52 protein-coding genes and 1 tRNA gene (1 of these 53 only partly in view) are annotated in these 56,326 nt (G+C 66.1%); 39 read left to right on the forward strand and 14 right to left on the reverse strand.

Features of this window, described 5'->3' with window-relative positions; all coding sequences use genetic code 11:
* Window positions 1–454 precede the first annotated feature (454 nt).
* Complete coding sequence (yegS, locus tag ACKN61_RS04955) at window positions 455–1,426, forward strand: lipid kinase YegS (protein ID WP_408952564.1); 972 nt, start codon at window positions 455–457, stop codon at window positions 1,424–1,426.
* Between the two features lie 147 nt (window positions 1,427–1,573).
* Window positions 1,574–3,049, forward strand: coding sequence for an anthranilate synthase component I (gene trpE, locus ACKN61_RS04960; protein ID WP_031371479.1), 1,476 nt, complete (start codon window positions 1,574–1,576; stop codon window positions 3,047–3,049).
* A gap of 597 nt (window positions 3,050–3,646) precedes the next feature.
* Here trpE and ACKN61_RS04965 read toward each other — a convergent pair.
* Window positions 3,647–3,943, reverse strand: coding sequence for an antibiotic biosynthesis monooxygenase (locus tag ACKN61_RS04965; RefSeq protein ID WP_223619667.1), 297 nt, complete (start codon window positions 3,941–3,943; stop codon window positions 3,647–3,649).
* A 317-nt stretch (window positions 3,944–4,260) separates the two neighbouring features.
* Between ACKN61_RS04965 and ACKN61_RS04970 the strand changes: the two genes are divergently transcribed.
* The 3 genes from ACKN61_RS04970 (at window position 4,261) to ACKN61_RS04980 (ending at window position 6,707) form a co-directional block, all read left to right on the forward strand.
* The gene (locus tag ACKN61_RS04970; RefSeq protein ID WP_408952565.1) at window positions 4,261–4,443 is read left to right on the forward strand and encodes a hypothetical protein; all 183 of its coding nucleotides are present in this window, start codon (window positions 4,261–4,263) and stop codon (window positions 4,441–4,443) included.
* 124 nt (window positions 4,444–4,567) lie between these two features.
* Entirely contained in the window at window positions 4,568–5,242 is a 675-nt protein-coding gene (locus tag ACKN61_RS04975; RefSeq protein WP_408952566.1) for a winged helix-turn-helix domain-containing protein, read from the forward strand.
* Between the two features lie 82 nt (window positions 5,243–5,324).
* A complete protein-coding gene (locus ACKN61_RS04980; protein WP_408952567.1) occupies window positions 5,325–6,707 on the forward strand; it encodes an ATP-binding protein in 1,383 nt (460 codons plus the stop codon).
* 78 nt (window positions 6,708–6,785) lie between these two features.
* Here the strand turns inward: ACKN61_RS04980 and ACKN61_RS04985 are convergent, their stop codons facing one another.
* The gene (locus ACKN61_RS04985) at window positions 6,786–8,354 is read right to left on the reverse strand and encodes an endo-1,3-alpha-glucanase family glycosylhydrolase (protein ID WP_408952568.1); all 1,569 of its coding nucleotides are present in this window, start codon (window positions 8,352–8,354) and stop codon (window positions 6,786–6,788) included.
* Window positions 8,355–8,547: 193 nt separating this feature from the next.
* Between ACKN61_RS04985 and ACKN61_RS04990 the strand changes: the two genes are divergently transcribed.
* From ACKN61_RS04990 to ACKN61_RS05015, 6 genes are all read left to right on the forward strand, one after another.
* Window positions 8,548–8,904, forward strand: a complete 357-nt coding sequence (locus ACKN61_RS04990) for a hypothetical protein (protein ID WP_408952569.1) — start codon at window positions 8,548–8,550, stop codon at window positions 8,902–8,904.
* A gap of 545 nt (window positions 8,905–9,449) precedes the next feature.
* Window positions 9,450–10,031: an anthranilate synthase component II gene (locus tag ACKN61_RS04995; RefSeq protein WP_408952570.1), complete on the forward strand. Its 582-nt coding sequence runs from the start codon at window positions 9,450–9,452 to the stop codon at window positions 10,029–10,031.
* 42 nt (window positions 10,032–10,073) lie between these two features.
* Entirely contained in the window at window positions 10,074–11,108 is a 1,035-nt protein-coding gene (trpD, locus tag ACKN61_RS05000; protein ID WP_408952571.1) for an anthranilate phosphoribosyltransferase, read from the forward strand.
* Between the two features lie 46 nt (window positions 11,109–11,154).
* Entirely contained in the window at window positions 11,155–11,496 is a 342-nt protein-coding gene (locus ACKN61_RS05005; protein ID WP_408952572.1) for an antibiotic biosynthesis monooxygenase family protein, read from the forward strand.
* Window positions 11,493–12,284: an indole-3-glycerol phosphate synthase TrpC gene (gene trpC / locus ACKN61_RS05010; protein ID WP_408952573.1), complete on the forward strand. Its 792-nt coding sequence runs from the start codon at window positions 11,493–11,495 to the stop codon at window positions 12,282–12,284. Before ACKN61_RS05005 ends, trpC begins: the two co-directional genes overlap by 4 nt.
* Complete coding sequence (locus tag ACKN61_RS05015) at window positions 12,281–13,027, forward strand: haloacid dehalogenase-like hydrolase (protein ID WP_408952574.1); 747 nt, start codon at window positions 12,281–12,283, stop codon at window positions 13,025–13,027. The genes trpC and ACKN61_RS05015 overlap by 4 nt, the downstream gene beginning before the upstream one ends.
* A 174-nt stretch (window positions 13,028–13,201) precedes the next feature.
* On the opposite strand, the gene ACKN61_RS05020 is transcribed toward ACKN61_RS05015, so the two are convergent.
* Window positions 13,202–13,627: a global regulator CLP-associated N-acetyltransferase gene (locus ACKN61_RS05020; protein ID WP_408952575.1), complete on the reverse strand. Its 426-nt coding sequence runs from the start codon at window positions 13,625–13,627 to the stop codon at window positions 13,202–13,204.
* A 47-nt stretch (window positions 13,628–13,674) separates the two neighbouring features.
* Window positions 13,675–14,364, reverse strand: a complete 690-nt coding sequence (crp, locus tag ACKN61_RS05025) for a cAMP-activated global transcriptional regulator CRP (RefSeq protein ID WP_031371492.1) — start codon at window positions 14,362–14,364, stop codon at window positions 13,675–13,677.
* A 215-nt stretch (window positions 14,365–14,579) separates the two neighbouring features.
* On the opposite strand from crp, the gene speD reads away from it, so the two are divergent.
* On the forward strand, window positions 14,580–15,374 hold the full coding sequence (speD, locus tag ACKN61_RS05030) for an adenosylmethionine decarboxylase (protein WP_031371493.1): 795 nt from the start codon (window positions 14,580–14,582) through the stop codon (window positions 15,372–15,374).
* 306 nt (window positions 15,375–15,680) lie between these two features.
* On the opposite strand, the gene coq7 is transcribed toward speD, so the two are convergent.
* The gene (gene coq7 / locus ACKN61_RS05035) at window positions 15,681–16,322 is read right to left on the reverse strand and encodes a 2-polyprenyl-3-methyl-6-methoxy-1,4-benzoquinone monooxygenase (RefSeq protein WP_408952576.1); all 642 of its coding nucleotides are present in this window, start codon (window positions 16,320–16,322) and stop codon (window positions 15,681–15,683) included.
* A gap of 37 nt (window positions 16,323–16,359) precedes the next feature.
* Window positions 16,360–17,532: a (Fe-S)-binding protein gene (locus ACKN61_RS05040; RefSeq protein WP_408952577.1), complete on the reverse strand. Its 1,173-nt coding sequence runs from the start codon at window positions 17,530–17,532 to the stop codon at window positions 16,360–16,362.
* 171 nt (window positions 17,533–17,703) lie between these two features.
* On the opposite strand from ACKN61_RS05040, the gene rplM reads away from it, so the two are divergent.
* The 3 genes from rplM (at window position 17,704) to ACKN61_RS05055 (ending at window position 18,655) form a co-directional block, all read left to right on the forward strand.
* Entirely contained in the window at window positions 17,704–18,132 is a 429-nt protein-coding gene (rplM, locus tag ACKN61_RS05045; RefSeq protein ID WP_031371496.1) for a 50S ribosomal protein L13, read from the forward strand.
* Window positions 18,133–18,142: 10 nt separating this feature from the next.
* Window positions 18,143–18,535 (forward strand): 30S ribosomal protein S9, encoded by a 393-nt coding sequence (gene rpsI, locus ACKN61_RS05050; protein ID WP_031371497.1) that lies wholly within the window; start codon window positions 18,143–18,145, stop codon window positions 18,533–18,535.
* A 45-nt stretch (window positions 18,536–18,580) separates the two neighbouring features.
* Window positions 18,581–18,655, forward strand: a tRNA-Gln gene (locus tag ACKN61_RS05055).
* Window positions 18,656–18,806: 151 nt separating this feature from the next.
* Here ACKN61_RS05055 and ACKN61_RS05060 read toward each other — a convergent pair.
* Entirely contained in the window at window positions 18,807–19,295 is a 489-nt protein-coding gene (locus ACKN61_RS05060; RefSeq protein ID WP_408952578.1) for a GNAT family N-acetyltransferase, read from the reverse strand.
* Window positions 19,296–19,522: 227 nt separating this feature from the next.
* On the opposite strand from ACKN61_RS05060, the gene ACKN61_RS05065 reads away from it, so the two are divergent.
* Complete coding sequence (locus ACKN61_RS05065) at window positions 19,523–20,074, forward strand: ECF-type sigma factor (protein ID WP_408952579.1); 552 nt, start codon at window positions 19,523–19,525, stop codon at window positions 20,072–20,074.
* 32 nt (window positions 20,075–20,106) lie between these two features.
* Window positions 20,107–22,893, forward strand: a complete 2,787-nt coding sequence (locus tag ACKN61_RS05070) for a tetratricopeptide repeat protein (protein WP_408952580.1) — start codon at window positions 20,107–20,109, stop codon at window positions 22,891–22,893.
* Between the two features lie 198 nt (window positions 22,894–23,091).
* Here ACKN61_RS05070 and ACKN61_RS05075 read toward each other — a convergent pair whose 3' ends face one another.
* Window positions 23,092–25,062 (reverse strand): M23 family metallopeptidase, encoded by a 1,971-nt coding sequence (locus ACKN61_RS05075; RefSeq protein ID WP_408952581.1) that lies wholly within the window; start codon window positions 25,060–25,062, stop codon window positions 23,092–23,094.
* Between the two features lie 385 nt (window positions 25,063–25,447).
* Between ACKN61_RS05075 and ACKN61_RS05080 the strand changes: the two genes are divergently transcribed.
* Both ACKN61_RS05080 and maiA read left to right on the forward strand, forming a co-directional pair.
* Window positions 25,448–26,434 carry a fumarylacetoacetate hydrolase family protein gene (locus ACKN61_RS05080; RefSeq protein WP_223619679.1) on the forward strand — a complete coding sequence of 329 codons (987 nt, stop codon included), beginning with the start codon at window positions 25,448–25,450 and terminating at the stop codon, window positions 26,432–26,434.
* Between the two features lie 98 nt (window positions 26,435–26,532).
* The gene (gene maiA / locus ACKN61_RS05085; protein ID WP_408952582.1) at window positions 26,533–27,195 is read left to right on the forward strand and encodes a maleylacetoacetate isomerase; all 663 of its coding nucleotides are present in this window, start codon (window positions 26,533–26,535) and stop codon (window positions 27,193–27,195) included.
* 96 nt (window positions 27,196–27,291) lie between these two features.
* Here maiA and ACKN61_RS05090 read toward each other — a convergent pair whose 3' ends face one another.
* Window positions 27,292–28,410 (reverse strand): PilT/PilU family type 4a pilus ATPase, encoded by a 1,119-nt coding sequence (locus tag ACKN61_RS05090; protein WP_408952583.1) that lies wholly within the window; start codon window positions 28,408–28,410, stop codon window positions 27,292–27,294.
* 96 nt (window positions 28,411–28,506) lie between these two features.
* Here ACKN61_RS05090 and ACKN61_RS05095 point away from each other — a divergent pair, with 96 nt between their 5' ends.
* The 20 genes from ACKN61_RS05095 to ACKN61_RS05190 all read left to right on the forward strand — a co-directional run bounded on the left by ACKN61_RS05095 (window position 28,507) and on the right by ACKN61_RS05190 (window position 52,168).
* Window positions 28,507–28,884, forward strand: a complete 378-nt coding sequence (locus ACKN61_RS05095; RefSeq protein ID WP_408952584.1) for a DUF4398 domain-containing protein — start codon at window positions 28,507–28,509, stop codon at window positions 28,882–28,884.
* Window positions 28,881–29,513, forward strand: a complete 633-nt coding sequence (locus ACKN61_RS05100) for a hypothetical protein (protein WP_408952585.1) — start codon at window positions 28,881–28,883, stop codon at window positions 29,511–29,513. The genes ACKN61_RS05095 and ACKN61_RS05100 overlap by 4 nt, the downstream gene beginning before the upstream one ends.
* 388 nt (window positions 29,514–29,901) lie before the next feature.
* Window positions 29,902–30,024, forward strand: coding sequence for a hypothetical protein (locus ACKN61_RS05105; protein WP_408952586.1), 123 nt, complete (start codon window positions 29,902–29,904; stop codon window positions 30,022–30,024).
* 38 nt (window positions 30,025–30,062) lie between these two features.
* A complete protein-coding gene (locus ACKN61_RS05110) occupies window positions 30,063–30,278 on the forward strand; it encodes a YdcH family protein (protein WP_031371506.1) in 216 nt (71 codons plus the stop codon).
* Window positions 30,279–30,645: 367 nt separating this feature from the next.
* Window positions 30,646–32,016: a pyridoxal-phosphate dependent enzyme gene (locus ACKN61_RS05115; protein WP_408952587.1), complete on the forward strand. Its 1,371-nt coding sequence runs from the start codon at window positions 30,646–30,648 to the stop codon at window positions 32,014–32,016.
* A 352-nt stretch (window positions 32,017–32,368) separates the two neighbouring features.
* A complete protein-coding gene (locus ACKN61_RS05120; RefSeq protein ID WP_408952588.1) occupies window positions 32,369–33,550 on the forward strand; it encodes a cystathionine gamma-synthase in 1,182 nt (393 codons plus the stop codon).
* An 84-nt stretch (window positions 33,551–33,634) separates the two neighbouring features.
* Window positions 33,635–34,987: a glycosyltransferase family 4 protein gene (locus ACKN61_RS05125; protein WP_408952589.1), complete on the forward strand. Its 1,353-nt coding sequence runs from the start codon at window positions 33,635–33,637 to the stop codon at window positions 34,985–34,987.
* 93 nt (window positions 34,988–35,080) lie between these two features.
* Window positions 35,081–35,875, forward strand: coding sequence for an ABC transporter permease (locus ACKN61_RS05130; protein WP_408952590.1), 795 nt, complete (start codon window positions 35,081–35,083; stop codon window positions 35,873–35,875).
* Complete coding sequence (locus tag ACKN61_RS05135) at window positions 35,872–37,152, forward strand: ABC transporter ATP-binding protein (RefSeq protein ID WP_408952591.1); 1,281 nt, start codon at window positions 35,872–35,874, stop codon at window positions 37,150–37,152. Before ACKN61_RS05130 ends, ACKN61_RS05135 begins: the two co-directional genes overlap by 4 nt.
* Before the next feature lie 69 nt (window positions 37,153–37,221).
* Window positions 37,222–38,517, forward strand: a complete 1,296-nt coding sequence (locus ACKN61_RS05140; RefSeq protein ID WP_408952592.1) for a methyltransferase domain-containing protein — start codon at window positions 37,222–37,224, stop codon at window positions 38,515–38,517.
* Window positions 38,514–39,443, forward strand: a complete 930-nt coding sequence (locus ACKN61_RS05145; protein WP_408952593.1) for a GDP-mannose 4,6-dehydratase — start codon at window positions 38,514–38,516, stop codon at window positions 39,441–39,443. Before ACKN61_RS05140 ends, ACKN61_RS05145 begins: the two co-directional genes overlap by 4 nt.
* Complete coding sequence (locus tag ACKN61_RS05150) at window positions 39,433–40,407, forward strand: GDP-mannose 4,6-dehydratase (RefSeq protein WP_408952594.1); 975 nt, start codon at window positions 39,433–39,435, stop codon at window positions 40,405–40,407. Before ACKN61_RS05145 ends, ACKN61_RS05150 begins: the two co-directional genes overlap by 11 nt.
* A 23-nt stretch (window positions 40,408–40,430) precedes the next feature.
* On the forward strand, window positions 40,431–44,141 hold the full coding sequence (locus ACKN61_RS05155; protein ID WP_408952595.1) for a glycosyltransferase: 3,711 nt from the start codon (window positions 40,431–40,433) through the stop codon (window positions 44,139–44,141).
* Between the two features lie 34 nt (window positions 44,142–44,175).
* Window positions 44,176–46,986 (forward strand): YfhO family protein, encoded by a 2,811-nt coding sequence (locus tag ACKN61_RS05160; protein WP_408952596.1) that lies wholly within the window; start codon window positions 44,176–44,178, stop codon window positions 46,984–46,986.
* A 7-nt stretch (window positions 46,987–46,993) separates the two neighbouring features.
* On the forward strand, window positions 46,994–47,704 hold the full coding sequence (locus ACKN61_RS05165; protein WP_408952597.1) for an NDP-sugar synthase: 711 nt from the start codon (window positions 46,994–46,996) through the stop codon (window positions 47,702–47,704).
* Window positions 47,705–47,712: 8 nt separating this feature from the next.
* The gene (locus tag ACKN61_RS05170) at window positions 47,713–48,585 is read left to right on the forward strand and encodes an NAD-dependent epimerase/dehydratase family protein (protein ID WP_408952598.1); all 873 of its coding nucleotides are present in this window, start codon (window positions 47,713–47,715) and stop codon (window positions 48,583–48,585) included.
* A complete protein-coding gene (locus tag ACKN61_RS05175) occupies window positions 48,495–49,571 on the forward strand; it encodes a glycosyltransferase family 2 protein (RefSeq protein WP_408952599.1) in 1,077 nt (358 codons plus the stop codon). Before ACKN61_RS05170 ends, ACKN61_RS05175 begins: the two co-directional genes overlap by 91 nt.
* A gap of 175 nt (window positions 49,572–49,746) precedes the next feature.
* On the forward strand, window positions 49,747–50,802 hold the full coding sequence (locus ACKN61_RS05180) for a polysaccharide biosynthesis protein (RefSeq protein WP_408953760.1): 1,056 nt from the start codon (window positions 49,747–49,749) through the stop codon (window positions 50,800–50,802).
* A gap of 154 nt (window positions 50,803–50,956) precedes the next feature.
* Complete coding sequence (locus ACKN61_RS05185; RefSeq protein ID WP_408952600.1) at window positions 50,957–51,700, forward strand: class I SAM-dependent methyltransferase; 744 nt, start codon at window positions 50,957–50,959, stop codon at window positions 51,698–51,700.
* 120 nt (window positions 51,701–51,820) lie between these two features.
* Window positions 51,821–52,168, forward strand: coding sequence for a DMT family transporter (locus tag ACKN61_RS05190; protein ID WP_408952601.1), 348 nt, complete (start codon window positions 51,821–51,823; stop codon window positions 52,166–52,168).
* Between the two features lie 14 nt (window positions 52,169–52,182).
* Here the strand turns inward: ACKN61_RS05190 and ACKN61_RS05195 are convergent, their stop codons facing one another.
* The 5 genes from ACKN61_RS05195 to ACKN61_RS05215 all read right to left on the reverse strand — a co-directional run.
* A complete protein-coding gene (locus ACKN61_RS05195; RefSeq protein ID WP_408952602.1) occupies window positions 52,183–52,647 on the reverse strand; it encodes an NUDIX domain-containing protein in 465 nt (154 codons plus the stop codon).
* A complete protein-coding gene (locus ACKN61_RS05200) occupies window positions 52,644–52,805 on the reverse strand; it encodes a hypothetical protein (protein ID WP_408952603.1) in 162 nt (53 codons plus the stop codon). The genes ACKN61_RS05195 and ACKN61_RS05200 overlap by 4 nt, the downstream gene beginning before the upstream one ends.
* A gap of 231 nt (window positions 52,806–53,036) precedes the next feature.
* Window positions 53,037–55,190 (reverse strand): hypothetical protein, encoded by a 2,154-nt coding sequence (locus ACKN61_RS05205; protein ID WP_408952604.1) that lies wholly within the window; start codon window positions 55,188–55,190, stop codon window positions 53,037–53,039.
* 62 nt (window positions 55,191–55,252) lie between these two features.
* Window positions 55,253–56,170, reverse strand: a complete 918-nt coding sequence (locus tag ACKN61_RS05210; RefSeq protein WP_408953761.1) for a glycosyltransferase family 2 protein — start codon at window positions 56,168–56,170, stop codon at window positions 55,253–55,255.
* A 2-nt stretch (window positions 56,171–56,172) separates the two neighbouring features.
* On the reverse strand, window positions 56,173–56,326 hold the 3' portion of the coding sequence (locus ACKN61_RS05215) for a DegT/DnrJ/EryC1/StrS family aminotransferase (protein ID WP_408952605.1). Its footprint extends 965 nt past the window's final position; only the last 154 of its 1,119 coding nucleotides appear in the window; its start codon lies beyond the right edge, outside the window — the gene reads right to left on this strand; its stop codon occupies window positions 56,173–56,175.

Below are 56,326 nucleotides of genomic sequence, written 5' to 3' on the forward strand. Positions count from 1 at the left end.
AAAAACGGCGCGCATCCCTGCGCGCCGCCCTCCGGGTCTTCGATTGCCTTCGCTAGTGCCTATTGGCGCACAGCAACCGCAAAATCTTTACGGCAACGGCAACGGCAACGGCAACGGCAACGGCAACGGCAACGGCAACGGCAATAGCCGAGGATGCGGGGCGACAGCGAATGGTGCAGGGTGTTCAACCCCGACACAGCCGCCCAAAGCAAAAGGACGCGGGCCTTGCGGCCCGCGTCCCGGAATAATTGGAGGCAATCCAGCCTCCGCCCGTCGTCCCTGATATGGCCTCCTATACTCCGGATCAACCATGACCGGTGTGTGACAAAAGTGGCGGATTCGGATTTCCGTGGGACGGGCGTCGGCGGTCCGATATCGGCCGCACCGCCGGTGTTCACCGGTAGTTCCCCCAAGGCTGCTAGCCTCGCGGGCTCCATCCGGAACTCAATTCTCCATGCCCAAACCTCGTTGGCGCTTGATTCTCAACGGCAAGTCGGCCGGCGACGATGACTTGCGCGAGGCCGTGGTCGCGATACGCGAGCGCGGCATCGACCTGGACGTCCGCGTCACCTGGGAGGGCGGCGACGCCGAGCGCTATGTCGACGAAGCCATCGCCGATGGCGTCGACACCCTCATCGCGGCCGGCGGCGACGGCACCCTCAGCGAGGTCGCGACGACCTTGGCCCATCGCGACGAATCCGCCGACGTGTTGCCCTCGCTCGGGCTGGTGCCGCTCGGCACCGCCAACGATTTCGCCAGCGCCGCGCTGATCCCTACCGAACCCGCGCTGGCGCTGGATCTGATCGCACGCCGGCCGCCGCAGCCGATCGACCTGATCCGTCTGGAAGCGCCCGACGGGCTGCATTGGGCCGCTAATCTGGCCAGCGGCGGCTTCGGCACCCAGGTCACCATCGACACCGACGCGGGGCTCAAGAAGATGCTCGGCGGCCTGGCCTATCTGGTCACCGGCATTTCCAAACTCGGCCGCATCGAGCCGATACGCGCCCGTATCCACGGCGAGGGTTTCGAGTGGGAGGGCGACTTCATCGCGCTCGGCATCGGCAACGGCAAGCAGGCCGGCGGCGGCCAGGTCCTGTGCCCGGACGCTTTGATCGACGACGGCCTGCTCGACGTCACCGTGGTGCCCGACCTGTCCGGCGAAGTCGGCGCGACCGTGCGCACCCTGTTGACCGAAGGCAAGCATGCCGCGCTCGATCGCGTCGCCACCCGTGTGCAGTTGCGCTGGGTCGAGATCGAGTCGGCGCGGGCGCTGACCCTCAACCTGGACGGCGAACCGGTGTGCTCGCACCACTTCCGCATCGACTGCGTGGCCGGCCGCGTGCGCATGCACCTGCCGGTCGCCTGCCCGCTGCTGTCGGCCATGGTGCCGGCGCTGGAAGATTCGTCGCGGACGGCCGCCGGCTGAGGCCGTCGCGCGGCGTCGGCGAAGCGGCTACAGTAGCGTCCATGAAAGCCTGGGCGAACCCGCATTTCCTTTGTGCCGACGTGGGTTGGCGATGGTGGCCGTCGGCCATCGTCGCTCCTGCCCACTCGTCCATGAAGGAACTGCCGCGTGATCTCGCACGAACTCTTCCAGCAACAGGCCGCTAACGGCTACACCCGTATTCCGGTCGTACGCGAGGTCCTGTCCGACCTCGACACCCCCCTCTCGGTCTATCTCAAACTCGCCGACGGCCCGCACACTTACCTGTTCGAGTCAGTCGAGGGCGGCGAACGCTTCGGCCGCTATTCGATCATCGGCCTGCCTGCGCAACGGGTGTACGCCTTCGCCGGCCACACCTTGTTCGTCACCGAACACGGCGAGCTGGTCGACAGCCGCGTCGTCGACGACCCCTTGGCCGAGGTCGAACGCCTGCGCACCGAATACCAAGTACCCAAGATCGACGGCTTGCCGGGGTTCACCGGCGGCCTGGTCGGCTGGTTCGGTTTCGAGTGCATCCAGTACATCGAGCATCGTTTGACTGGAGACAACAAGCCGGACGAGCTCGGCACCCCCGACATCCTGCTGATGCAGAGCGAGGAGATCGCGGTATTCGACAACCTCAAGGGTCGTCTGTACCTGATCGTCCACGCCGACCCGCGCGAGCCGCAGGCCTTCGCCCGCGCCAATCGCCGCCTCGACCAGCTCGTGCACCGGCTGCGCATCGGCGGCGCGAGTTATCCGGAGACGCTGGATCCGGCCGGGCTCGACGAGGGCGATTTCGTTTCCGGTTTCACCCGCGAAGGCTTCATCGACGCGGTCGAGAAATCCAAGGAACTGATCCGCGCCGGCGATATCTTCCAAGTGGTGCTGTCGCAGCGGCTGAGCGTGCCGTTCAAGGCGCGGCCGGTCGACGTCTACCGCGCGCTGCGCGCCTTGAACCCGTCGCCGTACATGTATTTCCTCGACGTCGGCGGCACCCAGGTGGTCGGCTCGTCGCCGGAAATCCTGGTGCGCCTGCAGGACGGCGAGGTGACGGTGCGACCGATCGCCGGCACCCGTCCGCGCGGCAAGACGGTCGAAGAAGACAACGCGCTCGAAGCCGAATTGCTGGCCGACCCGAAGGAACGCGCCGAGCACCTGATGCTGATCGACCTCGGCCGCAACGACGTCGGCCGCGTGTCCGAACCGGGCACGGTCGAAGTCGGCGAACAGTTCGTGATCGAGCGCTACAGCCACGTCATGCACATCGTCAGCGAAGTCACCGGCCGTCTGAAGGCGGGCATGAGCTACATGGACGTGCTGCGCGCGACCTTCCCGGCCGGCACCGTCAGTGGCGCGCCGAAAATCCGCGCGCTGGAAGTGATCCGCGAGCTCGAACCCATCAAGCGCAATGTCTATTCCGGCGCGGTCGGCTACATCGGCTGGCACGGCGACGCCGACACCGCCATCGCGATCCGTACCGCCGTGATCCAGGACGGCCGCCTGCACGTCCAGGCCGGCGCCGGCATCGTCTACGACTCCGACCCGCAGAAGGAATGGGAAGAGACGATGAACAAGGGCCGCGCCCTGTTCCGCGCCGTGGGCGAGGCTGCGCGCGGGTTGTAGGCCACGCTTGGACGACGTTTGTGGCGCGTGGTGCGAAGGTTGCACCGGTTCGCTGCGCAAGCAGGCAATCGCAGCGTCGTCCGATTCCGCTGCTACCCCTGTAGGAGCGGCGTGAGCCGCGACCGCGCCGGTCGGCGAGATGTCGTGGTCGCAGCTTGCGCAGCTCCTACAAGAGCTGCATTACGGCTTTCGTCGTCTATTACCCGGTCGCCCGAATCCGCTTTGGGTAGGAGCGGCGCAAGCCGCGACCTGCGCCGGTCGGCGAGATGTCGCGGTCGCAGCTTACGCAGCTCCTACAAAGAGCTACGCTGGCGTTGTCGTCGTTCATGCCCGGTCGCGCGAATCCGCTTTGGGGTAGGAGCGGCGCAAGCCGCGATCGCGCCGGTTGGCGAAGTGTCGCGGTCGCAGCTTACGCAGCTCCTACAAAGAGCTGCGCTGTCGTTGTCGTCGTTCATGCCCGATCGCCCGAATCCGCTTTGGGGTAGGCGCGGCGCAAGCCGCGACCGCGCCGGTCGGCGAAGTGACGCGGCCGCGGCTTACGCTGCTCCTGCAAGAAGCTGCGCTGGCGCTTTCGCAGGCCCCATTGATCGAGCAGGCTCACACCACGCTGTAATGCTGCACCAGCGGCTCGAATTCGAGCAGAAAATCGCGGTCTTCGTCGTAGTACTTGGCTTGCAGCAGGTGCTCGCCGGCGAAGGCGCGGATCGCGGCTTCCGATTCCCAGTGGGTGACAGTCAGGAAATGAGTCACCTCGCCATCTTCGCGCCGCAGGATCTGCACCTGCAGATTGCCGGGCACCGAACGGTAATCCGCCACTGCACGCTGCTGCAGGAAGGCGGCGTAGGCATCGGCCTGCGAGGCGTGGGTACGGCCATGCCAGATGCGACAGATCATGGGTCGGCTCCTGAGGTCCGTCGTTTTCGCCCGTAACGGCGTGGCGGGACGTCCCGCTTCGGCGATCGTCTCGATCCTAGCGTGGGCCGGCCGCCGGTCACAGCCTCTCTTCTGCGGTTTCGGCATCCGTCCGAGTCGCGTCCACCGGCAACCGAAGCGGTGCCGCCGATGACGGTCGAATCCATCGGCCGCGCCACATTAAAAAAAGTTCATGCGGCGGAAAGCTCGCGGCGAGGCCCGCCGGCGCAACCTGTCTTCGCGATGGGGACGCCCCCACCGGCAGGAATCCCAACCGAATCGTTTCCAGGAGCCCACCCATGAACGTCCGCAATGCCCTGATCGCCGTCGCTCTCACCGCGTTCGCCGGTTCCGCGTTCGCCGCCGCGCCGGCGACGACCGCTTCGAGCGCCGCCCCCGCCGCCAAGACCGTCAAGCACAAGCATCACCAGGCCAAGAAGGCGGCGAAGACCGCTTCCGCCGCGGCGCCCGCCGCCAACTGATCCTTCGCCCGCTCCCCCGAGCCCCACGCATCGTCGGCGTGGGTTCCATGCCCCGCCGGCTCGCGCCGGCGGGGTATCCTTTTTCTCTCCCGCCCCAGGCACCACCCGCGATCCCGGAGTCGGCATGCGCGTCCTGCTCGTCGAAGACGATCCCCACACCGCCGGCTTCATCGCCAAGGGGCTGCGCGAGGACGGTCATGCCGTCGACCACGCCGGCAACGGCAAGGACGGCCTGTTCCTGGCCACCACCGAGCGCTACGACAGCATCGTGCTCGACCGCATGCTGCCCGGGCTCGATGGCCTGGTCGTGCTGCAAACCTTGCGTGGCGCCGGTAACCGCACGCCGGTGTTGCTACTGACCGCGCTCGGCGAAGTCGACCACCGTGTCGAAGGCCTGCGCGCCGGCGCCGACGACTACCTGGTCAAACCCTTCGCCTATGCCGAGCTCAGCGCGCGCCTGGACAGCATCCTGCGCCGCGGCCAGGCCGGCGGCAGCGAACCGACCCGGCTGCGCGTGGCCGATCTCGAACTCGACCTGCTCAGCCGCGAGGCGCGTCGCGGCGACAAACGCATCGAGCTGCAGCCGCGCGAATTCCGCCTGCTCGAGTACCTGATGCGCCAGGCCGAACGGGTAGTGACCCGGACCATGTTGCTGGAAGCGGTCTGGGACTATCACTTCGACCCGCAGACCAACGTCATCGACGTGCACATCAGCCGCCTGCGCCAGAAGATCGACCAGGGCCACGCGCGGCCGCTGCTGCACACCGTGCGCGGCGCGGGTTATCGGTTGGGCATGTGAGTACTCCACGTAAGCCAGCGTTGAACCCTCGCGCCCCGAACTCCCTCCTTTGCAAAAGGGCGGCAGGGGGGAGTTGCGCTTCGTGCGGGCACGCCACATGCGCCTGAGCCTGCGCTCGACCAGTGCGCGCCTGGCGTTGGCGGTGACCGCCTCGTTCCTGCTCGCCTTCGTGTTGCTCGGCATCGGTGTGCACTACGCGGTCTCGGCGATGCTGACCCAGGATGCGCGCGAACTGGTGCGGGTGGACGCCGCCGGCCTGGTCGAGGTGTACCGCGACGAAGGCCGCGCCGCCTTGCTCGGCGAGTTGCGCGAACGCATCGCCACCGACGAAGACCCGGATGCGGTGTACGCGCTGACCGCCACAGACGGCCGTGTCGTCGCCGGCGATTACCGCGACCTGCCCACGCATCGTCAAGGCGCGCGCTGGATCGAGTTCACCGAACACGGTGCGGACGGCGATCTGCGGGTGGTCGCACAACTGCAACGTCTGTCCGACGGCACCACTTTGCTGACCGGCACCCGCACCCGCAGCCAGGATCGTTTTCTCGCGTTGATGCTGCGCACCGCTTTAGCGGCCTTGCTGGTGGCGGCCACCCTGGGCGCGCTGATCGGCTGGCTGACCTCGCGTTGGGTCTCGCGCCGGCTGCGCCACCTCGACGATACCGCGGTGCGCGTGGGCAGTGGCGAGCTGGGCCTGCGCGCGCGGCTCGACGGCAGCGACGACGCTTTCGACCGGCTCGCGCGCCGTTTCAACGGCATGCTCGACCGCATCGAGGAATTGCTCGGCGGCGTGCGCCATGCGACCGACCATATCGCCCACGACCTGCGCACGCCGTTGACTCGCCTGCGCAACCGTCTCGAAGAGCTGCGCCGGCACCAGGACGCGGGCGAAGCCGGTACTCAGCTCGATGCGGCGATCGGCGAAACCGACCAATTGCTGCACTCCTTCGGCGCCTTGCTTCGTCTGGCGCGGATCGAAGCACAGCCGCCGGTGCACGACGAGCCGGTATTGGATTTGTCGGAACTAGTGCGCGATGCGGTCGAGCTGTACACGCCGATCGCGGCCGAACGCGGCATCGCGCTCAGCGCGAACCTGGCCGGTTCGGGCGAGTCGCGCATGCGCGGCGATGCCGATCAGTTGTTCCAGATGCTGGTCAACCTGCTCGACAACGCGGTCAAGTACGCGCCCGCTGCCAGCGAGGTTGCGTTGAGCCTGCAGCGCGAGCGCCAGGCCCTGGTCGTGCGGATCGACGACCGCGGCCCCGGCATTCCCGAAGCCGACCGCGAGCGAGTGTTCGACCGATTCCAGCGCATGGAGACGCATCGCGGCTCGCCCGGCACCGGCCTGGGCCTGAGCCTGGTGCGGGCGATCGTGCAGCGCCACGGCGGCCAGGTCGGTCTCGGCGATAACGCGCCGGGATTGCGGGTCACGCTGGTGCTGCCGACCGAGCCGAGTGCTCGCTGACTGCCGCCGATAGCGTCTCCAGCGCGATGTCTGCATCGCGCTGGAGACGATCATGCAGCTAAGCGGCCGTCGCCGGACTTACAGCGGACGCGCGCACTCGATGCTGCCGCCGGCGTAGTAGGTCATGTCCTGGTAGTCGACCGAGGCGTGCACCGGCGTTGCGCTGATCAACGACTCGACCACTTGATTGCCGCGGCTCAGCTCGAACTGCGGCGTCGTGCCTGCGACCAGCGGCACTTTGAACGAGGTCATGCCGGCCGCGGCCGGCAAGGTCCGCAGATCGGTGCCCTGGCGGATGCTGAGCAGGCCGGGTTCGGTCAGGAACGCGAGCAGTTCGACCTGGTTCTCGGCGACCGGGCCGGACGGAATGGTGAACGCGCCAGCGGTCTGTTTGCCGGTGTCGTAGGGCGCGTCGGTCCGGTGCTTGCGATGGAAGTAGTACAAGGCGTCGCGCGCGATCGGCGGCGCCTGGCCGATCTTGAACCAGGCCGTGTAGTAGGCGAGCAGGTCGGTCACCGCATAGCCGCGATCGCGCGAGGGTGCGACCTGGGTTTCGCCATAGTCGTTCCAGGTGAGGATATTGACCATCTGCGCATCGCTCTCGATGGCTTTCTCGAACAGCGCACGCAGGGTGACGCTGTTGGACGACTCCCAATGGCGCAGTTCGACCTTCTCGGCGCTCTTGCGCACGCGCATGTCCTGGAACGCGACCCGCGCCATCCAGTCCAGCCCGTATTGGCGCGCGGACACGGCCTCGCTGACATTGGAGGCGGCCTGGCTGGCGGTCTTGCCTTCGAAGATCGAATAGCCGGCCATGGTCGCGCGCCACTCGGCCAGGTTCGGGATCGAGTTCATCGCCGTGCGCGACAGGAACATCGGATACCACGCCGGCTCGACGCCTTGCGCGCGCAGCAGGTCGAGCAATTGCTGCCACCACAGGATCGGCTTGCCGCCGTCCCTGGCCGGCCGCTCCGGCGAGAACGTCGCCAGCGGCACGCGGCCGTCGGGCAGGCGAAACACCGAGGGATGGTCGATCACCGCCAGCAGGGTCTGCGCCAGTTCGTCGGGCGTGTCCTGCGCGCCTCTCGGGAAGCCGGGCGCGAGCAGGATGCGGAACTCCGGGTCGACCGCCTTGGCCGCGGCCAGCATGTCGCGCACGCGGTTGAAGCGGTCGTCGGAATGGACCTGCTGGTACGACATCTCCAGGATGAAACCGTCCAACCCCATGGCGATGGCCTGGCGGATCTCGACCTCGAAGTTGAGCTGTTTCCAGTTCGGCTCCGGACGTTTCGGCATCGGCAGCGGGCGATCGCGCAGCAGTCCGCCGGTGCTGAGGTATTCCAGGTTGCCGCTGCTGGCGCCGGTCGGGCTGAGCCAGCGCTCGTACCAGTTCTTGCTGTCCAGCTCGTTGTGGGTCGAGAGCTGGAAGGGCGGGAAATACCAGGCGAACACTTTCTTGCCCGAGGCGCGCAGGGCTTGCGGGCTCGGTTGTACGAAGGGGTAGCACTGCGCCGAGGCGGCGGCATCGCCGGGCGCCAGCAGCGGCGAGCGGATCCGGTCCGGGCCGCGCGCGATGGCGCTGGGGACGATAGTCAAGGTCGCCAGCAGAATCGCGCAGCGAAATAACGAGGAACGAGGAGCGTGCATGACGTCCATCCTTCAGTAGGGATCGGGTTGCGGAGCGCAACGGAGCTGCCGGAGCGATGCCGCACAGAGCGGCCGGCGGCACCCACGCTATCGGTCGGCCCGGTCAGTGACTGCGTCGTTTCTTGCTATTGCCAACTGGCACACACTCGGGCGGCAGGGGCCGGGCATCGGTGGTCGCGAGTCGCGCAGACCGATGCGCAATGCGATGGCGGTGCTCGGGCTATGCTGCGTGCACGCGTGCCCTTCGCCGCGCCATCGAAGCCCAGGCATGTCCGCATCAACACTCAATCGACCCGGCGCGCCTCGAACCCGGTTGCGATGGGCAACGGGCGTCGCGATCGCGACCGCATTGGCGGCAGGCCTGTGGACGGTCCTCTTCGTGCGCATCGGCACCGGCGTGTACTGCGGCGAGTCGCCGGCGGTGCGCTGGCGGCTGGCGATCCATGCCGGCGAATGCGACGCCGAAACCGGCTGCCACTTCGTCAGGCAGGACGGTACCGGCGCGGCCGAATACTTCGGATTCAAGCCGATTCCCTGCGGACGCGAGTAAGCGGGCTCCGGGCCGATGCGGCCATCGCGAGGGGGCCGCGGCCTCCGCCTCGACGGCGGCCCGAGCCCGGCCGCTGCCCGTCGATGGGGCCGATCCGGCCGCCCTCGCACAGACCGGCGTTCAGCGGTTACAGTAGCCGCATGATCGTTCGCGCAATCCCGCAGAACTCCCCGAAAGCCGGCCAGGCTTGGCGATGGTGGCGTGCCGCCGTCGTCCGTTTCCTGCCGCCCTACGAGGACTGCCTGCGTGACCCCGCCTACGATTCGATGTTTTCCGGCCGCTAAGCGCGGCAAATACCCTTCGGCCGCCCAGCGTGGCCGTGGCCTCCCCGACGCGGGAGCGCTTTTCCAGCCCCGACCCCTGTCTGCGGCCTCATCGAGGCGGGATAATCGCGGGCTGTCGCCTGTGGGCGCGGCCGGGCCGTACCGCTGCGCACGGCCGCAGGCGAGTGCGCTGCATCTCCCGCAACACGTCACCGGCACGATGGCGGGCCCATGGCCCGCGATCGCGCAGCTTTCCGGAATTCCCCGCATTCGAGGCGCGTCATGTCCGTTCTGATGATCGACAACTACGACAGCTTCACCTACAACCTCGTGCAGTACCTGCAGGCGCTCGGGGCGGAAGTGAAGGTGATCCGCAACGACGACCTGAGCGTGGCGGAAATCGATCGGCTGGCGCCGGAACGCATCATGATTTCGCCCGGGCCGGGCACGCCGAACGATGCCGGCGTGTCGTTGGACGTGATCCGCGAGCTCGGCCCGCGCGTGCCGATCCTCGGCGTCTGCCTCGGTCACCAGAGCCTCGGCCAGGCCTACGGCGGCGACGTGATCCGCGCCCAGACCATCATGCACGGCAAGACCTCGCGCATCCGCCATGAAGGCCGCGGCGTGTTCGCCGGCCTGCCGGACGCCTACCAGGCCACGCGCTATCACTCGCTGGTGGTGGCGCGCGACAGCCTGCCCGATTCGCTCGAGATCACCGCCTGGACCGAGAACGAGGATGGCAGCTTCGAAGAGATCATGGGCCTGCGCCATCGCGAGCATCCGGTCGAAGGGGTGCAGTTCCACCCCGAGTCGATCCTGACCGAGCACGGCCACGCGCTGTTGAAGAACTTCCTGACCCGATAAACCGCCGTGGCGCGGCCCGCGCCTGCCAGGACACGAATCACGATGCCTCTCACCGCCCAAGAAGCCCTGCAACGCACGATCGAGCACCGCGAGATCTTCCACGACGAGATGGTCGACCTGATGCGCATGATCATGCGCGGCGAGATCTCGCCGACCATGACCGCGGCCATCCTCACCGGCCTGCGGGTCAAGAAGGAGACCGTCGGCGAAATCGCCGGCGCGGCGACGGTGTTGCGCGAATTCGCGCGGCCGGTGCAGGTCGGCGATCGCACCCATCTGGTCGACATCGTCGGCACCGGCGGCGACGGCGCCCATACCTTCAACATTTCCACCGCGAGCATGTTCGTGGTCGCCGCGGCCGGGGCCAAGGTGGCCAAGCACGGCAATCGCAGCGTGTCGTCGAAGTCGGGCAGCGCCGACGTGCTGGAAGCCCTCGGCGCGGCGATCGAGCTGCAGCCCGAGCAGGTCAGCCAGTGCATCGACCGCGCCGGCATCGGCTTCATGTTCGCGCCGGTGCACCATCCGGCGATGAAAGTAGTCGCGCCGGTGCGGCGCGAGATGGGCGTGCGCACCCTGTTCAACATCCTCGGCCCGCTGACCAATCCGGCCGACGCGCCGAGCATCCTGATGGGCGTGTTCCATCCCGACCTGGTCGGCATCCAGGTGCGCGTGCTGCAGGAAATGGGCGCGCAACGCGCGCTGGTGGTGTGGGGGCGCGACGGCATGGACGAGTTGTCGCTCGGCGCCGGCACCCTGGTCGGCGAACTGCGCGACGGCGTGGTGCGCGAGTACGAGGTGCACCCGGAGGACTACGGCATCGCGATGGCGGCCAGCCGCAATCTGCGCGTCGCCGACGCGGCCGAGTCGAAGACCATGCTGCTGCAGGCGCTGGAGAACCGCGACGGCCTGCCGCGCGAGATCGTCGCCCTGAATTCCGGCGCCGCGTTGTACGCCGCGGGCGTGGCCGAGAGCATCGCCGACGGCATCGAGCGCGCACGCACGGCGCTGGCCTCCGGCGCGGCGCGGGCCAAGCTCGACGAGTTCGTCGCCCTGACGCGGGAATTGGCGGGGGCGTGAGGGTGGGCCTATGACTTTTGCCTTTTGAACCAACCCGGGAGCCAGCATGTCCGCCCGCTTCGCCGAACTACCGAAACCGCCGTATTACGCGGTCATCTTCAGCTCGCAGCGCAGCGACGGGGACGACGCCGGCTACGGCGAGGCCGCCGAGCGCATGGTCGAGCTGGCCGCGCAGCAGCCGGGTTTCCTCGGGGTCGAGTCGACCCGCGGCAGCGACGGCTTCGGCATCACCGTAAGCTATTGGTCCGACGAGGCGGCGATCGCCGCCTGGAAACGGCAGGCCGAACACGCCGCCACCCGCGCCTACGGGCGCGAACATTGGTATCGACATTTCGAGTTGCGCGTGGCCAAGGTCGAGCGCGCGTACGGGAGCAAGGGCAAGGCATGAGCGACATCCTCAACACCATCCTCGCGCGCAAGCACGAGGAGATCGAACAACGCAGCCGGGTGCGTTCGCTCGCCGACCTGCGCGCGCGCGCCGCCGCACAGGCGCCGGCGCGCGGTTTCGTCGATGCGATCAAGCGCAAGCACGCCGCCGGCGAAGCCGCCGTCATCGCCGAGGTCAAGAAGGCCAGCCCGTCCAAGGGCCTGATCCGCGCCGACTTCAAGCCGGCCGAGATCGCCCGCAGCTACGAGGCCGGCGGCGCGGCCTGTCTGTCGGTGCTGACCGACGTCGACTTCTTCCAGGGCAGCAACGCCTACCTCGGCGAAGCCCGCGGCGCCTGCTCGCTGCCGGTGCTGCGCAAGGACTTCACGGTCGACCCGTACCAGATCTACGAGGCGCGCATGATCGGCGCCGATGCGATCCTGCTGATCGTCGCCGCGCTCGAGGACGGGCCGATGATCGAGATGGCCGGGCTGGCGATGGAGCTGGGCATGGACGTGCTGGTCGAGGTCCACGATATCGACGAGCTCGAACGCGCGCTGCAGACCGATTGCGAGCTGATCGGCGTCAACAACCGCAATCTGCGCACGTTCGAGGTCTCGCTGGACACCACCATCGCCTTGCGCGCCGCGGTGCCGCGCGACCGCACCCTGGTCACCGAAAGCGGCATCGCCACCTTGGCCGACGTGGAGCGCATGCGCGGCGCCGGCGTCGAGACCTTCCTCGTCGGCGAAAGCTTAATGCGCGAACGCGACCCGGGTGCGGCGCTGCGGCGGTTGTTCGCGGCGTGAGCGCGGTCCGTCCCGCGCGTTTCCCGCCGGTGCGCGCGGACGCGCCGCTGATCGTGTTCGATTTCGATCACACCCTGTACGACGGCGACTCCGGCAGCCATTTGTTCGCCTGGCTGATCAAACGCTCGTGGTGGCGCATGCTGCTGGCGCTTGCGATCGCGCCGGTCGCCGGGCCGATGGTGGCCTGGCTGAAGACGCGCCGCCTCGGCATCTCGGCCTTCGTCTGGGTCGGCACCATCGGCATGCATCGGGTCGGTTCGCTCGACGCGATGATCGACCGCTACGTCGCCCTGCACACCGCGCAGATCCGCGAGCGGCTGCTGCCGATCGCGCTCGACGTGTTGCATCACCACCGCGAGCAGGGCGATCACGTGGTGATCGCGACCGGCGCGCCGCCGGAACTGGCCCGCGCCATCCTGGCCTTCGTCGCCCACGAGGACGTGCCGGTGGTCGGCACCCTGGTCGGCCCGCGTCTGGGCGCGCTCGGCGCGCGCCGCCACTGCCATTCCGAAATGAAGATGCGGATGCTGCGCGAGTCCGGCTTCACCGGGCCGGTCGAGACGGCTTATTCCGACAGCAGCGCCGACCTGCCGCTGCTCAAGGCCGCGCGCAAGCCGGTGGTGGTCAACCCGAAGGTCGCGCGCGTGGAGATGTTCCGACGCGTGCTGCCGGCCGGCACGCCGATCCTGAACTGGGGTTGCCCGGGGCGGGGCGGGGACGCGGTGTCGTCGGCGGCGAAATAGCCGTCGGGCCGGGCTTTCGCCGACACGGGGTAGAGCGTGGTCGCGGCTTGCGCCGCTCCTACCCCTTGCTGCGCGGCTCTGGGGTAGGAGCGGCGCAAGCCGCGACCACCATCCAGCCGAATGCCGCGCAGTTTCGATCTGGGGATGAATACGCCGAGGCCGCAGCCCGCCGCCTCAATCGCCCAGCATCTTCACGAACTTGACCGACGAGCCGTCGGAATAGCCGCAGGCACGGTAGAAGTCGTGGGCGTCGGTGCGGCGGATGTTGCTGGCGACCTCGACCCGGCCGACTCCGTCGCGGCGGGCACGGCGCTCGACCTCGCGCAGCAGCAGGCGGCCGATACCCTGGCGATAGCAGGACGTGGCCACCACCAGGGCGGTGATGCGGGTCAGCAGGTTGCCGCGGGTCAGCGAATAGCGGGTATGGCTGGCGATCAGGCCACAGGCGTGGCCGTCGAGTTCGGCCAGCAACAGGTCGTGGCGTGGGTCTTCGCGCAGCACGGCGATGCGCTCGATGGCCTCATCGCGGGTGCATGGATAGCCGAGCTGGCTGAGCAGCTCGGCGACATCGCTGGCGTCGCCCAGCTCCGCGAGTCGCACCGTCGGTGCGGTCTCGGAGGAGGGCGCGATGCGTCCCACCGGGGCCCTTAACGGGTCCCGTAGAGGACGACGGTCTTGCCTCGGGCGTGCAGCTTGCCGTCGGCCTGCAGCTTTTTGAGCACGCGACCGGCCATCTCGCGCGAGCAACCGACCAGGCGCGAAAGCTCCTGGCGCGACACCCGCAGCTGAGTGCCCTGCGGATGGCTCATGGCCTCGGGTTCCTTGGCAAGGTCGTGCAGGGCACGGACGATGCGGTCGGTGACGTCGAGGAAGGCCAGGCGGCCGGCCTTGCGGCTGGTGTCGAGCAGGCGCCGGGAAATCTGCGCGCCGATCGCATACAGCAGCTTGGGCGCGTCCAGCGAGAGCCGGGTCAGCAGCAGGTCGTAGAGGCGCTCGTGCCCGATTTCGGCCAGTTCGCAGGTGCTGCGCGTGCGCAGGATCACCTCGCGATGGTCGCTCTCGATGAACAGGCCGAGCTCGCCGACGAACTCGCCGGGGCCGAAATAGCCCAGGACCAGTTCACGGCCGTCCTCTTCCTCGGTGATGATGCTCACCGAGCCTGAGACGACGTAATACAGCGTGCTGGCCGGATCCCCGGGGCGAAACACGTCCGTGCGGGACGGGTAACGACGACGGTGGCAATGGGCCAGGAAGCGTTCGATCGTTGCGCCGTCCGGCAACAACGGGCTATTGGTTCTGCGCAATGCAGTCAAGGGGGCTACCGGGTTGGCGGACATTGGGAATGGGCTTTGGCTTTCGGCCGAGCTTAGGGCGATACGGCCGCGTGAGCAAATCCTGCCGCTGAAACTGCCGGTCCGATAGAGAGCGATGATGGAAGCGCAGAGACGGTCACGCTTTTGTAATCGACGCAGTCCAAAACCTAGCTGCGTTTCCCCCCGGGGCCAATTGCCTCATAATCGCGGCCCTCGCCGTCCGTCCGGATATTCCTACAGTGGTCAAGCCGTTGCCGCGCCTGCGGTTGCAGGGTTTTAACAACCTCACCAAGGCCCTCTCGTTCAATATCTACGATGTTTGCTTTGCCGCCTCGGAAGACGAGCGCGGGCGCTATATCGAATACATCGACGAGGCGTACAACGCCGACCGCCTCACCCAGATCCTCACGGATGTGGCGGAAATCATCGGCGCCAACATCCTCAATATCGCCCGCCAGGACTACGACCCCCAGGGCGCCTCGGTGACGATTCTGATCTCCGAGGAGCCGGTGATCGACAAAAAGGCGGCCGGCAAGGAGATCATCTCCGACGCCGTGGTCGCCCATATGGACAAGTCCCACATCACCGTCCACACCTATCCCGAGACCCACCCGGACAGCGGCATCGCGACCTTCCGGGCCGATATCGACGTGGCGACCTGCGGCGTGATTTCGCCGCTTAAGGCCTTGAATTACCTGATCGAAAGCTTCCAGTCCGACATCGTGGTGATGGACTACCGGGTGCGCGGCTTCACCCGCGACATCAAGGGCAAGAAGCACTACATCGACCACAAGATCAACTCGATCCAGGACTACCTGGCGAAGAACATCAAGTCGCGTTACGAGATGATCGACGTCAACGTCTACCAGGAAAATATCTTCCACACGAAGATGCACCTGAAGGAATTCGACCTCGACACCTACCTGTTCGAGGAAAAGGCCAAGAACCTCTCGTTCAAGGAGCGCATGAAAATCGAGGCGCGCCTGCGCCGCGAAATCGAAGAGCTCTACCACGGCCGCAACCTGGTCGACTGAGCCCCTGCGCGATGCATGCGAAAAGGCCGGCGAAAGCCGGCCTTTTTCGTTGCTGGAGGGGCGCGGCCTCCGAACCGGCGCCGCTTGTCTCCCTCTCCCGCCTGCGGGAGAGGGGCTGGGGTGAGGGCGCGAAGGCCCGCGACCGTCGCCAGCGCGGCGGGAGGGGCGAACCCTCACCCCAACCCTCTCCCGTGAACGGGAGAGGGGGTTCAAAGCTTTGCAGCCAGGGGCGCGTCTCCCTCTCCCGCTCACGGGAGAAGGCCGGGGTGAGGGGGCATAGAGGTCCGGGGACGTCGCCAGGGCGGCTCAGACCCGGTAAGCCACGGCCTTCATCAGCTTGGACGCCGCCGCCATCAGGGTCGGGACCGGCATCGGCAGGATGCGCGCGCCGGCGGCCTCGGCGTTCTCGGCATGGCGCGCTTCGTCGGCCTTCATGGTCCGCAGGATCGCCCGGCTGCGCTGGTCGCCTTCGGGCAGGGACTGCAGGTGCTCGTCGATATGGGCCTCGACCTGGCGCTCGGTCTCGACCACGAAGCCCAGGTTCCAACCGTCGCCGCTTAACCCGGCGAGGGCGCCGATGGCGAAGCTGCCGGCATACCACAACGGGTTCAGCAGGCTCGGGCGGCTGTCGAGTTCGCGCAGGCGGTCGGCGCACCAGGCCAGGTGGTCGGTCTCTTCCTGGGCGGCTTCGAGCAGGTGGCCGCGGGTGGATTCGTCGCGGGCGACCGCGGCCTGGCCGCAGTACAGGGCCTGGGCGCAGACCTCGCCGACGTGGTTGATCCGCATCAGGCCGGCCGAATGGCGGCGCTCGTCGGGTTCGAGCACCAGTTCGGCGGTGTTGCCGGCGGGGTTGGGGCGTTCGGCGCCCGGGGCGCCGAATACGGTATCGAGCGCGCGCTGTGCTTCGCTGAGCACGCGGTCCAGGGGGCTGAGTTCGCGGGTCGTCATGGCGCCGATTCTAAGGCGCGGCCGGCGTAGAAGTCGGTTAATCGGCCGCCGACCCGGCCGCGCCGTCGTCGAGCAGGCCGGCCAGGAACTCGAGTGGGTGCTGGACCGGGATCGCGGTGCCGCCGCCCAGGTGCAGGCGGCAGCCGATGTTGGCGCTGAGCAGCACGCTGGCGCCGCTGTGCGCCAATTGTTCGAGCAGCGGAGCGCGGTATTCGGCCGCACGCGCCGGGTCGGTGAGCATCTGGCTGCCGGCCGCGCCGCAGCAGCCGTAGCCGGCGTCGAGTTCGACCACCTGCAGCCCGGGCACCCGCGCCAACAAGCGCCGCAAGGCCGGGACCGACTTGACCACGTTGCGCTGGGTGCAGGGCAGGTGCAGGGCGATGCGCTGATGGGAGGGGCGCAAGCGCAGGCCGGCGCCGGCCTGGTCGAGATAGGCGATGGCGTCGACCACTTGGGTTTGCGGCGCGAGCGCATGCGCCAGCGCGGTGTGGCAGCCGCTGGCCAGGCTGAGGACGGTGGCGTGGGCCGAGAAGGCGCTGCGGTTGGCCTGGGCCAGGCCCTGGGCCGCGGCGGCGTTGCCGGCGTGCTCGTGCAGAGCGCCGCAACAGCCTTGGCCGGCGACCGGGTCGAGCGTAACGCCGAGCGAGGCGCACAGCCGCATCGTGGCGGCGCGCACGGCGCTCTCGTAGGCACCGGCCACACAGCCCACGAACAGTCCGGCGCGGGCCTGTGCGGTCGTCTGAGAACGTGTTGCCGGCATCGGCAGCCGTCGTGGCGGGCGCGGCAGCGAGCGCCAGGCCTCGGGCAGCCAGGGGTGGCCGATCCGGTACAGGGACAGCGCTGCAGCCAGCCAGCGCGGCCGCGCCGCCAGGCCTTCGATCAGGCGCTGGCGCCAGGCCGGCGGCCGGCGATCGCGTTGGCGGGTGCGGGCCAGGACCAACAATCGGCCATAATCCACGCCGGCCGGGCACACCGACTCGCAGCTGCGGCAGCCCAGGCAGTGGTCGAGATGAGCGTCCGAGGTCGGGGTCGGGACGATGCTGTCCAGGGCCAAGGCCCGGGCCAGGGCGATGCGGCCGCGCGGCGACTCGGCTTCGAGCCGGTCGCGGCCGTAAGTGGGGCAGGAGGGCAGGCACAGCCCGCATTGCACGCAGCGGTCGGCCAGAGCCACCAGGGGATCGGCGGAAGGCGGGCGGCGGTCGTGCGGCATGACCAACGATGCTAGCACGGGCCAAACCCAGGCTTGCACGATCCCGGGCGGCCCGCTATCATTCCGCCTCTTTCGTTCCGCCATCACAACGCGAGGCGACGTTCCGACGCCCTTCCCGCACCGGGAAACGGCGGAACCAGCCCGACCACTGTGCCCACATAAAGAGTTGTCATGAAGACTTTTACCGCCAAGAACGAGACCGTCCAGCGCGACTGGTACGTCGTCGACGCGTCGGGCAAAACGCTCGGCCGCTTGTGCTCCGAACTCGCGCGTCGTCTGCGCGGCAAGCACAAGCCCGTCTATACCCCTCACGTCGATACCGGCGATTACCTGGTGGTGATCAACGCCGAGAAGATCGCCGTCACCGGCAATAAGCTGCAGGACAAGATGTACTACCGGTTCACCGGTTACGTCGGCAACCTGAAGAGCGAGACGCTGGGCCAGGCGCTCGAGCGCCACCCGGAACGCGTCATCGAGATCGGTGTCAAGGGCATGCTGCCGAAGAATCCGCTCGGCCGCGCCATGTATCGCAAGCTCAAGGTCTACAAGGGCTCCGAGCATCCGCATACCGCCCAGCAGCCGCAGCCGCTCGACATCTAAGGTAAAGACCATGGCTATCCAGCAGAATTACGGCACCGGCCGCCGCAAGTCTTCCACCGCTCGCGTGTTCCTGCGCAAGGGCGACGGCAAGATCACCATCAATCAGCGTACGATCGAAGAATTCTTCGGCCGCGAAACCGCGCGCATGATCGTCCGCCAGCCGCTCGAGCTGACCCAGTCGACCGACAAGTTCGACGTCAACGTGACGGTCGCCGGCGGCGGCATCACCGGTCAGGCCGGCGCGATCCGTCTCGGCATCGCCCGCGCACTGGTCGAGTACGACGAAACCCTGAAGGGCGAACTGCGTAAGGCAGGCTTCATGACCCGCGACGCCCGTGAAGTCGAGCGTAAGAAGGTCGGTTTGCACAAGGCTCGCCGCGCAACGCAGTTCTCGAAGCGCTAATAGTTCTTTTTTCGCGTCGCGTTTTTGCGTTAATATCGGTTTTATAGCCCCGTCGCCAAGCGGTAAGGCACCTGACTCTGACTCAGGCATTCGGTGGTTCGAATCCATCCGGGGCTGCCATACCCAAGTCCGATTCCAGCTCAACGGCTCGAATCGGCGACCTGAAACCCGCCGCGAGGCGGGTTTCTTGTTATATGAGCCCGCCGCAAGGCGGGTTTCTTGTTTCTGCGACTCGCGCCGCCCCGCTGAAGCATCGTCGCCATGCGCGCCTTCAGTCCGCGCTCAACACCCGGACCAGGCTGATCTCATCGCGCAGCGGGATGCCGTGCCGCCCCAGCAACGCGATGGCCGGGTCGGCCTCGCGTTCCAGATCGATGGCGCCGGCGGCGAGCCGGTGCAGGCGGAAGCCGCGGCGCTGGTAGAAACGCAGTGCATCGAGGTTGTCGTTGGTGGTGCGGGTCAGCAGCCGGCTCAGGCCCAGTGCGCGTGCACGCCCGACAGCGAGTTCGACCAGGCGCGTGCCTAGGCCGGCCTGGGCCCGCACCGCGTCGAGGGTGACGATCTCCGATTGGGCCGCGTCGTCGAGCAAGGTCACCAGGCCGGCGATGGCGCCGTCCGCATCCAGGGCGATGAAGCCCGGCAGGGCGGTGGCGTCGATCGCGCGGCCGTCGAGCATGATGGTCGGGCCGCCCCAGCGCAGGTCGAGGAAGGCGCGGATGCGTTCGCGGTCGTTGGCTTCGATGGTGTGGGTTGTCGGCATGGCGTCCGGGCGTAAGGGGCGCAGCGCGACACTGTAGCGCCGGCGACGCCGTAGATCGTGGCCGATAGCGGGCACAACCCGTGCGCGAACCCGTCGCAGCGCTGGCGCTGCCGTACGCTGGCGGCCGTCGCGACTGGTCGCAGCTGTGACCGCCTGGTCTCCGCGGTTCGCGCTACTCGGCTACCATCCGCGGCGCAGGGGCCGCGCAGCGGCGTTGGAGAGCGCGCATGAGCGAGGATCTGACTCGGTTACTGCATGACTGGCGCGGCGGCGACGTCGCTTCGCGCGACCGCTTGTTCGCGCTGGTCTACGACACGTTGCGCGGCATGGCGGCGGTGCGCCTGGGCGGGCGCAACGGCCAGCGCACCCTGCAGCCCACCTCGCTCGTCAACGAAGCCTTGATCCGCCTGATCGGCGGCGAGGTCGATTGGCAGGACCGCGCTCACTTCTATGCGCTCGCGGCCCTGAAAATGCGTGCGGTGTTGGTCGATCAGGCGCGCGCGCAAGCGGCGGCGAAGCGCGGCGCGCGGCCGGTGATGCTGACCTTGTCGCACGCCGACCTGCACGGCGGGCAGACCGTCGGCTTCGACGTGCTGGCCCTGCACGATGCGCTCGAACGCCTCGCCGAGCGCGATCAGCGTTCGGCGAGGGCGGTCGAGATGGCCTACTTCGGCGGCATGGAGCACAGTGAGATCGCCTGCGTGCTGGACGTCTCGGTGCCGACCGTCGAACGCGACCTGCGTTTCGCCCGGGCCTGGCTGGGACAGCAGTTGGGCTGAGCGAGCGGCGATCCGACGCGACAGGAGGCGACATGGAAACCCAGCGCTGGCACGAGCTGCGCCGATTGTTCGATGCGGTGTGCGACCTGCCGGCCGAGCGTTGGTCGGAGGAACTGCACGCGATCAGCGACGATCCGGCGCTGATCGCCGAAGCCATGGAGCTGCTCGGCGCGCAGACCGGGCACTTCGATCGCGTCGTGCAACCGCTGAGCGATCTGGTCGCGGGCTTGCCCGACAGCGAACTGCAGGCCGGCGACCGCCTCGGCGCCTGGGTGCTGATCGAACGCGTGGCGAGCGGCGGCATGGGCACGGTGTTCGTGGCCGAGCGCGCCGACGGCCTGTTCCGCCAACAGGTGGCGATCAAATTGCTGCGCGGCAGCGGCTTCAACCAGGCCGAATTCGCCCGTCGCCTGGCGGTGGAGCGGCAACTGCTGGCCGAACTGCAGCATCCCAACATCGCCCGCCTCTACGACGGCGGCACCACGCCGAGCGGGCAGCCGTATCTGGTGATGGAGTACGTGCTCGGCCGCGATCTCGACGAATACTGCGAGCAGCGCCAGCCCGACCTGCGCCAGCGCCTGCAGTTGTTCCAGCGCATCTGCGCGGCGGTGCAGAGCGCGCATCAGCGCCTGATCGTGCATTGCGACCTCAAGCCCGGCAACGTGATGGTGCAGGACGACGGCGAGCCGGTCTTGCTCGATTTCGGCATCGCCCAGGTGCTCGATCACCAGGCCGGCGACGACAATGCCTGCTACGGCAGCTTCTGCACCCCGGCTTATGCCAGTCCCGAATTGCTCGGCGGCGCGCGGGTCAGCGTGGTCAGCGACGTGTTCGCGCTCGGCGTGTTGCTGACCGAATTGCTGGCCTGCCGTTCGGTCGAACGCGGCCTGGCCGATCGCGATGTCGCGGTGCCGCTGCCGAGCGAGTGGGCCGGGCCGGACTGCGCCTGGCGCGAGCGCCTGCGCGGCGACCTGGATGCGATCGCCGCCTGCGCCTGCGCGCTCGATCCGCGGCAGCGCTATTCCTCGGTGGAAGCCTTGTCCCAGGACATCGGGCGTCATCTCGCCTGGCGTCCTGTGTCGGCGCGCACGCCGACACTGGGCTACCGCTTCGGCCGTTATCTGCGCCGGCATTGGCGCGAGACCGCGGCGGCGGCGCTGGTGCTCGCGCTGGCCGGCGGCTTCGTCTGGCGGGTCACCGCCGAGCGCGCGCGCGCCGAGCGCGAGGCCTCGGTCGCGCGTCAGGTCAGCGATTTCCTGGTCTCGGCTTTCGACGCCGCCGATCCGCGCATGCGCGGGGCGCAGGCCGGGCAGGACTTGAGTGCGCGGCAGGTGCTGGACGCCTCCGCCGCGCGCATCGAACAAGGGCTCGACGACACCCCGGCGATCCGCGCCCGCCTGCGCGCGGTGCTCGGCCGTGCCTATCGCAACCTCGGCCAGCCGCAACGCGCCGAGGCGCTGCTCGATCAGGCCGCGCGCGAGTTCCTCGACCCGGCGGTGGACCGGCCGGACCAGGCCGCGCAAGCGCTCGCCGATCTGTCGCGTTCGCTCAGCGACCGCCAGTACGGCGCCCAGGCCGTCGCCGCCGCGCGCCGTTCGCTGGCCCTGCGCGAGCGCGACGGCGACCCGCGCGGCCTCGCCGATGCCTACGACACGCTCGGCCTGGCCCAGGTCGCCGACAGTCGGTACGCGCAGGCCGAACGCAGCTTCGAGCGTTCGCAGCAACTGCGCAGCGAACGCGGCCTGCGCCAGTCGCCCGACGAACGCGCGGCGATGCTCGCCCGCCTTGCCCAGCTGTACCGGCGTCGCGGCGAACTCAAGCGCGCCGAGCAGACTTATCGCGATGCGCTGGAGATCAACCGCGAGACCGGCAGCGATCCGGTCGCCACCCAGCTCAACCAGTTCGGTCTTGCGAGCACGTTGTTCGGCCTCGGGCGGGTCGCGGAAACCCGCCGCGAACTGGTCGAGAACCTGAGCCTGGCGCGCGACCTGTACGGCGAGCAGAGCGACATGGTCGCCAACATCCATGTCGACCTGGCCAACGCAACCCAGGATCTCGGCGATTACCGCCAGGCCGGCGAACACTATCGGGCCGCGCTGGAGATCATGGCCGTGGTCGCCGGCGAGCGCAGCCTCGATTACGCCCGCATCCTCAACAATTACGCGGCCTTGGCGCTGGAGCGCGGCGACCTGGCCGAGTCCGAGCGCCGCCTGCGCCAGGCCTTGTCGATCCGTCGCGAGCACCTGGCGCCGGACGAGCGCCGGGTGTTGCGCACCGAGAACGGTCTCGGCCTGGTGCTCGCGCGCGGCGGCCGCAACGAAGAGGCGCGGTCGCTGGTCGAGCGCAGCGCCTCGGTTTGGCGCCGCCGCTATGGCGAGGACCATGCCGGGCTGCTGATGGTCGCGCTGACCCGGGTCGAATGGCTGTTGAGCCGCGACCGCCTCGACGAGGCGCAGGCCGAGTTGGCGGCGATCGATCTCAGCCGCGGCGAGTACAACGCCTTCATGCTGGCGCGGATTCCCAGCCTGCAAGCCGAGCTCGCGCAACGCCGCGGGCGGTGGGACGAAGCCGAGCGGGCCTGGGCCAAGGCGATCGAAGACAGCCGCGCCGCCTACGGTGCGCAGCAGGTCAAGACCGCGCGGCTGCGCGTGCCCTATGCCGAGGTCCTGCTCGCGCGCGGCGATGCGCGCGGCGCGGCGGCGCAGGTGCAACTCGCCGAGGCGGTGCTGCGGCGCGAGATGTACAGCGAGTCGGAGCTGTTGCGGCGCCTGCAGTCGGTGAAGCAGGGCGCGCCGACGGTGCAGGTGGCGGCGCGCTAGGCGGCCTGCCGGTTCGCGGCTTGTGCCATTCGCAGTGTCAGGACAGCGCAAGCGGCGACCCGCTGTGCGCGCATCGCCGACCCATCGCTGACGCATCGATCCTTCGCCAAAAAAACACGCCGCCCGAAGGCGGCGTGTTGGTTCGCTACGGCAGGGGTCGTTACCTCGGCGATGTCTTGCCGATGCGGTGGGCGCCGATCACTCGACCGCTTGCACGTCGACCAGGCGCAGGCCCTTGGTCGCGTACTTCTCGGCCGACTGGTACAGCGTCTGGTAGCTCTTGACCGCTTCCAGCGCATAGCCGCCGGTGCCGGCGCGGAACACGCCGACATAGTTGCGCACGCCGTCTTCGACGAAGCTGTCGACGTCGATCAGGCGCAGGCCGTTGTCGCTGAGCTCGTCCCACTTGCTGGTGAACGCGGCCCAGCTGTTCGAGCGCCACAGGGCGTGGTTGTCGGTGCCTTCGCGGTACACGCCGATGAACTGGCGCTGGCCGTTGCCGATGTCGAAGCTCTCCATGTCGATCAGGCGCAGACCCAGGCCCTTGGCGATCTCGCGCTGATTGGCGAAGGCGCTGAAGCCGGTGTGGCTCCACAGACCGGCGTTGCCGTTGCCGGCGCGGAACACGCCGACGTAGTGGCGCTTACCGCCGCTGAGGTAGGTGGTGAGGTCGAGCAGGCGCTGGCCGTCGTCGGACAGCTCCTTCCACTTGGCGGTGAAGTCGTCCCAGTTGTCGAAGTTGTACAGCGCGCCGGCGCCGCTGCCGCGCTTGTACACGCCGACGAAGTGGCGGTCGCCGTTCTCGACGTAGTTCTCGACCTGTTCGAGACGGAAACCGTCGGCCGACAGCTCCGACCACTTCTGGGTGAACGCGGTCCAGCTAGGACGATTGACCCGCAGCTCGATCTCGCTGCTGGCCTTCCACACGCCGAGGAAGGTCTTGGCGTCGGTCTCGGCGGCATCGAAGGGATAGGCGGTGCTGGACGGATAGACCAGGCTGTACGGATGCGGCGCGGAGTGGTTGCTCAGCGGGGTCCAGTCGGTCGGGTCCATGCTGTTGGCGCCGGCCATGGCCTTGGCTTCGCCCCAGGTCAGGCTCTGGATCTGGGCGAAGGTCATCGGGCGCGGACGCAGGTCGTTGCCGTCGCAGGGCGTGCTGGTGCTTTCCTGGGTGACGTGGACGTGCACGTGCGGGCCGCTGGACTTGCCCGAGTAACCGACCTTGCCGAGGTACTGGCCCTGCTTGATGGTCGCGCCCGGCACCAGCAGTTCGGCCGGGATCGAGCCGGGTTGCATGTGCGCGTACAAGGCGATCTCGTCGCCGCTCTTGACCTTGAGGAAGTTGCCGCCGGCCGAGTATTGGCCGGTGCTCGGCGCGATCGGCTCGGGTTCGATCTCCTTGCTGACGCGCGGGTAGTTCTTCCATTCCGGCAGATCATTGAGCGCGCTGCAGACGATGCCGTCGGCCATCGCGTACAGCGGCAGGCCATAGGCGCGCTGGCCTTCGGCCTTGTTCGGGTCGGCGCCGGGGCGCTTGGCGTCCCAGGTGGTGCCGGTCCAACCGGTCACGCTGGTGTCGAGGCCGAAGGACTGGCTGTCGCCGGGGTGATTGCTCGAGGTCTGCCAGGCTTCGTTGGCGCGCAGGTCGGTGACCTTGCCCGGGTAGCGCAGCGGGCCGTTGTCGTTGGTGGCGGGCGCGAACGACAGGTTCTTGATGACCGGGTTGCGGTAGCCCTGCACGTAGACCGCGATCTTGACCGTGCTCGGGTAGGGCGCGGTGATCACGATCGGGTAGGAGGACGGCACCTTCGGCGCGTCCGGGTCGGGATTGAAGTAGTTGCACTTGCAGTTCTGGAAGGCGTAACTCTTGCCCGGGTCGATCTGCACCGGGGCGAGGAAGTTGGAGGCGAGCTGGTCGAGGATCTCGACCTTGGTGATCGACAGCGGCACGGCACCGTCGTTACGGATGCCCATGCGCAGGGACACGCGGCCTTGCTTGGCGGCGCCGACCTGGGCCGGGCCGATCGCTTCGAACACGACTCGGCCGTCCTTGATCGGATTGACCACGTCGATGGTGAGGGCCTGGGCGTGGACGCCGGCGCTGGCCCCGAACCACAGGGCAAGGGCGGCGGGCAGGGCGCGCAGGACGAGAGCGGATTGCGATTTCATGAGAAAACTCCGAAGGCATGATTGAGGAATCACGCGGTCGCAGAGGGCCATGCCCTCAACTCGCTGGTGCCAGGGGAATCGTCGACTCCCTGTTCCGGCTCCAACTGGCTGGGCCTGCCCCGGCGAACCCGGGCGTGACCACGCCGCGCTTAACTCAACAAACCGGCAAAGGGCGGCCGGACCCATCACGGTCGCGAAACTTTTTTTCGGGGTAGGCTGCCGGGGCTCGAAACGGCGCCCGCGGACCCCGGGGCGCGCCCCTCACGACAGGCGATCCGGTCGGCCCGAATGGGCCCGGCCGCCGCCCGGCGGTGATAACCGGCGCGCAAGTGGTTACAATTGAAACCATCGCGCTGCGGCGCCCTGCATCGACATCGAGGCCTGGATGAAACTCGGATCCCTGAAGGAAGGCGGCCGCGACGGCACGCTGATCGTCGTCTCGCGCGACCTGACTCGCGCCGTGCGCGCCACCGGCATCGCCGACACCCTGCAGCGCGCGCTGGAGGACTGGTCGAACACCGCGCCGCGCCTCAACGCCCTGTCGGACGCGCTCAACGAGGGTCGCGCCGCGGATGCCTTCGAGGTCGATTTCGCCGCCCTGGCCGCGCCCTTGCCGCGCGCCTACGAGTTCGTCGACGGCAGCGCTTACTTGCCGCATGTCGAGCGCGTGCGCCGCGCCCGCGGCGCCGAGGTGCCGGAAAGCTTCTACGTGGATCCGCTGATGTACCAGGCGGTCAGCGCCGGTTTCTACGGCCCGCGCGATCCGGTGCGCGTGGTCAGCGAGGACTACGGCATCGACCTGGAAGCCGAGGTCGTGATCGTCACCGACGACGTGCCGATGGCGGCGACGCCCGAAGCGGCGGCCGCGCACATCCAGCTGATCGGCCTGGTCAACGATGTGTCCCTGCGCAATCTGATTCCGAATGAGCTCGCCAAGGGCTTCGGCTTCCTGCAGTCCAAGCCGCGTTCGGCGCTGAGCCCGGTGTTCGTCACCCCCGACGAACTCGGCCCGGCCTGGATCGACAGCAAGGTCCACCGCCCGTTGCTGACCCACATCAACGGCGCATGGTTCGGCGCGCCCGAGGCCGGCATCGACATGCAGTTCAATTTCGCCCAACTCGTCGCCCACGCCGCCAAGACCCGGCCGCTGTCGGCCGGCACCATCGTCGGCTCCGGCACCGTGGCCAACGAAGACACCAGCCTGGGCGCGTCGTGCTTCGCAGAGAAGCGCACCGTCGAGACCCTGGAGCACGGCAAGCCGTCGACGCCTTTCATGAAGTTCGGCGACACCGTGCGCATCGAGATGCTCGACGCCGAAGGCCGCAGCATCTTCGGTGCGATCGAGCAGCGCATGGAACGTCCTTCCGCTTGACGGCAGCAGCGCGTACGACGAGAGGTCGTCCGACGGCACGGCGCAACCGGTAAGGTTTGCGTCCTGCCGATCGGGCAAGGCAAGCGAGGCGCATTCGGGTGAGCGAACAATTACGGTTGTATTCGTACTGGCGTTCCAGCGCCTCGTATCGGGTGCGCATCGGCCTGAACCTCAAGGGCCTGGACTACGAGACCGTGCCGGTCCACTTGGTCCGCGACGGCGGCGAACAGCACGCTGCGGCCTATCGCGAACTCAATCCGCAGGGGCTGGTGCCGGTGTTGCAGCACGGCCAGCGCACCCTGACCCAGTCGATCGCGATCCTGGAATACCTCGACGAGACCTGGCCGCGGCCGAACCTGCTGCCGACGACCGCGCGCGAGCGCCATCGGGTACGCGCGATCGCCCAGACCATCGCCTGCGAAATCCACCCGCTCAACAATCTGCGCGTACTGAAGTACCTCGACGGCACCTGGAACGTGCCGCAGCCCGAGCGCGACGGCTGGGTCAAACACTGGATTTCCGAGGGTTTCACCGCGTTGGAAACGATGCTCGCCGAGGACCCGGCCACCGGCGTTTACTGCGTCGGCGACCTGCCCGGGCTGGCCGATTGTTGCCTGGTGCCGCAGCTCTATAACGCGCGCCGTTTCGGCGTGCCGCTGGAAGCCTACCCGACCCTGCTACGGATCGAAGCGGCGTGCCTGGCCTTGCCCGAGTTCGACGCCGCGCGTCCGGAAAACCAGCCGGACCGCCCGCCGGCCTGAGGCCGTCGCGCCGAGCGGCCGCTCGTGGCCGCTCGTGGCCGCAAAAAAGCCGGCCGTCTCGCGACGGCCGGCTTTGTTTTGCGCGCTGCGTCCGCGTCAGTGCTGCGCGGCGGTCGCGTCGTACATGTCCGCGTAAGGGTCGTGCTCGCCGGTGCCGCCTTCGGACAGGCGGAACTTCAGCGCCAGGCCGTCGCGCGAGTCGGCCGCCTTGAGCGCCTCTTCCATCTCGATCCGGCCCTCTTTGTAGAGGCGGAACAGGCACTGGTCGAACGACTCCATGCCTTCTTCGAGCGACTCTTCCATCGCCTGCTTGATCTCGTGGACCTGGCCGCGGCGCATCAGATCGCGCACGTGCGGGGTGTTGATGAGGATTTCCGCGGCCGGCAGGCGGCGTCCGTCGACGCCGATCACCAGGCGTTGCGAGACCACCGCCTTTAGGTTCAGGGCCAGGTTCATCAACACGTTCTTGTGCGCGGCCTCGGGGAAGAAGTTGAGGATGCGCTCCAGGGTCTGGTCGGCGTTGTTCGAGTGCAGCGTCGCCAGGCACAAGTGACCGGTTTCGGCGAAGGCGATCGCCGCCTCCATGGTCGTGGCGTCGAGGATTTCGCCGATCAGGATCACGTCCGGCGCTTCGCGCATCGCGTTCTTGAGCGCGTTGTGGAAAGCGTGGGTGTCCAGGCCGACCTCGCGCTGGTTCACGATCGACTTCTTGTGCTTGTGCAGATACTCGATCGGGTCCTCGATGGTGAGGATGTGCCCGGCGGTACTGCTGTTGCGGTGGTCGATCATCGAAGCCAGCGTGGTCGACTTGCCCGAGCCGGTCGAACCGACGATCAGGACCAGGCCGCGCGGCGCCATGATGATCTGCTTGAGCACCTGCGGCAGCTGCAGCTCTTCGATGCTCGGAATGATGCTGCGGATGGCGCGGATGACCATGCCGACTTCGCCGCGCTGCTTGAAAACGTTGATGCGGAAACGGCCGGCGTCGGGCAGGGCTAGCGCCATGTTCAACTCCAGGTCACGCTCGAACAGCGGTACCTGGCCCTCGTCCATCAACGAATAGGCGATCTTCTTGACCATGCCCGGGGGCAGACCGGTATTGCCGAGCGGGTACAGGCGACCCTCGACCTTGATGTACACCGGCGCGCCAGTCGTCAGGAACATATCCGACGCGTTTTTTTCCGTCATCAGCTTCAGGAAATAGCCGATGTCCATGCATTCACACCCCTTGTTGACGGCGCGCGCCGTTGCAAGCACGCTGCCGGCTTCCGACAATGTCCGTGCGACATCCCTTCCGTACGGCGCTCCCCAATGACCGCAAGCTTCGCACAAATTCGATTGCCGCTGCTGGCCGCAGTTCTCGCTTCCGGGCTGGCCGGCTGCGCCTCCACGCCTCCGCCGACCGGAGAACTGTCCTCCGCGCAGCAGGCGGTCATGCGCGCGGCCGACGCCGACGCCGACCAATATGCGCCGCAGGACCTCAATGCCGCGCGCACCGCGCTGAGCGCGGCCCAGGCCGCGCTGTCGCAGGGCAAGGACGAGGATGCGCGGCGTTTGGCGCTGGCCGCGGCGGCCGAGGCCGACCTGGCCTACGCCCACAGCCGCGAGACCCTGACCCAGGCCGAACTCAAACAACGCAGAGCCGAGATCGCAGAATTGCGCAATCGCCTGCAGGGAGGCGACCGATGAGCGCACGCTTTCGCGTTATGCGCCTGACGGCGCTTGCGGCCCTGTCCGTGGCCTGCGGCCTGGCCTTCGCCGCACCCGCCGACGACCCCGAAGTCGCCCGCTTGGCGCAGCGGGTGACCGCGATCGAGGCCCATCCCGACGCCGCCGCTTACGGCGCCTTCGAGCGCCTGCGTGCGCGCCAGGCGATCGATGCGGTCCGCCAGGCCCGCAGCCGCGATCGCGTTTGGGCCCTGCGCATCGCCGACCGCCGGGTCGAGACCGCCGAGGTCGTGACCCGCACCCAGCTTGCCCAGCGCGAGGTCGACCGCCTCGATCGCGAGCGCAGCGAGCTGCTGGTCGAAGCCAGCCGCCGCGACGCCGATCGCGCCCGCGCCGAAGCCGAACGCCTGCGCGTGCAGGCCCAGATCCAGGCCGAGGAGGCCGAGCGCCTGCGCCAGGCCGCCGACCAGGAGGCCCTGGCGCGTCAGGAGGCCGAAGGCCTGCTCGACAACGTCGCCAACCAGCAGGCGTCCAAGCTGCGCGCCGCGCGTGAACGCGACGCCGAGCTGGCGCGCAAGGAAGCCGAGCTGCTCGGCCAGTCCTCGACCCCGCCGAAGCCGGCGCCCAAGCCCAAGCCGAAGAAGAAGTAAGCCGTCCGGGTTTAGGCCCGGGCCAGCCAGGCTCCGTTCGGCCCGGTGTGAGACCGGGTCGACGGCTTGAACAGTGTCCTCGCCGTCGCGCCGCAGGCGCCCGCTGTCGGGCCCGGGCGGCGTCTTGCCGTATCGGGCGGCTGCGCTTCCGACGAACGGCGTGGGTGCGGAGCGCGTTTTTGTGAGCGCCCGGGACGCCGCTGTTCATGTTTTCAGGGTTTGCTATAAATATTCGATAAAACAACGGGTTAATTCTGCATTGGACGCTCATGGTCGCAGCTGTCCCGCCCCTGAAAACGGTTGCAGAGCGCCCTTGCCGGATCCCAGGCACAGGAGTAGGGTCAAATACCCAAGCGGTTCTCCGACCGCTTGGCGAAGAGCCAGGCCGATGACCGATACGCCCTTTCCGCAGGACCCCGCCGCCGCACATCCGCATGCGGCCGGGTTGCGTGAAGTGGACGCCGCACCGCGCCTGATGATCCTCACGGTCCCCCGCAACGCCCTGGTCTGACGGCCGGGGCGTTTGCATTCGTGCTGAAGGAGGCTTTCATGTTCGAAGAACAACCGCAGCCTGAAATCGACGCGCTCATCAAGAGCAATCCGGAATTCAAACAGCTCTACCAGCGCCACAAGGACCTCGACAAAAAGGTCATGGACGCCGAGCTCGGCGTATTGCCGATCGACGACACCACCCTGGGGCAGATGAAGCGCGAGAAGCTGGCTGCAAAGGACCGCTTGATCCAGTTGTACGACCAACAGCATTGATCCAGGCGGCATCGGCGCTACGACGCCGGTGCGGCGCCCGTCGGGAAGGCGTTTCCCGGCGTTGATCGTATGGACCCCGGCCCGCCTGCGGCCGACGGCTCCAGGTTTAGCGCGGGCGGTGGCGGCCATCCTCGTCGGTCGCCACCGCTCGCGGCTACCGAACCCTGCGCGGCGTAGCCGGCGCTATCCGATCCGGCCCTGGGCCCCACCCCGCTCGAATTCGCGTCGGCGCGATGGTGTGCGATCCGGCACCGCGCGATTGCGCTCGGCCGGATTCGATCCGAAACGCATCTGCACCGAAGCCAGCCCCGCGACGCCTCGCTAGAATGGCCGGGTCCGCCGCATGGTCGCGGCCCACAGGATTCGCATGGCCACTCATTCCTCCGTACTCGAACTCATCGGCCAGACCCCGATCGTCAAGGCCCAGCGTCTCGACACCGGTGTCTGCGAGCTGTATCTCAAGCTCGAATCGCAGAACCCCGGCGGTTCGATCAAGGACCGCATCGGCCTGTCGATGATCGAAGCGGCCGAGAAAGCCGGCAAGATCAAGCCCGGCGACACCCTGGTGGAAGGCACCGCCGGCAACACCGGCATCGGCCTGGCCCTGGTCGCCCAGCAGAAGGGGTACAAGCTGCTGCTGGTGGTGCCCGACAAGATGAGCCGCGAGAAGATCTTCAACCTCAAGGCGATGGGCGCGCAGGTCGTGCTGACCCGTTCGGACGTGGCCAAGGGCCACCCGGACTATTACCAGGACCTCGCCGAGCGCATCGCCCGCGAAACCCCGGGCGCCTATTTCATCAACCAGTTCGGCAACCCCGACAATCCGGCCGCGCACGAATTCGGCACCGGCCCAGAGATCCTCGAACAGATGGGCGGCGACCTCGACGCCATCGTCTTCGGCTGCGGCAGCTCCGGCACCATGACCGGCCTGTCGCGCGCTTTCGCCAAGCTCTCCCCCAAGACCGAGCTGGTCCTGGCCGACCCGGTCGGCTCGATCCTCGAGGAATACATCAACCGCGGCACCCTCTCGGACAAGTCGGCCAGTTGGATGGTCGAGGGCATCGGTGAGGACTTCCTGCCGCCGATCTCCGACTTCACCCGGGTCAAGAAGGCCTATGCGATCAGCGACAAGGAAAGCTTCCTGACCGCGCGTTCGCTGCTCGAGAAGGAAGGCATCCTCGGCGGTTCCTCGACCGGCACGCTGCTGGCGGCGGCGCTGAAGTACTGCCAGGAACAGACCGAGCCCAAGAAGGTGCTGGTGTTCGTCTGCGACACCGGCAACAAGTACCTGTCGAAGATGTACAACGACTACTGGATGCTCGACAACGGCTTCATCCAGCGCGAACAACACGGCGACCTGCGCGACCTGATCCTGCGCCCGTACTCGCAGCGCGACACGGTGGTGGTCGGCCCGGGCGACCTGCTGGTCACCGCCTACCAGCGCATGAAGCTGTACGACGTCTCGCAGCTGCCGGTCATGGACGGCGAGCACATCGTCGGCATCGTCGATGAGAGCGACGTCTTGTTGCACGTGTACGGCGACGAGTCGCGGTTCCGCGACCCGGTCTCGACCGCCATGGTCAGCAAACTCGACAAGATCCCGGTCGGCCAGCCGATCGAATCGCTGCTGCCGGTGTTCGACCGCGGCCATGTCGCCATCGTCGTCGACGGCGAGCGCTTCCTGGGGCTGATCACGCGCATCGACCTGCTCAACTTCCTGCGCCGCCGGGTGCAGTAAGCGCCGCGGGGCTTCCGCCCGCTGGCCGGGCGGGGGCCGCGGCGGCTTGGGGCGGGGATGGCGCGGGCCGCTACCCGCAGCCGCCAGACGGAGCACATTCCTGGGGCGGCCAGATCGAGTGCTCGCGGCTCGCCGCGCAGCTCCCGCCCGGAAGCATTATCTCCGCCTGCGTGGACAGGCCGACGCGCATTCAGCTTGTGTCCGGCCGTCGAGGCCGGGCCTCCGGACGGCCTTTGGCCATCTGCATACCCCGCCTGCATCCGACCTGAAGTGAGGCGCCGTCGCGGCGGCCGGTCGCAACGGCAATGTTAGAATTCCCGGTTGCGCCAATGGGCGGAATCGGAAGCATTCAATGAGCCAACAGCAGCCGGAAGACGGGGCCCGCAAGCTCGGCCTGGGTACCCTCGCGATCCACGCCGGTCAGTCGCCCGACCCGAGCACGGGCGCGGTGATGCCGCCGATCTATGCGACCTCGACCTATGCCCAAAGCAGCCCCGGCCAGCACCAGGGCTTCGAGTATTCGCGCAGCCACAACCCGACCCGCTTCGCCTATGAGCGCTGCATCGCCGGCCTCGAAGGCGGCAGCCATGGGTACGCGTTCGCTTCCGGCCTGGCCGCGACCTCGACCATCCTCGAACTGTTCGATGCCGGCAGCCACGTCATCGCGATGGACGATGTGTACGGCGGCACCTACCGTCTGTTCGAACGCGTCCGCCGCCGTTCCGCCGGACTGGACTTCAGCTGGGTCGACCTCAGCGACGTCGCCGCGTTCGAGGCCGCGATCCGTCCCGAGACCAAGCTGGTCTGGATCGAGACCCCGACCAACCCGCTGCTGAAGCTGGTCGACATCGCCGCCATCGCCACGATCGCGCGCAAGCGCGGGCTGGTGGTGGTGGTCGACAACACCTTCTCCTCGCCGATCCTGCAGCGCCCGCTCGAACTCGGCGCGCACATCGTCATGCACTCGGCGACCAAGTACCTCAACGGCCACTCCGACATCGTCGGCGGCATCGCCGTGGTCGGCGACGATGCCGACCTCGCCGAGCGCATGACCTTTCTGCAGAACGCGGTCGGCGCCGTGCAGGGCCCGTTCGACAGTTTCCTCGCCCTGCGCGGCCTCAAGACCCTGCACCTGCGCATGAAGGCCCACTGCGAAAACGCCCAGGCGCTGGCCGAATGGCTCGAGACTCACCCGGCGGTCGAGAAGGTGATCTACCCCGGCCTCAAGTCGCACCCGCAGCACGAACTCGCCAAGCGGCAGATGCACGGCTTCGGCGGCATGGTCAGCCTCTACGTCAAGGGCGGCCTCGACGGCGCGCGCCGGATGATGGAGCGCTGCGAACTGTTCACCATCGCCGAATCGCTCGGCGGCGTGGAAAGCCTGGTCAACCACCCGGCCGTAATGACCCACGCCTCGATTCCGCCGGACCGCCGCGCCGCGCTGGGCATCACCGACAACCTGGTGCGCTTGAGCGTGGGCGTGGAGGACCTGGCGGATCTGCGTGCCGAGCTTGAGCGCGCGCTCGCAGGTTGAGCGCATGTCGACGATCGGAATTGATGTGGATTCGACCAGGGCGCGATCTTGAGTCCCCAAGCTCAAACCAATGATAACGGCGGGATGCTGTTGCTGGCTTTTTCCGCCTGGATCAGGCGGCAGAGCTGGTTGCAGTCGATCTACCGGCGTTTTCCGCAGCCCCTGCGCAACCAGGTGTCGTCGGTGCTTGCCGCGCGCGCCAGCCGACGCGCGCGTTTCGCACGGACGCCGGCCTGGTCGCGTCCGATCGAATCGGTGGCGTCAGCGTTACCGGCGTCGGTCGTAACATCGCCGGCCGGTCCGGGCGTCAATATCTTCGGCTATCTGCGCGGCCAGTTCGGCCTGGCCGAAAGCGCGCGCATGTACGCGCGTGCCTTGATCGAAAGCGGCTACCCGGTGGCGCTGCACGACATCGAGATCGAACTGCAGCATTCCAGCGACGATCGCAGCCTCGACTCGTACCTGGGGCAGGACACGCCGCATGCGATCAGCCTGATTTTCGTGAATCCCGATTATTTCGACGAGGCCCTGGCGCACATCGGCCGCGAGCGCCTCGAAGGCCGTTACCTGATCGCGTGCTGGTTCTGGGAACTGCAGGACATTCCCGAGGATTGGCTGCGAGCCGTCGGCCAAGTCGACGAGATCATGGTCGCCTCGAGCTTCGTCGAACAGGCTTTCCGGCGTGTTACCGACAAGCCGATCACCTGCGTGCCGTTGCCGCTCAGCGCCGTACCCGATAGCGGCCTGCAACGCGAGGACTTCGGCCTGCAGGCCGACGAGTTCGTATTTCTGTGCACGTTCGACTTCAATTCCTGGGTGCACCGCAAGAACCCGTTCGCGGTCGTCGAAGCATTCCGAAAAGCCTTTCCTCCGGAACGCGAAGGTGTCCGCCTGCTGTTGAAGTCCAGCAACGGACACCGCCATCCGGACAAGTTCCTGCTGTTGTTGAATGCGGCCAAGCAGGACCCGCGCATCATCGTGCGCGACGAGGTGATCGACCGCGCCCATGTGCATGCCTTGCAACGTTGCGCCGACGTCTACGTTTCCCTGCATCGCGCCGAAGGCTTCGGCCTGGGCCTGGCCGAGTGCATGGCCATGGGCAAGCCGGTCATCGGAACGGCTTGGTCCGGGAATCTCGATTTCATGACCGAGAACAACAGCGCCCTGGTCGATTATCGATTGATTCCGGTGGGCGAGGGCGAGTATCCGCATTCGCCGGGCGCGGTCTGGGCGGATGCCGACGTCGACCACGCTGCGGTCAGGATGCTCCGGCTCGCCGACGATCGCGATTATGCGCAGCGCCTCGGCGCGCGCGCTGCGCAGGACGTCCGGGCGACGTTGTCTCCGCGCGATGCGGCCCGGGTACTGATCGAGCGGTTCGAGGCCCTATCTGCGTTGCCGCAACCCGGCACCAATGCCCATCCGCTCAATGTGTAAGGAATGAATCGATCCGTGTCAGCGTCATTCAGCGACACCGCAAGCGGTCTTGATGTCTCGCCATCCATCGATTCGAGGTTTAGGTGAACTCTCATGCGTGATCTGTTTTTCGCCGTCTGGCGATATCGCTACTTCATTCTTTCGTCGATACGGAACGACCTGCATGTGCGATTCATTCGCAGCAAGCTCGGCGGGTTGTGGATGATCATCCATCCATTGGCGCAGGTCCTGATCTTCGCCCTGATTTTGTCGGAAGTGCTGGCGGCCAAGTTGCCCGGCATCGACAACAAGTACGCCTATGCGCTGTACCTGATGGCGGGCATGATGGGGTGGTCGCTGTTCGCCGAAACCATATCGCGTTGCCTGAATCTGTTTATAGACAGCGGCAACCTGATGAAGAAAATGGCGTTCCCACGAATCTGCCTGCCGCTGATCGCTGCCGGTACGATGCTCGTCAACAACTTCCTGTTGCTGGTCGCGATCTTCGTGGTCTTCGCTGCCTTGGGTCACTACCCGAGCGGACAGGCGCTGTGGCTGCCGGTGCTGATCGTCCTCAATCTGCTCCTGGCGATGTCGGTCGGGCTGATCCTGGGAGTACTCAATGTCTTCATGCGTGATGTCGGCCAAGTGGTGCCGGTGATCCTGCAGGCCATGTTCTGGCTCACGCCGGTGGTCTACAGCCTGAGCATTCTGCCCGTGAAGTACCAGTTCTGGTTCAAGCTCAATCCGCTGCATCCGCTGGTCACCAGCTATCAGAACGTCCTGGTCTTCGACAAACCGCCGCTGTGGGGCGAACTGGGCTGGTTGGCTGTGGCCTCGGTCGTACTCGCGCTGGTCGCGTTGACCCTGTTCCGCAGGGCCAGCCCCGAGATGGTGGATGCGCTATGAGCGGCGAACTGCACGTCCGTGGTTTGGGCAAGGCCTACCGTCGCTGGAACAGCGAATGGTTGCGCACGCTGTCGTGGTTCGGCTTGCCGGTCAAGGCGGCCGAAGAGCACTGGGTGCTGCGCCATGTGGACTTCACGATTTCCAAGGGCGAGAGCGTCGGCATCGTCGGACAAAACGGAGCCGGTAAAAGCACCTTGCTGAAGCTCATCACGGGCACGACCCGTCCGACCGAAGGCAGCGTCAGCAGCGTCGGGCGGGTCTCGGCGATCCTGGAACTCGGCATGGGCTTCAATCCCGACCTGACCGGGCGCCAGAACGCTTACCACTCGGCCGGACTTATGGGCCACAGCCAGGCGGTGATCGAACAGATCATGCCGGCGATCGAGGGGTTCGCCGAAATCGGCGAATATTTCGACGAGCCCGTGCGCACCTATTCCAGCGGCATGCAGATGCGCGTGGCGTTCAGTGTGGCCACGGCGGTGCGTCCGGACCTGTTGATCGTCGACGAGGCGCTGGCGGTCGGCGATGCCTACTTCATCCACAAGAGCTTCCAACGGATCCGCGAATATCGCGAAGCCGGGACGACGCTCCTGATCGTTTCGCACGATGCCTCGGCGATCCAGTCGATGTGCGATCGCGCGATCCTGCTCGAATCCGGACGCGTGCTGCTCGACGGCAAGCCGCAGGAAATATTCGACTACTACAACGCACTGATCGCCGAGAAAGAGAACGCGACGATCAGCGTCGATCGCCAGGAAAAGTTCGTCGCGACCCAGTCCGGTTCCGGCGAGGCGGTATTCGAATCGCTGCAGTTGCTCGATGCGGAAGGCAAGGAGGTCGAGTACATCGCCGTCGGTGCGCCGGTCGTGCTGCGCGCCCGCGTGCGGCTCAATACCGACATCGATCGGCTGGTATTCGGCTACATGCTGCGCGATCGGTTGGGGCAGCCGGTTTACGGGACCAACACCTATTACACCGGGCAAACGGTCGAGCGCGCCGAGAAAGGCGAGCTGATCGAGTTCGATGTCCATTTCCGTGCCGAGCTCGGACCTGGCAGCTATTCGATCTCGTTGGCGCTGTCGAGCTCCGAAACCCATTTGGTCAACAACTATCAGTGGAAGGATCTGGCGTTAATGTTCACTGTGGCTAATACAGACAAAGCCAAGTTCGTCGGCGTCGCGCATCTGCCTGCCCGCATCGCCATCAGCAAGGCGGAAGGCAAGACCGATCCGCTGCCCGGATTCAAGTCGCCGAGCGGTGCCACCCATCATGAGTGACCCCATGCCGAGTCTCCCGGACGCGCAAAGCACCTCGTTCCGGTCGCTGTGCGCGGCTGAAGGTGTGCTATGAAACTCAATGCCGACTTGATCATGCGCGAGGTCCGCGAAGGGCTGTTCCAGCGCAGGGACGGCTTGAGCGGGGTGATGTCCGCCAACAGCCTCTTCAGCGAGGAGTTCAGGCATTGGTCGACCAAGTCGATCGAGCTCAAGTCCTCCTATTCATTGGGCGAGCTGCTCGCGTTCGCCGACCGGAATTTCGTCGAGAACGCCTACCAGGCGATTCTGCGCCGTCCGGCCGATCCGGCCGGACTGCAGGCCTGCCTGTCGCGACTGCGCTCGGGCCACGCGACGAAGGTCGGAATTCTCGGGAACTTGCGTTGGTCGCCCGAGGGGATGGCGCGCGCGGTCCATATCGATGGGCTACTGGTGCCGTTCACACTCAGCAAGTGGCGCCAGCGCCGGTTCGTCGGGCCGATTATCGGCTGGTTGCATGCCGTGGTCCGGTTGGGCTCGTCGCAGCGCCGGATCGATGCCGTCGATACCGCCCGCGCCCAGCAAACCGAGGAGCTTGGCGAGATTCTGACCACGATAGCGTCTCAGTTTCACGAGCGCATCGCAGTGCTCGAAAGTACACTCGAAGAGGATAAGAGAAGGCAGGACCGGGTACAGGCATTCGAGAAGTCCCTGGACCCGCTCTACGTCGCATTCGAGGAATCCTTCAGAGGCCCGCTCGATCTGATTCGCGAGCGGGCCATGCCTTATCTGGAAATCATCAAGACGGCCCAAGGGGGGACTCCGGAGGCGCCGGTTCTGGATTTGGGCTGCGGTCGCGGCGACTGGTTGGACTTGCTCAAAGAGCATGGCCTGACTGCGATCGGGATCGATTCCAACAGTGCGTTTCTTGCCAAATGTCGCGAGCGGGGTCTGGATGTCTTGGAGGGGGATGTGCTCGAGTTGATCCGGAAGTTGCCCGATGCATCCATAGGTGCGGTTACCGGGATGCACATTGCCGAGCATCTGCCGTTCACCGTATTGATCGACCTGCTGGACGAGTGCCAACGCGTGCTCGTCCCAGGCGGCGTGTTGGCGCTGGAAACGCCCAATCCGGAGAACCTGCAGGTCGCTTCGTTGTACTTCTACAACGATCCGACCCACCGTAACCCATTGCCGCCCCAGACCCTGAGCTGGCTGGTCGAAGCGCGCGGCTTCGCCAATGTCGAGATCAAGCGCTGGACGATAGCGCGCGAGCTGCATGCTCCCGAACTGCTGCCCGACGACGTGCCGGGCGCGGACTCGATCAACATAATGATCCAGCAGATGCGGGCGGCCCCCGACTATGCGGTCATCGGGAGGCGCGCATGACCTCGGCGCTGCGACGGCTGTTCGTCACCGGCGGATCGGGCTTCGTCGGCCGGCACGTACGCGCCGCGTGTTCCGAACATGGTCCGCTGGCCGGGTGGAAATTCTCTACCCCGGCCTCGGGCTGGGATATTCGCGATGAGGATGCGGTAACGCGTGCAGTCGAACAGGCCCGGCCCGATGCGGTGCTGCATCTGGCAGCGCAGAGTTTCGTGCCGCGCTCTTTCCAGGCCCCGAAAGAAACCTTCGAGATCAATCTGCTCGGCACCTTGAACCTGCTGCGCGGCTTGTCGGCGACAGGATTTGCCGGGCGCATGATCTTCGTCAGCAGCGGCGACGTGTTCGGCCGGGTGCCGGACGAGGCGTTGCCGGTAACGGAATCCTACGTCGCGCAACCGCGCAGCCCGTATGCGGTCAGCAAGGTCGCGGCCGAAGAGCTCTGCCTGCAGTGGCAGCGTACCGAAGGCCTGGACGTCATGATCGCGCGTCCATTCAATCATGTCGGTCCCGGGCAGGACGCACGCTTCGTCCTGCCGGCGCTGGCCAAGCAGGTCGTCGCCATCGAGCAAGGCCAGCGTGAGCCGGTCATAGAAGCCGGTGACATCGACGCCACCCGCGATTTCACCGACGTGCGCGACGTCGTGGCCGCCTATGCGGCGATGTTCGCCCGTGGCGCGTCGGGACGCACTTATCTAATCGGCTCCGGCCAGGAACGGCGGGTGCGCGATCTGCTCGAAGACATGTGCCGACTGGCGCAGGTCGAGGTCGAGATCCGCCAGGACCCGAGCAAGATGCGCCCTGCCGAACAGCGACGCATGGTCGCCGATGCCAGCGCGCTGCGGCGCGATACGGAATGGAAACCGGCCATTCCGATGAACACAACTCTCCTCGACATACTTGAAGACGCAAGGGTTCAACATGAGCAATAACAAGGCAGCACTGATTACGGGCATCACGGGACAGGATGGCGCCTATCTGTCGAAGCTTCTCCTGGGCAAGGGCTACGACGTGTACGGAGTGCTCGCACGTCGCAGCACCGACACGCTCTGGCGTCTGCGCGAGCTCGGCATCGATCAGGAAGTGCGGTTGCTCGACGGCGACTTGACCGATCTTTCCTCGATGATCCGCGCGGTGGAAACCTCCAAGGCTTCCGAGGTCTACAATCTCGGCGCGCAGAGCTTCGTCGGAAGCTCGTGGCAGCAGCCCTTGCTCACCGCCCAAGTCGACGGCGTCGGCGCTTTGAACGTGCTCGAGGCGGTCCGCATCGTCAATCCGAAGGCGCATTTCTATCAGGCATCGACGAGCGAGATGTTCGGTCTGATCCAGGCCGAAATGCAGGACGAGAAGACGCCGTTCTACCCGCGAAGCCCTTACGGCGTGGCCAAGCTGATGGCGCATTGGGCGACCGTAAACTATCGGGAGAGCTTCGGCCTGCATGCTTCGAGCGGCATCCTGTTCAACCACGAGTCGCCGCTGCGCGGGATCGAGTTCGTCACCCGCAAGGTCACCGACGCGGTCGCGCGTATCAAGTTGGGCAGCCAGAAGGAACTGCGTCTGGGCAACGTCGACTCCAAGCGCGATTGGGGTTTCGCCGGCGATTACGTCGAAGCCATGTGGCTGATGACTCAGCAAGCCGAAGCCGACGACTACGTGGTCGCGACCGGCCAGACCACGACCGTGCGCGACATGTGCGAAATCGCCTTCGAGCACGTCGGCCTGAAGGTCGAGGACCATCTGGTGATCGATCCGAAGTTCTTCCGTCCGGCCGAAGTCGACGTCCTGCTGGGCAACCCGGCCAAGGCCCAGGACAAGCTCGGCTGGAGCCCGAAGACCTCGCTGCGCGAGTTGATCACGATGATGGTGGATGCCGACATCCGTCGTCTGTCCAAGTAACGGCTGTAGGGCAGGGGCTCAGGATGCGAATCGCCATCGATCTGCAAGCATGTCAGACCGAGTCGCGCTTGCGCGGCATCGGTCGATACTCCATGGATTTGACCAGGGCACTGCTTGCCGCGAGGCATGAGCACGATGAATACCTGCTCGGCATAGACAAGACCTATCCGGCCGGCGCTGCGCAGGTTCATCGCCAGCTGGAGGTCTGCGCAGGGCCGGTGAACAGATTCAGTTATTCGTACCCCGGTCCCGTGCATGGCCACGGGGCACCCGGCGATACCCTGCGTCCGGCGGCTGAGGCCTTGATCCGGCAGCACTACAGCGCGTTCTCGCCGGACGTCGTTCACGTCAACAGCTTGTTCGAAGGTTTCATCGAACATGCCGGCGGCCTCGGGCAACTGGCGAAGATGCCCGGGACGGTCAGCTCGGTGACCCTGTACGACCTGATCCCGCAGATCTTCCCGCATCTGTATCTGACCGCCGAAGAACATCGGTGGTGGTACCGGCGCAAGCTGCTTGACCTGTGCCAGTTCGAAGTGATCCTGTGCATCTCCGAGGCCACCAAGGCCGATGCGATGCGCCTGCTCGGGCTGCCGTCCGAACGGCTCGCGGTCATTCATGCAGGCGTCGAAGAGCATTTCTTCGAGCGGCCCGCGGTCGGCGACGACCTCGTGATCAAGCGCCAGTTCGGCATACGCGATCGCTTCGTGCTCTATACGGGCAACGGAGACCAGCGTAAGAACCTGCAAGGCGCGGTGGAGTCGTTCGCGGCCGTTCCACGCGAGCTCAGGCGCGACGTACAACTGGTGCTCAACCAGGTCGGCGATGAACGCTCGATCCGGCAGGTCGCGGCGCGTGCCGGCCTGGTGGCCAGCGATCTGGTCATCACCGGTCGCATCAGCGACGAGGCGCTCAAGCAGTTGTTCCGCGCCTGTGAGGTGTTTTTCTTCCCCTCCTTGTACGAAGGCTTCGGACTGCCGGTGCTGGAGGCGATGGCCTGCGGCGCGCCGACGATCGCCGGCGACAATTCCAGCTTGCCGGAAGTGATCGGCCGCCCGGATGCCCTGTTCAATGCGGCATCCACTTCGGACGCCGCGCAGTGCCTGAGCCGCGCGCTAAGCGACGACGGTTTCCGTGCGAGCCTGCGTGAAACCGGCTTGCAGCGCGCGCGCGAGTTCACCTGGCGGCGCACCGCTGAATTGTCGAGGCAGGCCTGGCAGGAGGCGCTGGAGCGTCGCAAGACCGGTAAGCAAGTGCCGATCGAGAGGCGGCTAAAAATCGCCCTGGTCACGCCGATGCGGCCCGAGCAGACGGGGATCGCGGATTATATCGCCGAGCTGCTGCCGGCCCTGTCCATCCGCATGGATGTCGACGTCTACACCAGTGCCGACCTGTCGGCTGTGAAGGATGCGGCGAGTGTCGGCCGCGTGCGTCCGTGGCAGGAACTTCATGCGAACGCGGCGCAGTACGACCAGGTCGTCTATCAGTTCGGTAACTCGCCGTTCCACGCGCACATGTTCGGATTGCTTAGCGAAGTTCCCGGCATGGTCGTCCTGCACGACTTCTTCTTAAGCTCGATGCTGGCGAACATGGACGAAGTCGGGATGGCGCCGGGACTTTTCGCGGCCGAGCTCGAGTTCTCCCACGGCTGCGGCGCAGTCGACTTGCTGGACCGGCACGGCGCTTTGGCGGCCAGACAGGTTTATCCGGCTTCGCGGCGCGTGCTCGAGCAGGCCGATGCGGTCGCGGTCCACTCCGCGCATGCCGTCGACATGGCGCGAAGCTTTTTCCCGGCGATACCGCGCGGGCCCCTCATGCGGGTGTCGATGCCGCAGGAGACGCGCGCAGCGATCGACGATGAGAGTCGCAACCGCATTCGCGCGTCGCTCGGCATTTCCGAGCATGAGCTGTTGATCGTTTCCTTCGGTTTTATCGCCGATACCAAGCTGAATCTCGAAATACTCGAAGCCCTGGCGGACCCGCGATTGCGCGAGAGGAGCGAATTGCGATTCGTGTTCGTCGGCGGCATGCCCGGCGACGACTACGGCCAAGCCGTGACCAAGGCGATCAAGGGCCATCCGATGCGCGAGCGGATCGAGGTGGCCGGCTTCGTTAGTCAGGAAAAGTACGAGCAGTATCTGCGCGCCGCCGACGTCGCGATCCAGCTTCGGCAGCTGAGTCGGGGCGAGACCTCCAAGTCGGTGCTCGACTGCATGAGCCACGGGCTGGCGGTGATCGTCAATGACTACGGTTCGTTCGCCGAACTGCCCGATCATGCGGTGGCGAAGATCACCGCCGCGGTCGAGCCTGTGCAGGTCGCCGATCGCCTGGACGCATGGTTGCGGGCGCCGACCGACCGCCTGGCGCAGGCGGAGGCCGGCCGCGACTACGTCAGCAAAATGCATTCGCCGTTTGTGGTGGCCGAGGAATACGAGCGAGCCGTCGCACTGTCGATCCGCGCACGCAAGGAGCGTACCGGTAAGGAGCTCGCCTCCCGCCTGATCAACGCATTCTCCAAGTCCGCGAAAGCCTCCGCGTCCGAACTGGCCTCGGTGGAGAACACCTTGAACCGGATGTCGTCTGAGGCGCGGACGCGCTTGCTGGTCGATGTCGGTGAGATGGTCCGGGTAGACCACGGTACCGGCGTCCAGCGGGTGGTCAGGAATCTGGTGCGCGAGTTCGCCCTAACCGAAGGGGCGTCGCGGCGTTGCATCCCGGTCGCGCTCGATGCCGACGACCGTCTGAATCCGGTCCCGGAGTTTCTTTCCGAGAAACTCGGCGTGCGTACGACAGTTCCGTTCGAATCGCGCCCGATCGATATCGGCGACAGCTTGTTCCTGCTCGATGCGAGCTGGGAGAACCCCGAGCGCTTCAGCGCGTCGATCGAGGAAGTGCGGGCGAACGGCGGCCGCGTCTATGCGATGGTCTACGATCTGATTCCATTGCGCTTCCCGCAGCATTGCGTCGAGTTCATGCCTCGCGTGTTCGAACGCTGGTTGAGTTTCGTGGTGGCCAACTGCGACGGACTGATCTGCATATCGCGCGCGGTGGCCGACGATCTGCACGCCTGGATCGGTCAGAAGAATGCGCCGCACCGCAGCGGTCTGCGTATCGGCCACATCCAGCTCGGCAGCGATGTCGACGAGAAAACCACGGTCGAGACCGATGGGCCTTCCGAACGCGTCCGGGCAGCGATGGGCGACTCCGACGACGCCGTGCTCATGGTCGGTACCGTCGAGCCCAGGAAGCGCCACGACCTGGCTTTGGAGGCCTTCGAGCGGTTGTGGCACGAAGGCGACCAACGCCGTCTGGTCATCATCGGCAAGAAGGGCTGGAATGTGGAGTCGCTATGCGAGCGCATCCTTGCTCACCCGGAGCACGGCAAACGCCTGTTTTGGCTGCAGGGTCTGTCCGATGCCGATCTGAATTACGCCTACCGCAGCGCGGGTCGCATCCTGCAGGCCTCGGATGCGGAGGGTTTCGGCCTGCCGCTGATCGAAGCGGCCCGCTACGACCGACCGCTGTTGCTCAGCGATATCGCGGTTTTCCGTGAGATCGCTGGCGATCGCGCCGACTATTTCGCGGCAGGCGATGCTACGGCCCTGTCCAACCAGTTGAAGGCCGCCGCCACGGCGACGCGCGGCAAGTTGGTGTGGTCGACCAGTTGGCGAGACAGCGCGTTGCAAGCGACGCAAGTAATGTCGGCGGGTCCCTGGGACTATGAACTGTCCTAGTTCACACTACGGCTGGAAAAAGGGGGAGCGGTAGATGCAACAAAACGAAATAGCGGGGCTGTGGCGGCGTCGCGCCATGGCGGCGATGCCGTGGCTCGGTCTGGGCGTCTTTTTTCTGTTGTTCTACCTGCTGTACTTTTCTCCGACGTTGCTTCAGGGCCGGTATCTGGCGCCTGGCGACGGCGAGGTTTATTACCTGCCGTTCTTCGATCTGCCGATCGGCCAGATCTGGAACAGCAGCATTCTGTCGGGTTATTCCGTCATCAGCGACATCCAGTCGCAGATGCTCTATCCCCTGCGCTGGTTGAGCCCGAGCTTCAATGCTCTAGTCGTTTATGCCTATGTCGTAAGCGCAATGGGCATGTTCGGTCTGGCGCTGAAGCTGACCGGTTCGCGCATGGGCGCGATGATGGCGGCATTGGTAGTGTCCGGCAGCGGCTTCATGGTCGGGCATCTCGGCCATCTGAGCATCATCCATGCCGCGGCGTGGATTCCGGCGATGCTTTGGGCGGTGGCATCGCTGCGTCATGCGAGAAGCGAGTGGCCGGTGATTCTGGGTGCCGTCGCCGTGGCCATGTCGGTATACGGCGGTCACCCCCAGGTTTCGATCATCGGCTTGCTGTTGGCTGGCTGTTACGGTTTGAGCGAGATCGGCGTGGTCGCTCGCCGTTACGGCGCAAAGCGCTGCTGGGGCGTGTTCTGGCGCCTTTCGGCGTTGTTTGCATTGGGCCTGATGCTGGCCGGACCGGTGCTGTTGCCGTTGGCGAAGGCGTCGAGCGACGGTGTCCGCACCAGTTGGTCGATCCTCGACTTCAACACGTTCTCGCACACCTTGGGGGCATTGAGGTTGCTGGCGTTCCCGAACCTCTACGGCGCCTATCCGCTGGGCCCGTTCGGAAGCTATACCGGCCCCTGGAATATCACCGAGCTGGCGATCTATGCCGGCATCCTGCCCTGGTTCCTGGCCGCGACCGCGTTCCTGGCCTGGCGTCGCGATCGTTCGCACTGGTTCTGGGGTGCGGCCGTGCTGCTCGGGATCCTGCTGTGCATGGGCACGGACGGTCCGCTCGGCGGATTCGTGTACGAGTTGCCGGTGCTCGGCAAGTTCCGTGCGCAAGGGCGATTCGGCATCGTGGTCATCATCGCCCTGGGCGTGCTCAGCGCCTACGGCATGTCGGCCTTGTGGCGTGCGTCCTGGAGCAGGGCGCGGATGCTGCGTCTGCTCGCGGTCTGTATCGGCCTGGCCGTGCTGGCCGTGTCGACCGTCGCCCTGGATCCGGACTCGCCCTTGAACCGGCGCGGCGAGGATGGCTCGGCGTTGTGGATGCATCCGCACGGTTGGGCGCCGTTGCTGCTCATCGTTCTGTCCATCGTGGTGATGGCCTTGCTTGCCTGGAAGCGTTCGCGATCGATGGCGCTACTGGCGATGGCATTGGTCGTGGTCGACCTCGGCAGCTTCGGTTGGCTGTACGAATGGCGTTACCCGTCAGCCACCTCTACCGATCAGGCCATGCCGCGCCAAGTGTCGAAGGCCATCGCGGAGATCGCGCGGGGCCAAGGCCGATTGTTGCCGCTGGGTGCCGCGAAAATGGGCATGGAACCGCTGCGCCCGAACATCAACATGCGTCATGGCATCGACAGCGTGGTCGGCTATGGCCCCCTGTTGCCGGCCCGCTATGCGACCTATGCCGGTGTCGATACCACCGGCGGTTTCCCCGTCGACGACCCGAGTGCGCCGATCATGGACGTGCTGGGCGTGCGCTGGATCGCTGGCACTCCGCAGAAGGCTTTTCCGCAGCCGCTGGGACGCGGCTGCGGCGTATCGGTCGCCCCGAACCGTCTGCGCGTCAAGGTGCCGGCCGGCTTAAAGATCGATACGCTGCGGGTGGTCTCGCACATGAACTGTTCGGTCGGCATCGGCAACGGCCGCACCATGGCGCAGCTGAAACTGCTGGATGCGCAGGAACGCGTGATCGGGGAAGCGCTGACCATCGACGCGGGCGAGGAGATCGCGGAAGAGGCCTACGACCGCGACGACGTGCGTTCGGCGATCCAGCACCGGCGGCCGACGGTTGCGCAAAGCAAGCCGGCGAGTCTGTGGTTCCTCGGCGAGCTGCAGGTCGATGCCGAGGTCGCCGAGCAAGCGCCGACGCGTATCGAGATGAGCGTCGCCGACACCGGCGGGGCCCTGGTGACGATCGATTCGGTCGCAGCGATCGAACGCGGTACCGGGCGGGTGCAAGCGCTGGCGGTGGACCCGGAGCCGTCCGGAGGTATGCTCGGTCCCAAACGCCACGTCGCCGGGATGACCCCGTTCTCTGAACGGCTGAAGTTCCGCGGTTTGACCTGGGGCGTCTGCAAGGCGGCCCAGGCCAGCAAGGACGACGTCGTCGCCGCGCTCATGAGCGGTGCTTACGGCGGCCAGAACCTCGCCTTCGACCCCTTCGCGACGGTCCTGCTGGCCGATGGCGAAGCGGTACCGGCGCTGAGCTGCACGGCACCGCCGCACGTTGAAGTGATCAAGCGACGCCACGGAGCCTGGAAACTAAGGGTAAAGGGCAATGGCAATTTGCTGGCCGTGGTCAGCGAACGTTATCATCGCGACTGGACTGCCCGCGTCGACGGGCGCAAGGTCCCGGTACTGGCGGCCAATGGCCTGATAATGGCGGTGCTGGTACCCGCCGGCGAGCACGTGGTCGAACTGAAATACCGCCCGGTCAGCTACCGGATCGGGCTGGGAGCCGCGGCATGCGCCTTGCTGGTCTGTCTCGTTCTTCTTCTTTGGGGCGCGTCGCGACGTACCGCGGCACGCCGGTCGAAATCCAATCTTTCTTCAAATAAATAGGCATCAGATGAAGCGCGCCGTAATTCTCGCCGGTGGTCTGGGCACTCGCCTCAAACCCTATACCGTGGCCCTGCCGAAACCTCTGATGCCGATCGGCGAATATCCGATCCTCGAAGTCATCATCCGCCAGTTGCATAAGGCCGGTTTCGGTCATATTACCCTGGCGGTGAATCACCAGGCCGACCTGTTCAAGGCGTTTTTCGGCAACGGCGAAAAATGGGGCCTCACCATCGATTATTCGCTCGAGCACATGGCGCTGAGCACGATGGGGCCGCTGAAGCTGATTCCGGATCTGCCCGAGCATTTCCTGGTCATGAACGGCGACATTCTCAGCGACGTCGAATACGGCAGCTTCCTCGATTCGCACATCGCCGCCGATTCCTTGTTCACCATTTCCGCGGCCAAGCGCGAACAACGCGTGGACTACGGCGTGCTGCATGCCTCGCCGGACATGCAACTGGTTGGTTTCGAAGAAAAACCCTGCTTCCCTTTCCTGGTAAGCATGGGCGTCTATGCGGTGTCGCGTCGGGTGCTCGAGGTCATTCCCGAGAACAAGGCGTTCGGTTTCGACCATCTCGTGCTCGGGTATCTGCGCGACGACAAGCCGGTTCAGATCGTGCCGCACGACGGCTATTGGCTCGACATCGGCCGTCCCGAGGACTATCAGCGCGCGGTCGAGGAATGGCCGGAACTGTCGAAGCAACTGGCGCTGAGCTGAGACGGACGATGAGGGGCGAACTCAAGGCGGGGGATCGGGTCGTCGTGACCGGTGCGGGCGGCTTTCTAGGCCGCAGCCTGGTGCAGCGCCTGCGCGGGCTCGACATCGAGGTGGGTACCGCCGGGCGCGGCGACGGCTTCGATCTACTTAACGACGCGCTGCCGCTGGACGGCGTAGCCCACGTGTTCCATCTTGCGGCCGAAACCGGCGTACCCGACGCCTGGGACGATCCGGTCCGGTTCCATCTGGTCAATACCCACGGCACCGTGCGCGTGCTCGATCAGTGCCGGCGCGCCGGATGTTCGGTCAGCTACGTGGGCGCCTACATCTACGGCGTTCCCGAAACTTTGCCGATCGATGAAGACCACCGCGTCCATGCCAACAATCCATACGCCTATTCGAAATGGATGGGCGAGCAGGCCTGCGCGTGGTATGCCGACGTATACAAGATGGACATCACCGCGATCCGTCTGTTCAATGTCTACGGCGCCGGGCAGAGCGAACGCTTTCTGATTCCGAAGATCGTCTCGCAGGTGCTCGACAACAAGGTCGAGGCCATTGAGCTGATGGATCTGCAGCCACGTCGTGACTACCTGTATGTCGACGACGCGGTGGATGCGCTTTTGGCCTCGTGTCCGCGCAATGGGTTCGGCCTTTACAACGTCGGCAGCGGCGAGTCCCATTCGGTGGCGGAAGTGGTCGAGACCGTTATGGCTGCCAGCGGTATCCGCAAGCCGGTGATCGACCTGCAGCAGCGGCGGCCGAACGAGATTCCGGATGTGCGCGCCGATTGCTCGCGCATCCGACAGGCGTGCGGCTGGCGCGCCGCCATCAGCCTAGAAGCAGGCATCGGGCGCATGCTCGGAGAGACCGCATCATGAAAACCTTGCAGGTTCTGTGTCCCGTCTTCAAGGAAGAAGAGGTCATTCTCGAGTTTCATGCGCGCCTGCGGGCAGCGGTGGCTCCGCTCGGCGATCGCTATCGGGTCTCCTTCGTCTATGCGATGGATCCCTCGCCGGACCGCACCGAGGCGATCCTGCTCGACCTGGCCGAACGCGACTCCGACGTGCGCGTGCTGGTGATGTCGCGCCGTTTCGGTCATCAGGCTGCGCTGATGGCCGGCATCGACGCATCCGATGCCGATGCGCTGATCATGCTAGACAGCGACGGCCAGCATCCGCCTGAACTGATTCCGCGACTGGTCGAGGCCTGGGAGGCGGGGGCGCAGATCGTTCAAACCATGCGTCGCGACGGCGAGGAAACCGGCTTTCTCAAGCGCACGACCTCGGCGATGTTCTACCGGCTGATCTCGCGCATCGGCTCGATCGAACTGCAATCCGGCGCCGCCGACTACCGCCTGCTCGATCGCGCGGTCGTGCAGGTGATCCGCGAGCGGCTTCCGGAAAGCAACATCTTCCTGCGCGGCATAGTCGCCTGGGTCGGCTATCGGATCTCGTTCATCGAGTTCGAGCCGCTGCGCCGCCTGAAGGGCGCGTCCAAGTACCGGCCGTCGATCCTGGTGAATTTCGCCATCCAGGGCATCAGCTCGTTCTCGAAGACTCCATTGCGGTTTTGCACCGTCACCGGCTTGGTCGTGGCGATGCTGAGCATGCTGGCCGCGGCCGCCCAGATGATCGCCTACTTCCTGTTCGACCACAGCGACGTGCAGGGCTGGGCTTCGCTAATGACCTTCGTGTCGTTGCTCGGCGGCGTCCAGTTGTTCTTCATGGGGATACTCGGCGAGTACCTCGGACAGGTGTTCGACGAAGTCAAACGCCGTCCCCGTTATCTCATTCGCACCGACAGCGCCGTCCGCGACGGCGTGTCGCCCGATGGCAAGGCCCGTCCCGTTTCCGGATCCGTTTAACATGTTTGAAACAATGCGTATCGATTCCGCCGTCCTGGACGGTCTGGTGCTCAGGCGCGAGCGTTCCCAGTTCGCAGGCGACTTGCTCGCGCGCGACGCCGATCTGCGCGCGGCGGTGGCCGGCAAGCGCGTGCTCGTGGTGGGCGGCGGCGGCACCATCGGCTCGGCGACGACGATGCTGGTTTCGCGGCTGGCCCCGGCCGCCTTGCACGTGGTGGATCAGAGCGAGAACTACCTGGCCGAACTGGTGCGCGACCTGCGCGGCCGCCCCGGCGGCCTGGACGTCGCCGACTTCCGCACCCTGCCGATCGACTACGGCGCGCCGGTGATGGGGCGCTTCCTGTCCGAAGCGGCGCCGTACGACGTGGTGATGAATTTCGCCGCGCTCAAGCACGTGCGCTCCGAGAAGGACGTGTACTCGTTGCTGCAGATGATCGACACCAACGTGGTGCGCCATGTTCGCTTCAAGCGTTGGTTGTCCAGCTATGGCCATGGCGCGCGTTATTTCGCCGTGTCCACCGACAAGGCGGCCAATCCGACCAGCTTGATGGGTGCCAGCAAGCGGCTGATGGAAGACATCGTGTTCGATATCGCCGTGCCCGAAGGCGCGACGGCGGTGTCGGCGCGCTTCGCCAACGTAGCGTTCTCCAACGGCAGCCTGTTGCAGGGGTTCTTGTACCGCCTGTCCAAGGACCAGCCGCTGGCGGTGCCGCGCGATACCCGCCGCTACTTCGTGTCGCAGCAGGAGTCGGGAGAGATCTGTGCGCTCGCCGCCTTGTTGGGCGGTCACGAGCAAGTGCTGTTCCCCAAGCTCGACCCGGTGGCCGAGCTGCAGATGCTTGAGGATGTAGCCTGCCGCGTGCTCGAGAACGCCGGCCTCAAGGCTGAATTGTTCGAGGACGAGGAGGCCGCCCGCGCGGCCTTGCCGGCGTTGAGCCGGGAAGGGCGCTGGCCGTTGCTGCTGACGGCGCTGGATACCAGTGGCGAGAAACCTTACGAAGAGTTCGTCGGCCACGGCGAGCAACTGGTCGAAACCGGCCTGAGTACTCTGGGGGCCGTGCGCCACCTGCGCAGCAGGGCGATTTCCGACGGCGTCGTCGCGATGCTCGAAAACGCCGTGAATAGCGTCGACGCGCCTGTCGACAAACGCGCTATCGTGGCAGCCATCGAGTCGGCCATTCCGAATTTCTCGCATCGCGAAACAGGAAAAAGCCTGGATGAGCGCCTCTGATATCTCTGTAATTCAAGGCAGCTTGCCCTCGCGGGCGGCGCCGCCGAATCTGGACGGGGCTCGTTGCCTGGCCTGCCTGGGCGAGTACGGCCCGTGCAAGCTGCCCGGACTGAAGCAGTGTGCGAGTTGCGGCTTCATAACCGCGGATCTGGCAATGTCCGATGAGGCGCTTGCCGCCTTGTATGGCGAAGATTATTTCCACGGCGAGGAATACCGCGATTATGTCTCGGAAGAGGGCAGTCTGAAGGACAACTTCCGGCGCCGCATCGTGACCCTGCAGCAGTTGATTCCGGACCTGAAGAAAACCGACGTGTTCGAGGTGGGTTGCGCCTACGGTTTCTTTCTCGACGAGGTCAAGAACGACGTCGCCTCGGTCAAGGGCATCGATATTTCGAACGATGCGGTCGCTCATGCGCGGGCCCACAAAGGCGTGGACGCGATCGCCGGCAGTTACTCCGATTACGTCATGGAGCGTCCGGTCGGCCTGGTTGCGATGTGGGATACGGTCGAACACCTGCCGCGACCCGACTTGTTCATCCATAAGGCCGCACGCGATCTGCTGCCGGGCGGCTACATCGCCATCACCACCGGCGACATCGCCAGCCTGAACGCGCGTTTTCGCGGCAAACATTGGCGCATGATCCACCCGCCGACGCACCTGCATTATTTCTCGGTGGCGACGCTGAGCCGCATGCTCGAACGCAATGGTTTCGAAATCGTGCATGTCAGCCATCCGGGCAATGCGCGAAACTTGCGCTCGATCCTGCACTTCATCCTCGATTTGCGGATGGGATGGGGCGGGCTGTACCGCCGTATCGCCAATTGGCGGATCTTCGATCTGTCGATCTCGATGAACTTGTTCGACATTATGTTCGTCGTGGCTCGGCGCAAGGCCTGAGATAGTTCGTTCAGAGCCGGATGCGAGAGCACGCCGCCGGCTTCGTCGAGTTCGCCCGGACTCGGCATGTTTCACCACTGTCGCGCCAAACAGGTCGAGACGATGTTCAGAGGAATGCTGGTGCCACTGTTATTTTTGATCTATACCTCCCTCAGTGTGGGCGGCATGGTGTTGGTGAAATATGCACTGCCCGCGCTGAAGGCCAGTTGGGAGCAGCAACATCAATTCCTGAATCTGCCCGGCCTGTTGGTGGCGACCGGCGCCGCGATGTACGTGTTCAGTTTCCTGACCTGGATGGTGATCCTGGCGCGGGCGCCGCTGAGCACGGCCTATCCGATCGCGGTGGGTTTGGCGATTTCGATGTCCAGCCTGTGTGCGGTGTTCATCTTGAAGGAACAGTTGAGCGGGGTCGGGATGCTCGGGATCGCCTTGATCTTCGCCGGCGTAGTGCTGTTGACCAAGAGCTAAGCTTCCGCGAGCCGCTATACCAACGGTCCGCCGTTTTCCAGATAAGCCGGTATCAGTGCGCTGCGGGATAGCGCCCGCAGCCGTTTGGCGATGCTGGGGACCAGCAACGATTCGGCTTCGTCCAGGCTGCAGAAGCGGAATTCGATCAACTCGACCCGATCGATGCGGATTGCGCCGACGGCCTCTTCATCGAGCGGCGCGCACTCGAACAGTAGGTGCACGCTCTCGCTGAAGTCGGGGCCCGCACTCAGGTAGTCGACACAGAGCAGTCGTTGCGGCCGGACCCTTAGCGCCACTTCCTCCTGAATCTCGCGGTATAAGGCCTGCATCGGCGATTCGTCGTGTTCGACGATGCCGCCGGGCAACAGCCAACCGGCGCGGTAGGCGGGTTTGACGATCAGTATTTCGCCGCTGCCGTTGCGGATCAGGCCGCCGGCGGAGATGCGCTTCTTCGGGAACGAGGCGTCGAGAAGGTTCATGGTGTGCCCGGCGAAAACGATCCGAACTGCGCGCTAGGCCGGCGCCAGGGATCGTCCGACAGCTTGACTCCGGTACTGGTTGGGTCCGAGCCGCCCGGCGCGGCCTGAGCGAGGACGCCATGGCCCAGCACGCGCTCGTAACCGACGAGGATCTTCATCGTGCGGGACTCTTGCGAGGGGCGACCCGGAGCTTTCAACTCTAGCGGACACGGCCAAGCCGGGGCAATGCGCGTGGAGTTATCCGCCCATCGGTTTTGAGCGCCGATTCAGTGCGCTCTGGCCGGGCTCGCGAATTCCGCCAGTGCGCGCATCTACGCGTCCGGCCGAGCGCAGGCCTTGCCGACACGGTAAGAGTGCGGCCATGCACGGCGCGATATCGAAACGCAGCGTCAATGGCGGCTGACGGTTCCGCCACATAGCACCGGATCGGCGAAGAACAGCGAGAAGGCCAGCAGGCGCGGGTCGCCATTGCCGGGGGCGGCGGCGGCCGGCTCGGTCTTCAAGCGCACGGTGGTCCCAGCTCGGGGTAAAGCCAGCCGGAGGCGCGCCCGCGCCTCAGGACGGATGTCGGCCCGTGCGCGGCGCACGCCGTCCACCCACACCTCGACATGGCGCGGAACGACGGTGCCCAACTCCAGGTCCAGCGAGCAGCCGGACAGACCGCCGGCCACCGGAGCGACGATGATGGAGGCGTCGCCCGACGACCACATCAGCGATTTTCCGTCGGCCCGGTCTTCGGGCGGGTACCAACCCTGCCCAGGCGCCAGCAGCAGCTTCGGCTTGGCGGCGCCGGCAGTCTTCAGGGCATAGCCTGTCTGCGTCCCGTCGCCCGACACCACCGTGGCGAGGGGATGGGTCGCGGCGAGCTCCCGCAGGAATTCGTCGATCCATGGCGTGCGGCCGCGTTCGTCCACAACCACTCCGGCGTAACCCGCGGCTTCGAACAGGCGCACGGCTTCGACGGCGGGGAGGGTGGTCAGCATCGACAGCCAGTTCGAGGCCGCGCGCCCCTTCATGGCGCCGTAAGTCCAGTGCAGGTCTAGCCCGTGCAGATGGTTGCGAAATTGCGTGTAGTGGCCGATCGGGGTATTGGTTTCCGGGTACTCGAGGAACGGCAGTTGCAACACGTTCGCGCCAGATGGAAGCTGCCTGCGCAGGTCGGCCAAGAATTTTCGATCGCTGTCGAAACGCGCGATGGCAGCGGAGTTGCGTTGTTTGAGCATCCCGCGCCGGTCGGGCATCTGGTCCGGGATCGCGATCAGCACCATCAGCACGGCTGCTGCCGGCGCCAGCCAACGCCGGCCATACGAGGCCGCGGCCGTCTGCACGACAGAGGCCAATACGATCAGGGATGCAAAGCCGATCAGCGGCGATACGCGATTGACCGCGCGGATCTCCGGCGAAACGATCAGCGAGAACAGCGTGGCGAAACCTCCGATGGTCGCGAACAGGGTCATGACCGAGACGGCCATGGCGGCAAACTGCGCCTGCTGCGACAACCTGTGGCGTAGCGCGGGCAGCAGCAGTACCAACAGTGCCAGGCAGAAGCCGGCCGCGCCGATCAGGCCGAGCCCGGCGCTCGAGTTTTCCGTTTTAAGAGGCGCCACTGCATCGTACTTCTCCCTAAGTCCGGCGAAGGGGCCGAAGCGATGATTCGCAACGGGCAGCAACATCTGGGCGATCTTCAAACCGAACAGCTCGGTTTCCGCGGCAGAGCGGATGGCGACCCGCTCGTTGGGGCCGTTCTCCATGCGATACAGCACGGTGGGCAGCAACTGCAGCGAGGTGCAAACGACGATGACCGCGATCGACAGCAGCATTCGCCGCAGGCTCGAGACGGCTCGGAACTGCAGATAGCCGAGTATGCCGGCGGCGCCGATCAGCACGCAGGCGAAGAAGCCGGAGTAGATGCCGGTAGTGCCGATCCAGATCAGCATCGCGGTGCGCGCGGCGACCGATGCCCAGTGTCTTGTTCGCGAGCGTTCCGATGCGTTCGGGGCCGTGGGCAGATAGGTCCAGGTTGCGACCAGCAGCGTCAGCGCGTAAGCGGAATAGTTGTTGTAATAAAGGTGCTGCTCGCGCAGGAAATGAAACGGCAGCACCGAAAAGGCTATCGATACGGCAACCGATAACGCCAAGCCGATGCCGAGCCGCCTGGCGACGGCGAAGCCTGCCAATGCCGTCAGCGCCACGCCCAGCAGATAAATGCGGTTGTAGCGATGGCCGAAGTCGCCGGGCGCGGCCACCGCGTTCGCCATCGCGTGGTTGGCGTAGTCGGCATTGGGGAAGTCGAGATGGTCGGTGCCGATGGGGGCGCCGGCCAGATCGATGCGCGATAGGTTGCCCGCCTTCTGCGCTTCGAGCACGTAGGAATACTGCAACGCGTCGCCCTCGTACATGAACGGTACGTCCGCGCGGCCGTAGCTCATGCCCACGCCGTAGCGGCAGGCGACTACGGCGATCAGGACCGATATCAGGCAAGCGACGATGTTGATCGTCGCGAGCTGGCCGGATGGCGAGCGATGGAGGGCGAGACGGCTCATGGGGGCAGGCAGGCACTCGTTCGGGGGATCGTTCGCGGCACGCGCGCCGCGGCGGGAGCGGATTATCTTTGTTCGTCGATTACGTACAGAGGTTTGTCTTTGATCTCGTCGAGAATTCGCCAGAGGTATTCGCCGATGATGCCCAGCATGAACATCAGGATGCCGCCGATGACCAGCAGCGCGATCATGATCGGCGCCCAGCCGGCGAAGGGAGTGGCGTTCATCGTCCAGGCGATGACGATCACCGCCGCGTAGGCGACGCCGAGCAGAGCGAAGATGGCGCCGCACATCGACATGATGCGGATCGGCAGGTAGGAGCCATCGAGCAGGAAGTCGTAGAACAGCTTCATCTTCTTGCTGAAGTTGTACTGCGATTTGCCGACTTCGCGCTTGCGGCGCACGTAGGGCAGGTAAGTCGTTGTCAGGCCGGCCCATATCACGTCGCCCTGGTAGAAGCGGTTGCGCCCTCGGTAGCTGAGAAACAATTCCAGTGCGCGACGACTCATCAAGACGAAGTCGAAGCCGCCGGCCGGGATATCGGGGTTGGAGGCGCGCAGCGCGCCGTAGGCCAGACGCGAGAAGAACTTGGCGCCGAAAGAATCCTCGCGATCCTCGCGGAAGGCCACCACCACCTCCGAGCCGGCCAGCCATTTGTTGACCATGTCGACGGTGAGTTCCGCCGGATCCTGCAGGTCGGCCGACATGTTGATGATCGCGTCGCCGCTGGCGTACCGATAGCCCGCCACGATCGCCGCCAACTGGCCGAAATTCCGGCTGAAGCGGATGCGCCGGACGTTGGGGTCCAGCCGTGCCACTTCTTCGATCTCGGCCTGCGAGCCGTCCCGGGAACCGTCGTTGACGAAGATGATCTCGTAGCCGTGCGCGGCCAACGGCCCGCCCCGGTACAGCGCAACGATCGTCTCCCAGGTACGCTTGATCGAGCCTTCATTGTGATAGACCGGAATGACGTAGCTCACCATGCTCACAGCGAATCTCCTTGCAAGTGCGCCTGCGCCAGTGCCGCGCAGACGCGGGCGATGTCCTCGTCGGTCATGCCGATGAAGAAAGGAATGCCGAGGATGCGTTGGCCGATATCGTTCGCTACGTCCAGCGAGCCGGATATCTCGATATTGTGC

Origin of the sequence: Lysobacter sp. Hz25 (assembly GCF_046097045.1) — a bacterium.
Taxonomy (GTDB): domain Bacteria; phylum Pseudomonadota; class Gammaproteobacteria; order Xanthomonadales; family Xanthomonadaceae; genus Lysobacter; species Lysobacter antibioticus_B.

Coding starts and splice junctions, on each gene's coding strand:
- yegS (WP_408952564.1), top strand. CDS start 455: ATGCCCAAACCTCGTTGGCGCTTGATTCTCAACGGCAAGTCGGCCGGC.
- ACKN61_RS04965 (WP_223619667.1), bottom strand. CDS start 3,943: ATGATCTGTCGCATCTGGCATGGCCGTACCCACGCCTCGCAGGCCGAT.
- ACKN61_RS04970 (WP_408952565.1), top strand. CDS start 4,261: ATGAACGTCCGCAATGCCCTGATCGCCGTCGCTCTCACCGCGTTCGCC.
- ACKN61_RS04975 (WP_408952566.1), top strand. CDS start 4,568: ATGCGCGTCCTGCTCGTCGAAGACGATCCCCACACCGCCGGCTTCATC.
- ACKN61_RS04985 (WP_408952568.1), bottom strand. CDS start 8,354: ATGCACGCTCCTCGTTCCTCGTTATTTCGCTGCGCGATTCTGCTGGCG.
- ACKN61_RS04990 (WP_408952569.1), top strand. CDS start 8,548: ATGCGCAATGCGATGGCGGTGCTCGGGCTATGCTGCGTGCACGCGTGC.
- ACKN61_RS04995 (WP_408952570.1), top strand. CDS start 9,450: ATGTCCGTTCTGATGATCGACAACTACGACAGCTTCACCTACAACCTC.
- trpD (WP_408952571.1), top strand. CDS start 10,074: ATGCCTCTCACCGCCCAAGAAGCCCTGCAACGCACGATCGAGCACCGC.
- ACKN61_RS05005 (WP_408952572.1), top strand. CDS start 11,155: ATGTCCGCCCGCTTCGCCGAACTACCGAAACCGCCGTATTACGCGGTC.
- trpC (WP_408952573.1), top strand. CDS start 11,493: ATGAGCGACATCCTCAACACCATCCTCGCGCGCAAGCACGAGGAGATC.
- crp (WP_031371492.1), bottom strand. CDS start 14,364: ATGTCCGCCAACCCGGTAGCCCCCTTGACTGCATTGCGCAGAACCAAT.
- coq7 (WP_408952576.1), bottom strand. CDS start 16,322: ATGACGACCCGCGAACTCAGCCCCCTGGACCGCGTGCTCAGCGAAGCA.
- ACKN61_RS05040 (WP_408952577.1), bottom strand. CDS start 17,532: ATGCCGCACGACCGCCGCCCGCCTTCCGCCGATCCCCTGGTGGCTCTG.
- rplM (WP_031371496.1), top strand. CDS start 17,704: ATGAAGACTTTTACCGCCAAGAACGAGACCGTCCAGCGCGACTGGTAC.
- rpsI (WP_031371497.1), top strand. CDS start 18,143: ATGGCTATCCAGCAGAATTACGGCACCGGCCGCCGCAAGTCTTCCACC.
- ACKN61_RS05060 (WP_408952578.1), bottom strand. CDS start 19,295: ATGCCGACAACCCACACCATCGAAGCCAACGACCGCGAACGCATCCGC.
- ACKN61_RS05065 (WP_408952579.1), top strand. CDS start 19,523: ATGAGCGAGGATCTGACTCGGTTACTGCATGACTGGCGCGGCGGCGAC.
- ACKN61_RS05070 (WP_408952580.1), top strand. CDS start 20,107: ATGGAAACCCAGCGCTGGCACGAGCTGCGCCGATTGTTCGATGCGGTG.
- ACKN61_RS05075 (WP_408952581.1), bottom strand. CDS start 25,062: ATGAAATCGCAATCCGCTCTCGTCCTGCGCGCCCTGCCCGCCGCCCTT.
- ACKN61_RS05080 (WP_223619679.1), top strand. CDS start 25,448: ATGAAACTCGGATCCCTGAAGGAAGGCGGCCGCGACGGCACGCTGATC.
- ACKN61_RS05090 (WP_408952583.1), bottom strand. CDS start 28,410: ATGGACATCGGCTATTTCCTGAAGCTGATGACGGAAAAAAACGCGTCG.
- ACKN61_RS05095 (WP_408952584.1), top strand. CDS start 28,507: ATGACCGCAAGCTTCGCACAAATTCGATTGCCGCTGCTGGCCGCAGTT.
- ACKN61_RS05100 (WP_408952585.1), top strand. CDS start 28,881: ATGAGCGCACGCTTTCGCGTTATGCGCCTGACGGCGCTTGCGGCCCTG.
- ACKN61_RS05105 (WP_408952586.1), top strand. CDS start 29,902: ATGACCGATACGCCCTTTCCGCAGGACCCCGCCGCCGCACATCCGCAT.
- ACKN61_RS05110 (WP_031371506.1), top strand. CDS start 30,063: ATGTTCGAAGAACAACCGCAGCCTGAAATCGACGCGCTCATCAAGAGC.
- ACKN61_RS05115 (WP_408952587.1), top strand. CDS start 30,646: ATGGCCACTCATTCCTCCGTACTCGAACTCATCGGCCAGACCCCGATC.
- ACKN61_RS05120 (WP_408952588.1), top strand. CDS start 32,369: ATGAGCCAACAGCAGCCGGAAGACGGGGCCCGCAAGCTCGGCCTGGGT.
- ACKN61_RS05125 (WP_408952589.1), top strand. CDS start 33,635: ATGCTGTTGCTGGCTTTTTCCGCCTGGATCAGGCGGCAGAGCTGGTTG.
- ACKN61_RS05130 (WP_408952590.1), top strand. CDS start 35,081: ATGCGTGATCTGTTTTTCGCCGTCTGGCGATATCGCTACTTCATTCTT.
- ACKN61_RS05135 (WP_408952591.1), top strand. CDS start 35,872: ATGAGCGGCGAACTGCACGTCCGTGGTTTGGGCAAGGCCTACCGTCGC.
- ACKN61_RS05140 (WP_408952592.1), top strand. CDS start 37,222: ATGAAACTCAATGCCGACTTGATCATGCGCGAGGTCCGCGAAGGGCTG.
- ACKN61_RS05145 (WP_408952593.1), top strand. CDS start 38,514: ATGACCTCGGCGCTGCGACGGCTGTTCGTCACCGGCGGATCGGGCTTC.
- ACKN61_RS05150 (WP_408952594.1), top strand. CDS start 39,433: ATGAGCAATAACAAGGCAGCACTGATTACGGGCATCACGGGACAGGAT.
- ACKN61_RS05155 (WP_408952595.1), top strand. CDS start 40,431: ATGCGAATCGCCATCGATCTGCAAGCATGTCAGACCGAGTCGCGCTTG.
- ACKN61_RS05160 (WP_408952596.1), top strand. CDS start 44,176: ATGCAACAAAACGAAATAGCGGGGCTGTGGCGGCGTCGCGCCATGGCG.
- ACKN61_RS05165 (WP_408952597.1), top strand. CDS start 46,994: ATGAAGCGCGCCGTAATTCTCGCCGGTGGTCTGGGCACTCGCCTCAAA.
- ACKN61_RS05170 (WP_408952598.1), top strand. CDS start 47,713: ATGAGGGGCGAACTCAAGGCGGGGGATCGGGTCGTCGTGACCGGTGCG.
- ACKN61_RS05180 (WP_408953760.1), top strand. CDS start 49,747: ATGCTGGTTTCGCGGCTGGCCCCGGCCGCCTTGCACGTGGTGGATCAG.
- ACKN61_RS05185 (WP_408952600.1), top strand. CDS start 50,957: ATGTCCGATGAGGCGCTTGCCGCCTTGTATGGCGAAGATTATTTCCAC.
- ACKN61_RS05195 (WP_408952602.1), bottom strand. CDS start 52,647: ATGAACCTTCTCGACGCCTCGTTCCCGAAGAAGCGCATCTCCGCCGGC.
- ACKN61_RS05200 (WP_408952603.1), bottom strand. CDS start 52,805: ATGAAGATCCTCGTCGGTTACGAGCGCGTGCTGGGCCATGGCGTCCTC.
- ACKN61_RS05205 (WP_408952604.1), bottom strand. CDS start 55,190: ATGAGCCGTCTCGCCCTCCATCGCTCGCCATCCGGCCAGCTCGCGACG.
- ACKN61_RS05210 (WP_408953761.1), bottom strand. CDS start 56,170: ATGGTGAGCTACGTCATTCCGGTCTATCACAATGAAGGCTCGATCAAG.